The sequence below is a fragment of the Hugenholtzia roseola DSM 9546 genome, assembly GCF_000422585.1.
Taxonomy (GTDB): domain Bacteria; phylum Bacteroidota; class Bacteroidia; order Cytophagales; family Bernardetiaceae; genus Hugenholtzia; species Hugenholtzia roseola.
Window position 1 is genome coordinate 1 of the sequence record NZ_KE383883.1, and the last position, 57,671, is coordinate 57,671.

The 57,671-nt window shown below is 42.4% G+C and carries 49 protein-coding genes and 2 tRNA genes (1 of these 51 running past the window's edge); 29 read left to right on the plus strand and 22 right to left on the minus strand.

The window, feature by feature from the left end:
- On the plus strand, positions 1–315 hold a 315-nt coding region (locus G500_RS0115715), incomplete at its 5' end, for an ISAs1 family transposase (RefSeq protein WP_027003247.1).
- Here the strand turns inward: G500_RS0115715 and G500_RS0115720 are convergent.
- Positions 305–580 carry a hypothetical protein gene (locus G500_RS0115720; protein WP_027003248.1) on the minus strand — a complete coding sequence of 92 codons (276 nt, stop codon included), beginning with the start codon at positions 578–580 and terminating at the stop codon, positions 305–307. The two genes, G500_RS0115715 and G500_RS0115720, sit on opposite strands and share 11 nt — an antisense overlap.
- A 579-nt stretch (positions 581–1,159) precedes the next feature.
- On the opposite strand from G500_RS0115720, the gene G500_RS0115735 reads away from it, so the two are divergent.
- The 8 genes from G500_RS0115735 to G500_RS0115785 all read left to right on the plus strand — a co-directional run bounded on the left by G500_RS0115735 (position 1,160) and on the right by G500_RS0115785 (position 13,250).
- Entirely contained in the window at positions 1,160–2,416 is a 1,257-nt protein-coding gene (locus G500_RS0115735) for a hypothetical protein (RefSeq protein ID WP_027003249.1), read from the plus strand.
- A 117-nt stretch (positions 2,417–2,533) separates the two neighbouring features.
- Positions 2,534–4,177: a WD40/YVTN/BNR-like repeat-containing protein gene (locus tag G500_RS0115740; protein ID WP_027003250.1), complete on the plus strand. Its 1,644-nt coding sequence runs from the start codon at positions 2,534–2,536 to the stop codon at positions 4,175–4,177.
- A gap of 27 nt (positions 4,178–4,204) precedes the next feature.
- On the plus strand, positions 4,205–4,786 hold the full coding sequence (locus G500_RS0115745) for a hypothetical protein (protein ID WP_027003251.1): 582 nt from the start codon (positions 4,205–4,207) through the stop codon (positions 4,784–4,786).
- Positions 4,787–4,854: 68 nt separating this feature from the next.
- Positions 4,855–6,288: an SBBP repeat-containing protein gene (locus G500_RS23825; RefSeq protein ID WP_051203736.1), complete on the plus strand. Its 1,434-nt coding sequence runs from the start codon at positions 4,855–4,857 to the stop codon at positions 6,286–6,288.
- A gap of 113 nt (positions 6,289–6,401) precedes the next feature.
- The gene (locus tag G500_RS0115755; RefSeq protein ID WP_027003252.1) at positions 6,402–6,908 is read left to right on the plus strand and encodes a DUF5004 domain-containing protein; all 507 of its coding nucleotides are present in this window, start codon (positions 6,402–6,404) and stop codon (positions 6,906–6,908) included.
- Positions 6,909–7,172: 264 nt separating this feature from the next.
- Positions 7,173–7,703, plus strand: a complete 531-nt coding sequence (locus G500_RS0115765) for a hypothetical protein (protein WP_154657184.1) — start codon at positions 7,173–7,175, stop codon at positions 7,701–7,703.
- Between the two features lie 349 nt (positions 7,704–8,052).
- Positions 8,053–12,699, plus strand: coding sequence for a translocation/assembly module TamB domain-containing protein (locus G500_RS0115780; RefSeq protein WP_027003256.1), 4,647 nt, complete (start codon positions 8,053–8,055; stop codon positions 12,697–12,699).
- Between the two features lie 26 nt (positions 12,700–12,725).
- Positions 12,726–13,250, plus strand: coding sequence for a hypothetical protein (locus G500_RS0115785; protein ID WP_027003257.1), 525 nt, complete (start codon positions 12,726–12,728; stop codon positions 13,248–13,250).
- A 42-nt stretch (positions 13,251–13,292) separates the two neighbouring features.
- Here G500_RS0115785 and G500_RS0115790 read toward each other — a convergent pair whose 3' ends face one another.
- Positions 13,293–14,084 carry a DUF4230 domain-containing protein gene (locus G500_RS0115790; protein ID WP_051203739.1) on the minus strand — a complete coding sequence of 264 codons (792 nt, stop codon included), beginning with the start codon at positions 14,082–14,084 and terminating at the stop codon, positions 13,293–13,295.
- Positions 14,085–14,188: 104 nt separating this feature from the next.
- Here G500_RS0115790 and G500_RS0115795 point away from each other — a divergent pair, with 104 nt between their 5' ends.
- From G500_RS0115795 to G500_RS0115805, 3 genes are all read left to right on the plus strand, one after another.
- On the plus strand, positions 14,189–15,478 hold the full coding sequence (locus tag G500_RS0115795; RefSeq protein ID WP_051203741.1) for a Clp protease/crotonase-like domain-containing protein: 1,290 nt from the start codon (positions 14,189–14,191) through the stop codon (positions 15,476–15,478).
- Between the two features lie 87 nt (positions 15,479–15,565).
- Complete coding sequence (locus G500_RS0115800) at positions 15,566–18,049, plus strand: leucine-rich repeat domain-containing protein (protein ID WP_027003260.1); 2,484 nt, start codon at positions 15,566–15,568, stop codon at positions 18,047–18,049.
- A gap of 116 nt (positions 18,050–18,165) precedes the next feature.
- On the plus strand, positions 18,166–18,807 hold the full coding sequence (locus G500_RS0115805; protein WP_027003261.1) for an NUDIX hydrolase: 642 nt from the start codon (positions 18,166–18,168) through the stop codon (positions 18,805–18,807).
- A gap of 65 nt (positions 18,808–18,872) precedes the next feature.
- On the opposite strand, the gene G500_RS0115810 is transcribed toward G500_RS0115805, so the two are convergent.
- From G500_RS0115810 to nrfD, 11 genes are all read right to left on the minus strand, one after another.
- Positions 18,873–19,361 carry a DUF2383 domain-containing protein gene (locus G500_RS0115810; protein WP_027003262.1) on the minus strand — a complete coding sequence of 163 codons (489 nt, stop codon included), beginning with the start codon at positions 19,359–19,361 and terminating at the stop codon, positions 18,873–18,875.
- Positions 19,362–19,371: 10 nt separating this feature from the next.
- Positions 19,372–19,902, minus strand: a complete 531-nt coding sequence (locus tag G500_RS23830; RefSeq protein ID WP_051203743.1) for a shikimate kinase — start codon at positions 19,900–19,902, stop codon at positions 19,372–19,374.
- Between the two features lies 1 nt (position 19,903).
- Positions 19,904–20,080 (minus strand): hypothetical protein, encoded by a 177-nt coding sequence (locus G500_RS25780; protein WP_154657186.1) that lies wholly within the window; start codon positions 20,078–20,080, stop codon positions 19,904–19,906.
- 23 nt (positions 20,081–20,103) lie between these two features.
- Positions 20,104–21,129 (minus strand): DNA polymerase III subunit delta, encoded by a 1,026-nt coding sequence (holA, locus tag G500_RS0115825; protein ID WP_027003263.1) that lies wholly within the window; start codon positions 21,127–21,129, stop codon positions 20,104–20,106.
- A 62-nt stretch (positions 21,130–21,191) separates the two neighbouring features.
- Entirely contained in the window at positions 21,192–21,575 is a 384-nt protein-coding gene (locus G500_RS0115830; protein WP_051203744.1) for a DUF1987 domain-containing protein, read from the minus strand.
- Positions 21,576–21,824: 249 nt separating this feature from the next.
- Positions 21,825–23,699: a cytochrome c oxidase subunit I gene (locus G500_RS0115840; RefSeq protein WP_027003265.1), complete on the minus strand. Its 1,875-nt coding sequence runs from the start codon at positions 23,697–23,699 to the stop codon at positions 21,825–21,827.
- A 51-nt stretch (positions 23,700–23,750) separates the two neighbouring features.
- A complete protein-coding gene (locus G500_RS0115845; protein ID WP_027003266.1) occupies positions 23,751–24,815 on the minus strand; it encodes a cytochrome c oxidase subunit II in 1,065 nt (354 codons plus the stop codon).
- Positions 24,816–25,077: 262 nt separating this feature from the next.
- A complete protein-coding gene (locus G500_RS0115855; RefSeq protein WP_027003268.1) occupies positions 25,078–26,451 on the minus strand; it encodes a hypothetical protein in 1,374 nt (457 codons plus the stop codon).
- Between the two features lie 90 nt (positions 26,452–26,541).
- The gene (locus G500_RS0115860) at positions 26,542–27,249 is read right to left on the minus strand and encodes a c-type cytochrome (protein ID WP_245574497.1); all 708 of its coding nucleotides are present in this window, start codon (positions 27,247–27,249) and stop codon (positions 26,542–26,544) included.
- Between the two features lie 26 nt (positions 27,250–27,275).
- On the minus strand, positions 27,276–27,911 hold the full coding sequence (locus G500_RS0115865) for a DUF3341 domain-containing protein (protein WP_027003270.1): 636 nt from the start codon (positions 27,909–27,911) through the stop codon (positions 27,276–27,278).
- Positions 27,912–27,942: 31 nt separating this feature from the next.
- Positions 27,943–29,346: an NrfD/PsrC family molybdoenzyme membrane anchor subunit gene (nrfD, locus tag G500_RS0115870; protein WP_027003271.1), complete on the minus strand. Its 1,404-nt coding sequence runs from the start codon at positions 29,344–29,346 to the stop codon at positions 27,943–27,945.
- A 6-nt stretch (positions 29,347–29,352) separates the two neighbouring features.
- Between nrfD and G500_RS26500 the strand changes: the two genes are divergently transcribed.
- On the plus strand, positions 29,353–29,478 hold the full coding sequence (locus G500_RS26500; protein ID WP_281169335.1) for a hypothetical protein: 126 nt from the start codon (positions 29,353–29,355) through the stop codon (positions 29,476–29,478).
- 32 nt (positions 29,479–29,510) lie between these two features.
- Here G500_RS26500 and G500_RS0115875 read toward each other — a convergent pair whose 3' ends face one another.
- Together G500_RS0115875 and G500_RS23835 are read right to left on the minus strand one after the other, a co-directional pair.
- A complete protein-coding gene (locus tag G500_RS0115875; RefSeq protein ID WP_027003272.1) occupies positions 29,511–32,852 on the minus strand; it encodes a TAT-variant-translocated molybdopterin oxidoreductase in 3,342 nt (1,113 codons plus the stop codon).
- 57 nt (positions 32,853–32,909) lie between these two features.
- Complete coding sequence (locus G500_RS23835) at positions 32,910–34,193, minus strand: c-type cytochrome (RefSeq protein ID WP_245574498.1); 1,284 nt, start codon at positions 34,191–34,193, stop codon at positions 32,910–32,912.
- A 512-nt stretch (positions 34,194–34,705) separates the two neighbouring features.
- Here G500_RS23835 and G500_RS25785 point away from each other — a divergent pair.
- Complete coding sequence (locus G500_RS25785; protein WP_154657187.1) at positions 34,706–34,864, plus strand: hypothetical protein; 159 nt, start codon at positions 34,706–34,708, stop codon at positions 34,862–34,864.
- A 129-nt stretch (positions 34,865–34,993) separates the two neighbouring features.
- Positions 34,994–36,979, plus strand: coding sequence for a DUF294 nucleotidyltransferase-like domain-containing protein (locus G500_RS0115890; RefSeq protein ID WP_027003273.1), 1,986 nt, complete (start codon positions 34,994–34,996; stop codon positions 36,977–36,979).
- A gap of 143 nt (positions 36,980–37,122) precedes the next feature.
- Here the strand turns inward: G500_RS0115890 and G500_RS26285 are convergent, their stop codons facing one another.
- Positions 37,123–37,641 carry a hypothetical protein gene (locus tag G500_RS26285; protein WP_154657188.1) on the minus strand — a complete coding sequence of 173 codons (519 nt, stop codon included), beginning with the start codon at positions 37,639–37,641 and terminating at the stop codon, positions 37,123–37,125.
- A gap of 429 nt (positions 37,642–38,070) precedes the next feature.
- A complete protein-coding gene (lepA, locus tag G500_RS0115915) occupies positions 38,071–39,861 on the minus strand; it encodes a translation elongation factor 4 (RefSeq protein WP_027003275.1) in 1,791 nt (596 codons plus the stop codon).
- A gap of 317 nt (positions 39,862–40,178) precedes the next feature.
- Here lepA and G500_RS23840 point away from each other — a divergent pair, with 317 nt between their 5' ends.
- The 3 genes from G500_RS23840 (at position 40,179) to G500_RS0115935 (ending at position 42,543) form a co-directional block, all read left to right on the plus strand.
- Positions 40,179–40,703 carry a hypothetical protein gene (locus tag G500_RS23840; protein ID WP_051203748.1) on the plus strand — a complete coding sequence of 175 codons (525 nt, stop codon included), beginning with the start codon at positions 40,179–40,181 and terminating at the stop codon, positions 40,701–40,703.
- A 326-nt stretch (positions 40,704–41,029) separates the two neighbouring features.
- Positions 41,030–41,689, plus strand: a complete 660-nt coding sequence (locus G500_RS0115930; protein ID WP_051203774.1) for a DUF4159 domain-containing protein — start codon at positions 41,030–41,032, stop codon at positions 41,687–41,689.
- A gap of 65 nt (positions 41,690–41,754) precedes the next feature.
- Entirely contained in the window at positions 41,755–42,543 is a 789-nt protein-coding gene (locus G500_RS0115935) for an SDR family NAD(P)-dependent oxidoreductase (protein WP_027003278.1), read from the plus strand.
- 78 nt (positions 42,544–42,621) lie between these two features.
- Here G500_RS0115935 and ung read toward each other — a convergent pair whose 3' ends face one another.
- The gene (gene ung / locus G500_RS0115940) at positions 42,622–43,299 is read right to left on the minus strand and encodes a uracil-DNA glycosylase (protein WP_027003279.1); all 678 of its coding nucleotides are present in this window, start codon (positions 43,297–43,299) and stop codon (positions 42,622–42,624) included.
- Positions 43,300–43,997: 698 nt separating this feature from the next.
- Entirely contained in the window at positions 43,998–45,545 is a 1,548-nt protein-coding gene (amaB, locus tag G500_RS0115960) for an L-piperidine-6-carboxylate dehydrogenase (RefSeq protein ID WP_027003280.1), read from the minus strand.
- Between the two features lie 156 nt (positions 45,546–45,701).
- Between amaB and G500_RS25535 the strand changes: the two genes are divergently transcribed.
- A complete protein-coding gene (locus G500_RS25535; RefSeq protein ID WP_086047936.1) occupies positions 45,702–45,932 on the plus strand; it encodes a helix-turn-helix domain-containing protein in 231 nt (76 codons plus the stop codon).
- Positions 45,929–46,756 (plus strand): BglI family type II restriction endonuclease, encoded by an 828-nt coding sequence (locus tag G500_RS0115970; RefSeq protein WP_027003281.1) that lies wholly within the window; start codon positions 45,929–45,931, stop codon positions 46,754–46,756. The genes G500_RS25535 and G500_RS0115970 overlap by 4 nt, the downstream gene beginning before the upstream one ends.
- On the opposite strand, the gene G500_RS23850 is transcribed toward G500_RS0115970, so the two are convergent.
- A complete protein-coding gene (locus G500_RS23850; RefSeq protein WP_086047937.1) occupies positions 46,668–47,696 on the minus strand; it encodes a DNA-methyltransferase in 1,029 nt (342 codons plus the stop codon). The genes G500_RS0115970 and G500_RS23850 overlap by 89 nt on opposite strands.
- Before the next feature lie 78 nt (positions 47,697–47,774).
- Positions 47,775–49,229, minus strand: a complete 1,455-nt coding sequence (sufB, locus tag G500_RS0115980; protein WP_027003282.1) for a Fe-S cluster assembly protein SufB — start codon at positions 49,227–49,229, stop codon at positions 47,775–47,777.
- A 562-nt stretch (positions 49,230–49,791) separates the two neighbouring features.
- On the opposite strand from sufB, the gene G500_RS0115990 reads away from it, so the two are divergent.
- The 7 genes from G500_RS0115990 (at position 49,792) to G500_RS0116025 (ending at position 55,716) form a co-directional block, all read left to right on the plus strand.
- Positions 49,792–50,382, plus strand: coding sequence for a hypothetical protein (locus G500_RS0115990; RefSeq protein WP_154657189.1), 591 nt, complete (start codon positions 49,792–49,794; stop codon positions 50,380–50,382).
- A 276-nt stretch (positions 50,383–50,658) separates the two neighbouring features.
- The gene (locus G500_RS23855; protein WP_035757749.1) at positions 50,659–52,500 is read left to right on the plus strand and encodes a 1-deoxy-D-xylulose-5-phosphate synthase; all 1,842 of its coding nucleotides are present in this window, start codon (positions 50,659–50,661) and stop codon (positions 52,498–52,500) included.
- Positions 52,501–52,680: 180 nt separating this feature from the next.
- Positions 52,681–52,752 (plus strand) — tRNA-Gln (locus tag G500_RS0116005).
- A gap of 85 nt (positions 52,753–52,837) precedes the next feature.
- Positions 52,838–52,912 (plus strand) — tRNA-Gln (locus tag G500_RS0116010).
- 135 nt (positions 52,913–53,047) lie between these two features.
- Positions 53,048–53,950: a histone deacetylase family protein gene (locus G500_RS0116015; RefSeq protein WP_027003285.1), complete on the plus strand. Its 903-nt coding sequence runs from the start codon at positions 53,048–53,050 to the stop codon at positions 53,948–53,950.
- Positions 53,951–54,148: 198 nt separating this feature from the next.
- A complete protein-coding gene (locus G500_RS0116020; RefSeq protein WP_027003286.1) occupies positions 54,149–55,033 on the plus strand; it encodes an RpnC/YadD family protein in 885 nt (294 codons plus the stop codon).
- A 299-nt stretch (positions 55,034–55,332) separates the two neighbouring features.
- On the plus strand, positions 55,333–55,716 hold the full coding sequence (locus G500_RS0116025; RefSeq protein ID WP_161626149.1) for a hypothetical protein: 384 nt from the start codon (positions 55,333–55,335) through the stop codon (positions 55,714–55,716).
- 129 nt (positions 55,717–55,845) lie between these two features.
- Here G500_RS0116025 and G500_RS23860 read toward each other — a convergent pair whose 3' ends face one another.
- Positions 55,846–56,226, minus strand: coding sequence for a helix-turn-helix domain-containing protein (locus G500_RS23860; RefSeq protein ID WP_051203750.1), 381 nt, complete (start codon positions 56,224–56,226; stop codon positions 55,846–55,848).
- 217 nt (positions 56,227–56,443) lie between these two features.
- Between G500_RS23860 and G500_RS25790 the strand changes: the two genes are divergently transcribed.
- Together G500_RS25790 and G500_RS0116040 are read left to right on the plus strand one after the other, a co-directional pair.
- Positions 56,444–56,695, plus strand: a complete 252-nt coding sequence (locus tag G500_RS25790) for a hypothetical protein (protein WP_154657190.1) — start codon at positions 56,444–56,446, stop codon at positions 56,693–56,695.
- A gap of 63 nt (positions 56,696–56,758) precedes the next feature.
- On the plus strand, positions 56,759–57,671 hold the 5' portion of the coding sequence (locus G500_RS0116040; RefSeq protein ID WP_027003288.1) for a DUF4221 family protein. It continues 215 nt past the right edge of the window; 913 of the gene's 1,128 nt are visible here — the first part of the coding sequence; the start codon lies at positions 56,759–56,761; the stop codon falls past the right edge of the window.

The window sequence follows — 57,671 nt, forward strand, 5'->3', positions numbered from 1 at the left end:
GTATGGCAGAATGAGAAGGAATCTGTTTCTCATAAGTTCTTTATCAGCAGTTTAAAAGAGGTATCTGCCGAACAAATGTACAAGTATACGCGCCAGCATTGGAGCATTGAAAATCAACTCCATTGGCAGTTAGATGTTACCTTTGGCGAAGACACCGCTGCAATCAAGCGCGAAAATGCAATCGTCAATCTGCATATTATTCGCAAATGGGCGTTATTTCTGCTCAAGAAAGACCCTGATAAAATGAGCATCAAAAGAAAAAGAAAAAAAGCCGCACGAAATTTAGCATATCTCCAGACAATCCTTAAAAACTAACTTTTGGTGCGGAAGCCCTATAATAAAAGCCAGCGGTAGCGTCAGTTTGATAAATCAAAAGCCCAGCAGCAGGAGTAGTAATAAGATTCCGTTGTGCTTGTGTCATGCGTGGCACAAGAACACCCTTATCCGTCGCTTTTACATCAAGCATTGCTGAAGCATGTGCCGCAGAGTTGTCGTTGTTAATCGCCACGCCTTGCGCGAAAGAAAGTGAGGTCGTAAAAATAAGACCAATCAAAAATAAAAATCCAGATTTGGTAAGCATGTTGGTAAAGAGTTAAAGTGAAACAAGACCAGTCTAAAAAACTCCTGCAATATACGTAAAAAGAGGGTAGAAAGGACGAAAAAAGGCAAAAAAAATTAAGACTTCTTAACAAAACATTCTCTTTTTTTGTATTTTCGGACAAAAAACAGAAAAAAAAGAAAAACCCTTTGACTCAAACGCATTTGAGGTTTAAAGAATCTTGAATTTATCATATTCTATTTTTTTGACGCACGAAAATTTTTTGACTGCCCCTTTTTGTATTATTTTATTTTGTTTAACGCCTCCTTTTTCGGATTTTATCCTGAAAGCGAAAGATAGCTTGCATATATATTAAAAAATAAATTTTTGTTTTTAAACCTATAAAATCTTATCGCCTTTGCTTTTTTATCCAACATCATAGAAAAAACAAGACAATAAAAAAGGCTTCGCTAAAAAAAAACAGACTTTGGCTTAGGCAAATGCCACTTTCACTAAACACTGACTTGGGGGAGCGAAAAAAACACGTTTTTAGCGGTATGAAAGGCACAAAAACAAACCTGCCTACTTTACTCTCTTTTCAAAAGTTAATCTTATATTTTTATGAAACCCACATTCACGAAATTTCTTAGTCTTGCTCTGCTTGGAGGCTTTCTTTCCTACGCTGCTCCTTCGCAGGCACAAGTAGGGACACTTATCGGTGCTGGTGCTGCACTTCTAAAAAACAAAAAAGACAAGAAGAAAAAAGGCGAAGCTGGCGAACAAGATTCAAAAGATAACAAAAAAACAAGCAAAAAAACACAAATTGAACGCCTCGACGAGTTTTTAGCCACCGTCAATTTTGACCCTGCTACCCCCGTTCTCAACGAAGATTGGAGCAAAGGCGAAGCCATCAAAGATGCCGAAAAGATGTCGGGCGACTATTATATCTGGTTTCCGCTCACAAACCGCCTTGAAAAAGTATGGTTGCGCTGGAACAACTACACTTACAACAGCGATAGCAAGACCTTCCCCGGTATGCTCTTGGTAGCAAGTGTCTGGACAAAAGATAGTGGAGATAATTCTATTCTTGCTATAGATTTTCAAGCAAGAGATAATTATATGTTCTCACAAGAACGTAAAATTTTCGCAGGCGACGACAAAGAACTCAACACAGACATCATGCAGTATATTATGCTAAAAGATGGCTTATTTGTGGGCAATGTGCCTATTCAACTCGCAAAACCAAACGACGTACCTTCTTGGAAAATGATTTATCAAAAATATGATTCTGATGAAAACAAACCCAATTTTGAAGAAGGTCAAGTAGATATGTTTTTCGAAAAAGAACGTCATTCGCTTTTCTTTTTGGCAAAAGACAAAAAGCAATTTGAGGGCTTAACTTGGGAAAAAGTCTTTAATGACATCAAGACGCAATATGACCCTTATGAGCATGCTATCAGACAACGCCAATATGCAGGGATACTAATGGCACGACAGCCACATAGCACCAGCAACGACCTCTACAAAGACAAAGCCAGCTATCGCGCCGCCAAAGCAGGCATGCAAAGCCACTTTGATGCCACTAGCAAATCCAAAGTCTTATTTGGCTACGCCGACGATAGAGGTTGGCAGACTATCAAAAATAAATCTACAGGCGCAATTACGCACCAAGTAGGCTACTATTGGATGGTAATAGAGCGTCCAGAGGAATACATGAAGCAAAAATTAGTACCTAAATATGAACTCATGGGTGCTATCATGATACGAAACTACAACGGTAGCGGATACGACAAACCTTATTACAAGGATTTTACCACCAACCAGAAAACCCTTTCAAAAGCGGACATAGACGCAATTAAGGCAGTAGCAGTGGAATAAGTAGCCGCCATCTCTACCTGATGCAACCTTGTTTTGAAGACTATGCGCCAAATTTTTTCATTTGGCGCATATCAAAAAATGTTCTTTTTAAAAAGTAAAATTTAATATAGAAATTTTATGAAAAAAATATCGCCTATATTATTCGCACTATTTTTAGTTGGTATCTCATGGAATTTGAAAGCCCAATGGGAAATTGTTAGGTCGAAAGAAAATTCAGATACAAAGTCAATTCTTAAAGCGGTTCATTTTGTAGATGCCGACTTGGGCTATGTCGTAGGTTTTTGGGGCGAAATCCTAAAAACTACCGACAGCGGAAAAACTTGGACAAATCAGGTTTCGGGTACAAAAAAAGACTTAAATACCGTTTATTTTATTGATGCCAATATAGGCTATATCGGTGCAGATTCAGGGCTTGTGTTGAAAACGACAAACGGCGGTCAGGTTTGGGAAAAAATGCAATTAGAGTGTGAGAAAAGTCTTAAATATATTCAGTTTATTGATAAAAAAATTGGTTATATAAACAGTATAGATGAAATCTTCAAAACTACCGACGGCGGTCAGACTTGGATAAAGCAAGACGCTCCTACAAAGTTTTCTTTTAGCGGAACTTATTTTATCGATAATACTCTATATAGCGTAGCACCATTTTCGGGAATTATTAAATTTGAAAATATAAATGAAAGTTGGAAAAATTATAAAGCACAAAAAAGCGATAAGCCTGCATTTTTAACTTCTGTTTTTTTCCCCAACGCAAATATAGGCTATGCAGTAGGCAACGAAGGAAGCCTCTGCAAGACCGAAGATGCAGGTCAGAAATGGAAGTCATTAGCTTCAAATATTTCTACTGATTTAAATCAAGTTTTTTTTACAAGCAGCAAAAGAGGCTATGCCGTTGGCGATAAAGGCGTTATTATAGCAACTCAAAACGGCGGTCTGACTTGGAAAGCGATGGATTCACCTACAAAAGTGCCGCTCTATGCCTGCCATTTTGTAGATGCCTATACGGGCTATGCTGTTGGAAATTTTGGAGTCATTCTAAAATTTGAGTCTTATATTAAGAAAGAATACTACGACTTTTATCGAAAGAAAGAAGGCTATGTAGAATTTATTGGCTTGAATCTGCCTTTTCTAAATCGCATTTTCGTGAAATTATCAGAAGACAAACAAACCCAAAAGGAAAAGCTCGAAGTCGTGCTTGCCGATGCCTTCGAAGAAAACTTTACGTTTGAAGGCGAATGGGACGGGCTTGGGTATTATGACCTTTCTAATCATAAAAAATACACGCACCTTGAAATTAGCTATCCCGCTAACAGAGAAATTACAACTTTCAACAATTTGACGGAAGAACTTTATCTTTTTGCTGATGAAACAAGTAGCTGGCGCAGTGAGGCAGACCGCCAATACACTTCGGTATTACAAAAAGGTGTAAATCATCAAGAAAATAAATCTATTTATACCTTTATACAACCTGCCGATAAAAGCTCTCGAATCTTTACAAAATCAGAATTTGTATTGATGGAAGACGCTGATGCCGTCTTGATTCGCCTTGAGCCAATGATAACTTTGAAAGACTGCGAAAAGATGCTTTCAAAAGGTTTGAAAAAGACCTTCAAAGCCCAAAAGTATGTCTTGGAATCTCCTATGGGTGAGCCTTTCGAGATTACTTTCGAAACCACCGCCCCCGAACCTAATAAGCGTGCAGGTACTATCACACTCAAATACAAAGATGGTACAAGTACGGTTTATGAGCTAAATCCTTAATTTTTATCAAAACAAATTCTTTTAAACATGAAAAAAATAGCAGCAGTTATTGTCTTTATCTTCTTGTGCTTCAATAGCCTGCAAGCACAAAGCTCCATCGAAAGCTATATGGCTTTATTCCCCGCCCTCAAAATGCCTTATGAAATAAACGAGGGAATTTTCAAGGCTGAAAATGTAAAAAAATTGAACCTAATAAATCCAGACTTGCTGATGGAATTTGCAAGTAAAGATGAATACGGTTCTACTCCTTTTGTAGGCAAAACCTACGCCTTAGGCAAATTTGAGCCACACCCCGAATATACGGCACTGTTGCTTATTTGCGATAATAACCTGACGAACGACGCACCTGCCTTGTATGAAGTATATGCATTAGTCTATCGCAAAAAAGATAACTCTTTTGTGGTAAATCATGAAGTTATCCTGCGCTATGGAAACTCTGCAAACGAGGGCGAGCTATACACAGACGAAGGCACAGCCATGATTACGGCAGAGGGCATCAAGGTAGTCCAAAAGACGACGACCCAAAAAGAAGGAAGCGAGCAGGTCGATGTTAGTACCAACTCTACAAACTACTACTTCAAAGTAGAAAAAGAAGTATTTGGCTGGTAAAAGCTACAGATGCTAAGGGTTTCCAAAAACCCTTAATGTTCAAACTAAACTTTTACACTTTAAACACAATGAAAAAAACTATCTTTTCTTTCGTAGTTATTCTCGCCTGCTTCTTAGCAGGGCAGGCAAGGGCGCAAAATTATGCTTGGGCAAAAGGTATGGGAAGTACAGGTCAGGATGATGGACGTGGCATCGCTGTAGATGGCTCAGGCAATGTCTATACCATAGGCACTTTTCAAGGTACAGTTGATTTTGACCCCAATGCAGGCACAGCCAATCTTAGCTCGGTAATAGGTTTAGATGTTTTTGTACAAAAATTAGATGCGTCAGGCAATTTGGTCTGGGCAAAACGCTTGGGAGGCACATTGGGCGATGCAGGCTGTGGTATCAGCGTAGATGGCTCAGGCAATGTCTATACCACAGGTTCTTTTCAAGGTACGGTTGATTTTGACCCCAATGCAGGCACAGCCGAACTTACCGCAGCAGGAAATAGCGATATTTTTATACAAAAATTAGATGCTTCAGGCAATTTGGTCTGGGCAAAACGCATGGGCAGTTTAGGTGATGATGTTGGACGTGGCATCAGTGTAGATGGCTTAGGCAATGTCTATACCACAGGCTATTTTGTGGGTAAGGTTGATTTTGACCCCAATGCAGGCACAACCGAACTTACCGCAGCAGGAGGTAGCGATATTTTTATACAAAAATTAGATGCTTCGGGTAATTTGGTCTGGGCAAAACGCCTGGGAAGCACGTCTAGTGACGTTAGCAATGGCATCAGTGTAGATGGCTCAGGCAACGTCTATACCACAGGTTATTTTAGAGGTACAGTTGATTTTGACCCCAATGCTGGTACAAACAATCTTATATCAGAGGGGTTTTCTCTGGATATTTTCGTACAAAAGTTAGATGCTTCAGGTAATTTGGTCTGGGCAAAAGGCATGGGCGGCATAGATGAGGATTTTGGCAATGGCATCAGCGTAGATGGCTCAGGTAATGTCTATACGATAGGCAGATTTGGAATGACGGTTGATTTTGACCCCAATGCAGGCACAGCCGAACTTACCGCAGAAGGAAGTCGGGATATTTTTGTACAAAAGTTAGATGCTTCGGGCAATTTAGTGTGGGCAAAAAGCATGGGAGGCGCATCTCTTGATACTGGTAATGGCATCAGTGTAGATGGCTTAGGCAATGTCTATACCACAGGGAGTTTTGGAGGTACAGTTGATTTTGACCCCAATGCAGGCACTGCCGAACTTACCGCAACAGACGAAACGGATATTTTTGTACAAAAATTAGATGCCTCAGGCAGTTTGGTCTGGGCAAAAAGCGTCGGAGGCAAAGGTTGGGATAGTGGCTATGGCATCGCAATAGATGGCTCAGGCAACGTCTATACCACAGGTTCTTTTCAAAGTACAGTTGATTTTGACCCCAATGCAGACACAGCCGAACTTACCGCAGCAGGGAGTTGGGATATTTTTGTAAGCAAACTAACTGATTGATACAACCCATTCCGTTAAACTCATTATTTCTGACATGAACAAATCTAAACTAAGGGTTTCCGAAAATCCTTAGTGTTCAAACTAAATTTTTAAACTTTTAAATTTTAAATACAATGAAAAAAACTATCTTTTCTTTCGCAATTATTCTCGCCTGCTTCCTGACCACACTCACACAAGCCTACGCACAGACAAGCGACAGCGACAAAGAGTTGGAGGAAAAAATCAAGAGCAAACTTGTCGGCACTTGGGTTTTCCAAAATGCTTCAAAAGCATCAGGGCTGGCAGGATTGGCTGCAACCAACAAAGAAAATGCGCTCGCCAAACGCCTCGCTACTACGCAGTATGAAGGTTCGGAATATACTTTCAACGAAGATGGCACGTATCAACACAAGGGAACAGACTTTTTGAAAGCAAAATTTACCTATGCAGGCACTTGGAAGTTTGACGACACACTACTTGTCCTGACTGCAAAGACCTACAACGGTATGCCTTTGGACAAAGAAAGTGCATCGGCTTGGGACTATGTGATAGTGAGCAGCAAAGAACTTGGTGCCAATGTAAAATGTAAGCCCGCTGGCGAGGAGGAGGTTGTGGCAAAAATCAACTTCAAACGAAAGTAGTGTTTAGTTTTCACAATCATTATTTTTACCACTTCTTAGCGGCAGCCAAGTTAGTTTCTATGAAAAGCCTTGTTCTATTGCGTTTGACACGAAATAAAATTTGGCTTAAAATTTGGTTTGGACTCTATTTTGAGGCTAAAAATTCTTCTTTGCTTCAATCTCTTTTCAAAAAAGGCAACTTTTGGCAGAATATTGCATAATTTGTATCTGCCAAAAGGCTTTCAAAATGCCCCAAGATTTTTTCACTTCAACCCCATACAAAAAATGATGACACATCTAAAAATCGCCTTTTTATTCAGCCTTGCGCTCCTAACCATTTTCACTTCTTGCGAATCAAAAGAAGCACAAGAAAAAAGAAGCGCAGAAAAAGTGAAAGAAGAACTCAACGCCGAAGAAAACAAAAAAGAAATGACGGCATTGCACCAAAATAATGAAATCCAAAACGAAAAACCTGCCCTCAAAGAGGTAAAAGGAGCTATTACAGTGAAAGAACTGACGGCTGAATTTGAAGATAAAGAAGTAAGCGTTACAGGTTTTTTTGAGGGTATCAATAAGCATACAAGTGATGAAAATCAGGTAAGTATTAGTTTAGGAATCGGAAATGGCCTGTCATTTTTTTTGGCACAAATTCCTAAAGCGGAATGGGAAAAAGAAAACTATGACGCTCTTAGGAAAAATGAAGAAGACTTTGTTCAAAAAAATAGCCTGAATAGAACGCCTTTGCAAATCACGCTCAAAGGCAAATATAATGGAACTTATCTTTTAGAAGCCACATTAGTTGCTTATGAAGATTAACTTTTTTGCACAAAATAGGCGATACAAAAGGTAATTTCATAGAGAAAAGAAAAAGGGGCTACCATCATAGTATAATACCACATTCAAAAGTTTTATAGCAATTAGGATAGGCAAATCGAAGATTTTAGTTGCTATTATTGCACGCCGTCGGGATAGGCAGACCTGCCTTTTTCGGGGGCGTGCAAACTTTGAAGCCCCCACTTTCCTTATTTTTCTTTATTTTTCTTAACTTTGCAGGTGAAGCGGGCGTTCTTCCTTATTTTTGCCCTATTTTTGCGCTACTTTTGGCTTACTCTTACGCGCCCAAACCGCCTTTCTATTTTTTCTCACGCCTTACGCTTTCACTACCTTGAAAAACCTACGCGTTACCTTCAAAACTTGGCTCGCACGCCTCTCTGTGTGGGGTAGGCGGCTTCTGGTTTTGAAAAAAAGGGTGCTATTAGGTCTTATTTTTATCTTATTACTGCTTCTTACCTTACTCAATTCTGCCTCTTTTCAAACTTATCTTACACACAAAGCCACTGATTGGCTCTCCGAAAAGATGGGCTTCCCTACTCATATCGAGTACCTAAACGTCGACTTTTTGGGAAATCGTGCCTTCATACGCGGCGTGAGCGTAACTGATTTGAATGGAAAAGAACTCATCTGGGCGGATACCATTTGGGTAAAAATAGATTATCTAAACTTTCTTTCTGATGAAAAAATTGAAATAGAGGAGGCGCGTCTAAAAGGAGTTCGCTTTCTAATGCGCCGCAATCCCGATACCAAAACTTACAACATCACCGAATGGATACGGCTTATCAATCAACTCACTGCCTCGGATAACCCCAATCCGCCCCCTTCTACGCAGGCTTTTGTCATCAAAAAGGCGATTTTGGAAAATGCTCGCTTTCAGATGGACGACCCTTTGAAAGATAGCCTTAACGCCACAGGTAGCCACCAACTCTTTGATTATTACCACTTTACGCTCGATAGCATCTATGCCACCCTGCACCAATTTCGAGTCATCAATGATACCATCGAGCTGCAAATGGAGAATGGGCGCACCTTCGAGCCGCTCAATGCGTTTGCTGTGCATAAACTCGATGTTTTTTTCCGATATAGCAGTCGCGAAATGGCGTTTTTGGGCTTAGATGCCCTTGTGGGCAAAAGCCACCTGCGCGATACGCTGATTTTTAGGTACGAAAATATCAATGCCTTTGATGATTTTAATCACAAAGTAAATCTTTATGCTAACTTAGAACAAGCCTTCATCGACTTTGAAGACTTGGCACGCTTTGCGCCTTCTTTGGCACAATACGAAGAAAAAATACAAATCAAGACGCGCTTAGAAGGGCTTGTTACTGACTTTTCATTGCAAAATGCCCAAATAAAATTTGGCAATGGCACAATTTTAAAAGGAAATGGGCGCATCAGAAACGCCGAAAAAGTAGAAGATTTGGTTTTAGATTGGAACATGAAACCTTCTACCCTTTTAGCCTCTGACTTAAAGCCCTATCTGCCCGAAAACATTTTTGCCGAATTTGAAAAGTTGGGACAAATCCGCTTCGATGGCGCGTATGAAGGCACTTTTGAAAAATTCAAAGCCAAGGGCAATTTTCAAACGGAAATAGGACTTTTAACCGCCGACCTGAATCTCGACTTGAAAAGTGAAAGCTATCAAGGAACTTTTGCCACTCAAAAATTAGCCTTAGACCAAATCTTGGCAATTCCCAAACTCAAATGGGCAAGCCTACGTGGAAGCATCGAGGGAAGCGGTTTTTCAAAAGAAAATGCAAATTTTAATTTAGATGCGTATATAGATAGCCTTTTTTACAACCAATATTTATACAAAAAAATACACGTAAAAGGCAATTTAGAACACCCTTCTTTTTTGGGTTCGATAGACATTCTTGACCCCAACTTAGAAGTCAGTGCTTTTGGGCGCATAGATTTGGGCGATAGCTTGGTGCAGATGAAAGTAGATGTAGAGTATGCCGATTTGCAAGCCCTACATTTTGTAGATACCGTTTTTCGAATCAAAGCCTATTCCGATTGGGATTTGAGAGGTTTTGACCCCGACCGCGCAGTAGGCGAAGTAAGCCTTACCAATACCGAAATTACCTACAAAACGCGCCGCGCTGCCTTAGACACCATCAAATTGAAGGCACAGAATTTGCCTCAAATGGTTTTAGATTCTAACTCAAATTATTATACACTTATCAATAGAAAAATAGAAGTGGAGGCACAAAATCTGCTTGAATTAGAGATTGAAGGCGATTTCAAACTCTCGCAAGTGATAGAAGATTTGCAGACCACACTAAAAGAATATCAACTTGCTTTTGAAAAAAAGACAAAAGATATTGCACAATATTATACAGAAAAAGAAGAAACGATTACAAAACAGGCAGCTTATCAAGTGGTTTTGAGTGGCAATATTTACAATGCGCAGACCATCTTTGGCAAACTTTTCATACCCGAACTTTTTATCGCACCCAATACACACTTGGAGGGGATTTTGGCTTTTGGGCAAGACGAAATTATCAATCTAAACTTAACTTCCGATTCCCTTTCTTATCGTGGCTACCAGTTGCAAACCGTCGATGCTGAATTGAGAAGTAGCAAACGCGCCGATAGAAACAAAATAGATACGCATTTTAATTTACAATCTAAAACACAAACTTGGGCAGGTTTCGAAACCAAAGATTTTCAGGTGAAGGCAGACTGGATAGATAGCCTCATTACCTTTCATACCGAACTCCAAACCGAAGATGAGCAAAGTGCCTTAGCCCTGCATGGCGACTTGCGTTTGAGTGATAGTGCGTTATTTTTGCGTTTGGATACGCCACGCCTTTTTTTGTTGGGCAAGATGTGGGAAAGTCCCGAACAGGTTTTGGTGCAAATAAGAGGAAAAGAAATAGACTTTGGAAAAAACGGCTTTTTCCTACAAAATGAAAAACAAAAAATTGTACTGAAAGGAAAAATATCGCCTAATCCCAAAGAAGAATTAGCCATTCAGACGCAGGCACTGGAATTAGAAAATTTTAGCGACCTGATAGAAGACCTCGAACTAACGGGGCAGGTAAATGGCGAAGTACGCCTTAGCGGACTTTATGATACCCTGCATCTCAATTCGAGCCTCAACGTGCGGCAAATCGTACTCAATCAAATTCCCGTAGGCGACCTTAGTCTTCGTTCCTCTTGGGACGATACCCAAAATAAGCTCGATTATCAGGCAGAATTGTACCAAAACAAGCGCAACGTCCTCGATATAAAAGGTTTGTATCAGCCTAAAAATGAGGAAAATAGCCTCGATGCCGACATCAAAATTATCGGTATGAAGATAGATGCCATCGAGCCTTTTTTGGCAGGAGTCATGACGCAGGTGAAAGGAACGGCTTACGGCGCAGTCAAAATCAAGGGCAAACCCAAAACGCCACTACTTATCGGTGAGATGAATATTTTTGGCGGTGGCGTGAAAGTTGTCTATCTGAACACCGCCTATACTTTTGAAGATAAAATTGTTTTTACAGAAAATCAAATCGCTTTTGATAGGCTTACTTTATACGACGAACAAAAAGAAACACAAGAAAATAAATCAAAAACGATACAATCGGGCGTAGCCATTCTCAATGGGGGCATCTTTCATGATAACTTCCAAAACTTTGTCGTCAATCTGCAAGGCAATTTGCGCAAAGTCCTTTCGCTTAATCTGCCTGCTGCCCCCGAAAATCTGTTTTACGGTTCGGCTATCGCCACAGGAAATTTCGAAATATTTGGGTCTTTTTCTAATCTCAAACTGACCCTAAACGCACGCAGCGAGCAAGGGACGCGCATTTTCCTGCCCTTAGACGGGTATAGTGGCGTGAGTGAGCAATCTTTTATCCGTTTTGTGCAAAAAGACACGATACTTTTAGAAAATCCTGCCCAAAACAATCCTGAAAGTAGCGGATTTAAGATGGAAATGAATTTCGACATCACACCTGATGCCTACATGGAAATTATTTTTGATAAAAAAGTGGGCGATTTGATTCGTGGCAATGCCAAAGGGAATTTGAAGATGCAAATTGATACGCAGGGCGATTTCAAGATGTTTGGCGGCGTGGAGATTGTCAAGGGCGCGTATAATTTCACTTTTTTAAATATCATCAATAAAGAATTTATTGTAAGTGAAGGCAGCCGCATCAATTGGAGCGGCGACCCCTATCACGCCCAATTAGACCTAACGGCACAGTATCGCCAGATGGCATCATTAGCTCCGCTGATGACAGGCTTGGATAGCGCAACTTTGACACGCCCCGAAATCAAGCGCAAGTACCCTGTTTTGGTCAATTTGCGGCTTTTGGGCGACCTGATGCGCCCCGATATTCAATTTGGCATCGACATTGTCGATTATCCGCCGCTGATTATGGCAGGAGGTACGCCTGTTTCGGTAGAAAGTTTTGTGGCGGCTTTTAAATCTTTGATAGAAAGCAACCAGCAAGAACTCAATCGGCAGGTTTTTAGTCTGATAGCCTTGCGCCGCCTTTCTACGCAAAACGCCTTTGCAGCCATCAACCAGTCGGCGGGCAGCAGTGTGAGCGAATTTTTGGCAAACCAGTTGAGCTATTGGGCTTCGCAAGTAGATGAAAATTTGGAAATAGACCTCGACTTGCAAGATTTGAACGACATCGGCGCAACCCAACTGCGGCTTTCTTATTCGCTCTTGCAGGGCAGAATGCGCATCACACGCGAAGGGGCTTTTACCAACGTGCAGAACCAAGCCAGCGTATCGAGCGTAGTGGGCGATTGGACGGTGGAATATATCCTTTCCCAAGATGGCAGCCTTCGCGCCAAATTGTACCACAAAAATTCGCTCAATGCCTTCAACGCTACCCTGCAAAACAACTCAACGGCAGGGGTGAGCCTTCTCAAATCCTTTTCTTTTGACAAACTCAAAGACCTTTTTAAGTCGAAAAAGAAAATCAGACAAACCCAGACCATTCGCGAAGAAGAAATCAGACTTGAAAAGAAGTAATATTTAAAACTTTATTTTGCTACAAAATGGAAAAAATCAATCCCTACCTACTTGATACCGCACCGCTAAAAGACAATCTGCCACTCCAACACCATCTCCAACGGCATCAATTTTGGATAAAAAACGAAGCAGACTCACAACTTTTTATGAAACCACTTTTTCAAGTTATTTGGCATGAAAATAGTACAAATACAGTAATAGGTATCGAGATAGAAGGCGAATTGGGGCATGAGGTCTATAAAAAAGTGATGGAAGATTTTTTGGCTTATTGTAAAGAAAAAAACATCAATAAAGTAATCTTCAATTTAGAAAAGCTCACCAAATCGTCGCCTATATCGCGAGCGTGGTTTTTGTCGCGTTATGTGCCTGCCGTTTATGCAGCCTTTGGGAAAGTTTATGTGGCAGTTTTGCGCTCAAAAAGCAGTGTTTTTGAAACTTTTGCAGTGCAGGCGATGAAAAGCACCATCGACAATATGGGGTGGCAGATTTTTATCCAATTTCACGAAAGTCAGGCAGAGGCTTTGCAGTGGCTTGAAGGCGTGGAGAAGTAGGGGTAAAAAATAGACGCAGTGAAAACGATTCTTTCGCTTTCTCTACAATTTAGGACGTAGCGTTTCCGTTTTTTCTAATCTTTGTTGGAAAAAAACCTTTTTGCCCGTCATTTTTTCAAGAATAGGTTTCAAAATTTGTTCGGCGTTGTGCGTCGTTTCGGCTAAGATTCCATTTTCGAGGGCAGCCTTTTCTATGGCAGTTTCGGCTTTTTGGAAGGCTTCGGCTACCAATTTGGTTTCGCCCGTAATTTGGATAAATTCGGTATGATAGACGCGCGATTTTTGGTGGTCTATTTTATGATAACAAAGTTGGGCAGGGGGCAGGAGGATAAAAACCGAATCGCCCTGCGTCGTGATGTCATTTTCTTTCAGGCGCATCAAATCTATACAACCGACAGCTTCGCCACTCACAATTAAGACAACTTTCGCCGTAGGCAGATAAGCAGCCGAGCTTTTGCTGTGTTCTACCACATCTTTGTAGATAAACTTTGTCAGTTCGAGCTTGCCCAGTCTTTGGGTTTCTTCCAAAACAAGTTGGTGCGTAGTTTCCACTGTTACGGTTTTTTGGGGGCTATTGAAGGCTTTGAAACCGTCCCACACAAACAAGGCTATCAGGGCAGCCACTATCAGAAAAACGAGCAAAACAAGAAGATAAAGGCGAACTTGCATCTTTGAAAACATGAGGCAGTATTTTTGGGTAGTAAAAAAGGAGGTGCATTTTAGAGAAAGCATCTGACAAGCGGCTACCAAGATACAAGACTGTCTTGCTGCCCTATGCGCTGCGATAAGTCTGAAAAATCCTAAAAAAGCCGCTAAAAAAAGCAACCTTTTCAATTTTTTTGCCCTAAGTTAGTTATATTTGTAAGACTTGTCAAATAAAAAAGACAACCTGACATTTCTGCCTTCTGTTCCTTCTCACTCTATCCTATTCGATTCTGATGGCTAAAACTTTGAAGATACGCCCTTCCTACCGCCTATTTTTGCTTTTGCCGCTGCTCTTTTTCTGCTTTTCACTACGCGCCAACTACCTTTTAGTGCCGATGGACGAAAGCCAAACCGACCATCTGAAATCCTATGGCGTGGCGTTTTGGATTTTAAAACAAGACGTTGAAATAGAATGGCTACTTAATTATAGAGGCGGCAGTTTCCTTTTCCGACAGGCACGCCCTTTTGAAGAGGAAATGCGCCTTCGTAATGTGCGCTATGAGGTCATTTCCGACGCACAAGCCCTGCAAATCAAACAAGAAATCCAACGCGCCGAAGTCAATATGGACGTGGTAAAATTGGAAGTGCCGCCCAAAGTTGCCGTCTATTCGCCCAAAACCAAACAGCCTTGGGATGATGCCGTAACGCTGGTGCTTACCTACGCCGAAATTCCATACGATTTAATCTTCGATGATGAGGTCATGAATGGCGAGCTTGCCAAATACGATTGGTTGCATTTGCATCACGAAGACTTTACAGGGCAGTACGGCAAATTCTATCGCGCGTATGCGGCTCAAAAATGGTATCAAGACCAGCAGCAAGAAGCCGAAGAAGTGGCAGCCCGTTACGGTTTTGCCAAAGTATCACAACTGAAATTGGCAGTGGTCAAAAAAATAAGCGAATACGCCTTGGGTGGCGGCTTTCTTTTTGCCATGTGTTCGGCTACCGACACCTACGATATTGCCTTAGCCGCCGAAAATACCGACATTTGCGACCGCGTCTATGATGGCGACCCACACGATGCTGCCGCTAATAGCAAATTAGACTTTCACAACTGTTTCGCCTTTCACAAATTCGAGGTCTTGCTTAATCCCTTTGAGTATGAATATTCTAATATTGACAATTCCCAACGCGAAAAATATGGCTTGAACGAAAAAAATGACTACTTCGAGCTTTTCCAATTTTCTGCCAAATGGGACCCCATTCCGACTATGCTCACGCAAAATCACGCCAATAAAATCAAAGGTTTTATGGGGCAGACGACGGCTTTTAAAAAAGAATTTATCAAGTCTGATGTCGTTGTGATGGGCGAAACCAAAGAGGCAAAAGAGGCGCGTTATATTCATGGCACAATAGGAAAAGGCTTCTGGACTTTCTACGGCGGACACGACCCCGAAGACTACCAACACTACGTCAATGACCCCCCAACGGATTTAGCTCTCTTTCCCAATTCAGCAGGCTACCGCCTGATTTTAAACAATATTCTCTTTCCTGCCGCCAAGAAAAAGAAGCGCAAGACTTAGACAAACCTTTCTTTTTCAAGAATTGCTATCTTTAACGCTTGTTTCCTTTCTGCTATTCATTCCCCCCTATCACCTAACTTAAAAAAAATGGTTCGCATTTTATTCTCCTTCTATTTTGTTCTTTTCTTTTTGGGCATCTCGCCTTCTGTTTTCGCACAAAAAAAAGACAACAAAACCGCAGGGCAGACGCTCGGCATAGACCAAATCAGTGCCGAACAGCTCGAAGCCTATAAAGCACAAGCCAAAGACATGATGACCGTCTTGGAAATCATGCTCAATACGCTCGGCGACCCCGAAATGCCGCTCGAAGACAAGCAAACGATTGTCAATGAAAGTTTTGCCAAAGTCTTTAAAGATGCCAAAATTCAGGTAGAAGACGACCTCGATACCCAACGCCAAACCTACCTGCACAAAGACGTACAAGCCTATTTGAAAGACATCGACTTCTTTTTCAAAGAGGCTATCTTTACTTTTGATGTGCAGCAGGTAGAGCATTTTCTCTCTGCCGAGCAGCAGGTCTATCTTAAAATTACGCTCAATAGAACCTTAGAAGCCGTAGATTTGAAAAACAATGCGGTCAAAAACAATCAGGTGCGTTATGTAGAAATCAACATCGACCATAGAAACCAAGACCTCAAAATCGTTAGTTTTTATACCACAAAACTCAACGAAGCCGAAGAACTCCGCAACTGGTGGAATGGCTTGAATGCACAGTGGCGCGAAGTTTTTGGGCAATTTGTCAATGTAACCGATTCCATTTCTGACGGGCAGCTCAAAACCTTAGCCGCTTTGGAGCAGCTCGATTTGAGCAATCGCAGCCAAATTACCGACCTTAGCCCGCTTTCCCAACTTTCAAACCTAAAAATTTTGAACGTGGAAAAAACCGCGATTGTCGACATTTTTCCTATCCGCAACCTGACAGGTCTGTTACAATTAAATGTTTCAAAAACACAAGTATCCGACCTTTCGGCACTTCGTTATGCCCTCAAAATCAAAGAGTTAGACATCAGCCAGACCCCGACCACAGACATTTCTGTTGTGTCTAATTTTTTAGAATTAGAAAAATTCTACGCCTCTCAAACGCGAATCGCCGACATTAGCGCACTCGAAAATCTGACACAACTCAAAGATTTGCGATTAGATAAGACCGCCATCAAGGACATCAAAGCCTTAGCCGATTTGAAAGAATTGCAGTTTTTAGACTTGGGCAATACCAGCATCTCTGCCCTCGAACCGCTCAAAAATTTGAAGCAATTAGAGCGTTTGCGCCTTTGCAGTACGGCTATCAAAAATTTGCAAGCCCTTAGTGGATTAGACAATTTGCGCCTGCTTTTTATCAATCAGACCGCTATTGCTGAAATTGCGCCTTTGGGCAATCTGAAAAGTTTGGAAAAAATATATTCCGACCAGACGCAGGTTACGCCCGAAAAAGCGAAGGCTTTTATGGCACAATACCCTAAAATTTTGGTCATTGCCGCTTCCGAACACCTGCAAAATTGGTGGAAAGACCTTAGCCCTGCTTGGAAGAGCGTCTTTACCGCACAAGTGGCAAATAATGGCACGCCAAGCAAGGAGCAATTAGCGCAAATGGCACGCATCAAGCAAATTGATGTAAGCAAAAATAGCCAAATTACTGACCTCAATCCGCTACGAAGCCTACTTTCTTTGCAAGAATTGAAGGCGGCGCAAAGTGGCATCAACAACGCCAACGCACTCAAAGACCTCATCGATTTGCAAGTAATAGACCTAAGCCAAACGCAGGTAAGCGACCTAAGCCCCTTGCAAAACTTACAAAACTTACGCACCCTGCACATAGAAAACACGCAAGTTAAGAGCCTTGCGCCGCTCCAAAATTTGAGAGCCTTGCAGCAAGTTTATGCCGACAACGCCCCCATCGAGCGCAGCCTAAGCGAAGATTTTGTACGCAAGATGCCCAATACGCTCCTGACTTATAGAAGCGACGAACTTAAAAAATGGTGGAATAATTTGCCAAATGAATGGAAACGCGCCTTCGAAAAGTACATCAAAGTAAGCAAAGAACCTACCATAGAACAACTACACAGCCTTACCGCCCTGCACCAAATTAGCATCAGCGAACTGCGCTCGATTCGCGATATTTTCCCCATCGAGGCTTTCACTTATTTGGAAAGTTTCGACTTTTCGAATACCAGCGTGAGCAGTTTTAATACCCTGACGCAACTCAAATCGCTCAAAAGCGTTAATTTTTCCAACACCCCTGTCAATACCCTTGTTACATTGGCTTCGATGCCACAACTGACCGAAATCATAGCCGAAAATATCGCCGTTAAGGATTTGCGTCCGTTGAGTGGCTTGAAACAGTTGGAAACCTTGCGCATTTCGGGTACAGCCATTCGCGGCAACTTGAAAACGTTAAGCGGTTTGCAAAGCCTCAAAAACTTGGAAATCTTCAATACGGGCATCAGCAACATCAAACACATTCAGGGCTTGCGCAGTTTGGAAAGTTTGAAATGCTACAAAACGCGCCTCAATGCCAAGAAAGTCAATGCCTTCCGCGCCGCTCGTCCGAATTGTGAGGTGATTTTCTATTAAAACTTAGATAGTCATAAAAAATATTGAGTAGGGATAGGGCAAGTCCTTGTCCCTACTTTTTTTACGTTTGTTCTTCTATTTTCTTTCATTTTCTTCTATTTTCTTCAAAAACTTGCATGGCAACTCAAGACTTTATCGACCTGCTCGCCAATCGTCTTACGCATTGGAATCAGGATTTGGCGAAAAAAGCACAAGCCGAAATGTCCTCGCGCTCTTTGCAGGAACGCGAAATGCTTTTCAAAAAACGCGAAAAAACGCGCGTAGCTGCCGTCATGATTTTGCTATATCCTGAAAAACAGCAGTGGCATCTGCCGCTTATTTTGCGCCCCCCTTATGAAGGCGTAGCCAAACATGGGGGACAGATTGGGCTACCCGGAGGTGGCAGAGAAGCCCAAGACATAGATTTGAAAGCAACGGCTTTGCGCGAATTGGAAGAAGAAGTTGGCATCAAACTGCCTCAAAATCAAGTAATTGGCGCATTGTCCGAACTCTACATTCCGCCCAGCGATTCTTTGGTTACGCCCTTTATTGGGTATTTAGACCACAAGCCCGCATTTATTACTGACCCCAAAGAAGTAAGCCAACTCTATCAGGTATCGTATCTGGATTTAGCAAATCCCGAAAAACGAAAAGAAAAAACCGTTGTGGTAGGCAATCAGTACCAATATTACGTCCCTTATTTTGACATAGCCAACGGCGAAGTTTGGGGAGCTACTGCTATGATTCTCAACGAATTTTTACACCTCTCACGCCTTTAAAAAGTGAAATATAGCTCAAAAACTTACCTCTCTTTTGGTAGGTAAGCGAAGGTCTGCCTAAAATTTTAAAACTGCTCTACTTCTTTTTTTAAATCAGAAAGCAAGTACAAGCAGTTTTCTATTTGTGCCGATTGTTTTATCAAAATTTCTACCGCTTCTGTGGGCAACATTTCGCGATACAAGGTTAGGCACTTTTGATATTCAACCAAAGACAAACGCTCGCCCTCTATGCAAGCCTCCAAAGTGTGCGACAAAGGCGCATTGAAAAAAGCCTGCACCTCTATCCAAGTTCGATGCAAAGCTCCAATGAGCGTGTCGGCATAAATCGTCTTTTGTTGCCAATGTTGATACACTTTATTAAGCTCGGCAAACATGACCCTTCTTTCGTCTGCAAAAAGTTGTAGTTTTTCTTCTATTTCTACTATTTTATCTCGTTTTTTTAAGTCTTTTTTTTGCTCGCATTTCAATACATTTTCTTTGGCAGTCTGATAGCCTTCGTAGGCATCTTTGCAAATTTTAATCAGGTGTTCGAAATTTTGTGTAGCAGTGGGCATTTTTCAAAAATTAAATAGAAAAATTAGACAAGTTAGAAAATAGTGAGAGCAAAGGCGCAAATTCGGCAATGCTTTTCGGCTCTTCTATACAAAGGTGCGCTTTTTCGTAAAAAGGCTTTCTTTTCTGATACAAATCCTCTAAAAACAAAAGCGTATCGGGCTGTTTTGCCAAAAGCGGACGTTTGCCCTTTTCAGTTTCTACACGCTCATAAAGCGTATCGAGGGGCATTTTCAGATAGACCACTACGCCCTCTTGTTTCAAAACATCGAGGTTATCTGCCCAAAGGGGCAATCCGCCTCCTGTGGCTACCACTACTTGTCGCATTTCCTTTATTTTTTCTAAAACAACTCTTTCTTGTTGTCGGAAAAAGCGTTCTCCTTCCTGCTCAAAAATTTGGGCGATAGTGCGCTTTTCTTCGGCTTCAATATAGGCATCAGTATCTAAAAACTGCCACTGTAATCGCTCTGCCAAATGTTTTGCCCAAGTAGTTTTGCCTGCCGCAGGCATGCCGATAAGAAAAATCTTGCTTAGATTGCGCATTTTATTTCATTTTTTGATAGGTTTTGAGAGCAAAAATGGCATTGATAAAAGCTCCCCCAAAAAGGTATATGCAAATTTGGTATTTTTCAGGGACAAAAATCAGGTAAAACAAGCCAATGCAAAGCAAGAGAAAGGCAGCCGTTACATAGAGCCAGAAAGAAACTTGCGAAAAGTTCATGTTTGTCCTGTTTTTATATGATTTTAGTACAAAATTTTGAATACTAATTCTTTCAAAATCTCACCTTCTGATACGCTTGCTCCTACGCCCTTAGATTGCAAATCGGCTTGTCGCAGAAAATGAATTATCTGCAAGACCTTCGAGAGTGGATAATAACGCGCCGCCGTCAGATATTCTTTGACAAAAAAAGGACTAATTTGCAAGTGCTTTGCCAAATCGTGTGAAGAAACGCCGCTATAATGATGCACCAGCAATATTTTAGAAAAGTACCCAAAAAGAGAAGCGATAATCGGAATAAGGGGGTGTTCTTTGGGATTTGATGCGAAATAGTTAGCAATTTTATAGGCTTTTAGGGTGTTTTTTTCACCCAAAGCACGCTGCAACTCAAAGGTATTAAAATCGCGACTCTGCCCTACATAACGCGAAATATGTTCGTTGGTAATATGAGAGGTTTTGCCGTCTGCAAAATTGAGCAATAATTTATCTACTTCATTGGCGAGGCGCGAAAGTTCTACGCCTACCGATTCCATCAAAGCATGGGCGGCTTGCGAATCTATGCCCATTTTTTTTTCTTTACAATAGCCCTGTATCCAAGCAGGCACTTGATTTTCATATAAGGCTTTCGACTCTACAACGACGGCATACTTTTCTAAGGTCTTGCCCAAAGTTTGTGCGAGGTTTAATTTTTTGTGCTTGTGGGCAAAGACCAGAATGGTGGAAGGCACAGGTTTTTCAGCATACTTAGAGAGTTGCGTCTTGCCTGTATCCTTTCCCAAATCGGGAATCTCTTGGGCTTCTTTGACAATCACAACCTGCCTTTGCGCCATCACGGGAAAACGTTTGGCAAGGCTCATCACATCTTTCATAGGCGTATCCTTGCCATAGACAACCGTGAGGTTGAAGCCCTTTTCGTGTTCGGGCAAGGCGTGTGTTTCGATGTATTCGGCAATAACATCAACGTAATAAGGTTCATCGCCCTGCAAAAAGTAGAGAGGGGCAAACTTATTGTTCTTTAATTCGGCTAAGACTTGTTCGGGTTTGTATGGCATGATAGCAGCAAGATATTCCAAATGTAAAATTGCACACTTTTTAGCAAAAAAAGAAATCGAATCTAATAAGCCAGAAAAGTAAAGGGCAAATCTATGTCATCTTTAAAATCTTCGCCATTTTCGAGCATATCGGTATCGTCCTGACGGTAATACCAAAGCACCTGCACCTGCCCTCCGTCCGTCTGATAATTTTCAAACATTTCGAAAAATTCTAAGAAACAGCGCGAGCAGACCGTATTGTAATAATCCATGCGAAATTCTAAGGTAATCGGTTGGGACGGCTCTGTGGCTAAATAATCGCGTACCCATTCGTAGATGGGGGCGAAAAACTCCTCCGTATATTCGTGGTAGCACTGCCCTGCAAAAAACAAGTGGTTGTTTTCAAGCTCGAACTTCACACTGGGAATGTATTTTCTCCCTTCTATGTATAAATTTTTCAGCGACATAAAGGTCAGATATTTGTAATGGTACAATCTATGCAAAATCTATACAAAAAACAAGACTTTGGAAAAGCATTTTTGAGGGCTTCAATAAAAAAGCCACTGACAAAGACCCTGCCCTGCTTTTGGTATGCAAGACTACGAAATCGCCTATGCGAATAAAAAGAAAGCCCAAGATTCAACTTGGGCTTTCTTCTGTATCAGCCTTAGAAAAGACCTTCGCTGTTTTTTCGGATAGAAAAGACAGGATAGCCGTTAGTGTGAGCCTGCGGTTTTGGTAGCCTCAACCTGCTCCTTTTTAGCCAATTCCTTCTCTTCGGGGAGGTTAGATTCTGGTGTGGCAGAATAAGGAATGTGCTGCGGGATAAAGTCCTCTTTTGCACCGGGCTTGCTGTAATCATAAGGCCAGCGGAATACTTGTGGAATTGCCCCAACCCAGTTTCCGTGTCCGGGGAAGCGTGGCGTTGTCCATTCTAAGGTATTCGACCTCCAAGGGTTTAGCGGTGCTAATTTGCCCTTGAACATAGAGTAGAAGAAATTGAATACGAATATAAACTGCGCAAAGAAGGTAATGATGGCAGAAATAGAGATAAACATATTCAAATCTACGAACATATTGAAGGGGTCGAAAGAAGAGAATGAATAGTAACGACGTGGGAAACCAGCGATACCGATATAGTGCATAGGGAAGAAAACCCCATAAACGCCTAAGAAGGTAATCCAGAAATGCACATAACCCAATTTGTCGTCCATCATTCTACCAAACATCTTAGGATACCAATGATAGATACCTGCCAACATGCCAAAGAAAGATGCTGAACCCATTACTAAGTGGAAGTGCGCCACAACGAAGTAAGTGTCGTGCAACTGAATATCAATCGCTGCACTTGCTAAGTGAATACCCGTAACGCCACCTACGATAAAGAGCGAAACCAAGCCGATTGAGAACAACATCGCTGGGGTGAAGACCAAGTTGCCTTTCCACATAGTCGAGATGTAATTGAAGGCTTTAACCGCCGAAGGAACGGCAATGATAAGCGTCAAGAACATAAAGATTGAACCCAAAAACGGATTCATACCCGAAACGAACATGTGGTGCGCCCAAACGATAAAGGAAAGTACGGCAATCCCCAAAATAGAGCCAATCATAGCCTTATAGCCAAAGATAGGCTTGCGCGAGTTTGTCGCAATAATTTCAGAGGTAATACCCAAAGCAGGAAGCAATACGATATACACTTCAGGGTGTCCCAAGAACCAGAAAAGGTGTTGGAAAAGTACAGGACTACCACCTTGATTAGGCAAAGCCTCGCCTGCAATGTAGATGCTATCCAAAAAGAAACTTGTTCCGAAGCTACGGTCGAAAATCAATAAGAGTGCCGCAGAAAGCAATACAGGGAAAGAAAGCAAGCCAATTACGGCAGTGATAAAGAAAGCCCATATTGTGAGTGGCATTCTATCAAAAGACATGCCTTGCGTTCTCATATTGATAACAGTGGCGATATAATTGATGCCTCCTAAAAGCGTAGAAGCAATAAAGAGTGCCATACTGGTAAGCCAGAGCGTCATGCCTAATCCTGAACCGGGCATCGCTTGTGGCAATGCACTCAAAGGCGGATAAATTACCCAACCACCAGAGGCAGGACCCGTTTCTATGAAAAGAGAGGCAAACATAATCACGCTTGAAAGGGCGAAGAACCAATATGAAAGCATGTTCATAAAGCCCGAAGCCATATCGCGTGCGCCAATTTGCAACGGAATAAGGAAATTACTGAAAGTACCGCTCAGACCTGCTGTTAGTACGAAGAATACCATGATGGTGCCGTGCATCGTAACTAAGGCAAGGTAGAAATTTGTGTCAATCTTACCTTCGGAGGTAAGCCAACCGCCCAAGATGGGCTTTAAGAAGCTCAAATCCGCTTCGGGAAAACCGAGCTGCAAGCGGAAAATGACCGACATCGCTACGCCAATGAACGCCCAAAAGATTGCAGTAAAGAGGAATTGTTTTGCAATAACTTTGTGGTCGGTAGAAAAGATGTAGTTTGTCCAGAAATTTCCGTGATGCTCATGCTCGTGGTGGTCGTCATGATGGTCTGCCGACGCACTTTTGATGTCAATATCTACAGTAGACATAAGCTATCTAAGGTTTTTGAAATGATATGATGAATAGAAATAAATACAGAATTAGTTGCGTGCCGCTAATTGGGTAGCAGGAACGTCAATGCCTTTCTCTTTTAAATAATCAGCATTGGCTTCTGCCCAAGATTTTTGCTCTTTGTACCACTTATCAAACTCTTCTGCCGTAACAACTTCTACGTCCATTGCCATAGCGAAGTGTCCGCCACCGCAAATTTCAGTACAGGCTAATTGGTACTTAAATTCGGCTGCACGAGGGTCATTTTTTGCTTCTAATTCTCTGCGCATGTCTGCGGTAGTTTTGGTAGGTGTGAACCAAAACTTGGTAGGCATACCGGGAACTGCGTCCATCTTGACGCGAAAATGAGGCAAAAAGACGCTATGCAGTACGTCTTTTGAGCGAATCTTCAAGAGTACATTCTTTCCAACAGGCATTTTTAAAGTGCTTGCCATAAAGTCGTCATAGTTGTTCTTATCAGAAAAGTCGATGCCTAATTCATTGACATCATCAATTTTACGATAGTCAAACTTTCCGACGATACCATCAGCACCACCGTAACGCGCACGCCAATTAAACTGCTTGCCCACAATTTCTATTTCCATAGCATCTTCGGGTGCTGGCGCAGTAACTTCGCTCCACACACTCCAACCAGATACTACTAAAATGGTAAGAACAACGGCAGGAACGGCAGTCCAGATAACTTCCAACGTGTTGTTGTGTGAAATAAATTCTGCCTTTCTTTCTTCTCTAAAACGATAAATGTAAGGGAAGAAGAAAAGAAGGGCGTGAGTTAGGAAGAAGACAAAAGCCACTACTCCTGTCGTCACCCAAAAGAGAAAGTCTATATCCCCACCATGTGCGGAGGCAGCATCGGGCAGCATGTATTTGTCCTGAGCTGCAATAGAGTACCAAGCGATAGAGCCGAATAAGACAAAAAAGAACGCTATAAAAAGCAGACCATTGACCTTATTCGAGGTACTGACGCGCTGCTCTTTTTCAGCAGGCGATAATTCGGAGCTTTTGGCTATCTTGACTAAGGTGAAAACACGATAGACGAGTGCCATCAAGACTACGAAGAGGATTCCAATAAATGCGACTAAAATCGGATACATCAGCGTATTATTGTTTTGTTGTTACGATATTGACAAGTTGTATAAGAAAAAGGTTTTTGGGAACTCTCCTTTTTTCGACATCTTTTTTTTGACTTTTTTTGAGTTTTGGTATCTCCTTGCAAGTTGTAGAAAAAAAAAGAAAGGAACATAGGACTATTTTCGGCAAAGGTGGTTCAAAAAGACCTTTATTCAAAATTTCGCACAGGCGAACGCTACAAGTATGCGTAAAAACGGCTCTTGTAGCGTTCTGTGGCAAAAATTCTTAAATGTGGTGATTGACACACTCTTCCAACATAGGGTGATTTTTGGCTACCAAAGCCTTTTTGCTTAGTTGTGAAGCGACAATATAAGCAAAAACACCGATAAAGACAAAAGGAAGTCCTAATTCTAAGAAGCCAAATGCGCCATTTTCCTTCAACGTGCCGGGCGTAATCATTTGATAGAAATCGAACCAATGCCCAATGATAACGGCGATACAAGCGATTTTCAAGGTTGTGTGCTTGCGCTTGGCATTTCGCGTCATCAAGAAAAGGAAAGGGAAGGCGAAATTGAGGAACAAGATGATAAAGATATACTTAGAATAGTGCGTACTCAAACGCTCTACAAAGTAAATCGTTTCCTCTGGAATGTTGGCATAATAAATAAGAAGGAACTGCGAGAAGTAGATGTAAGTCCAGAAAATGCTAAATGCAAAGACAAATTTGCCTAAGTCGTGCAAATGATTTTCATTGACAAATTTCAAATAACCTGCTTCTCTCAACATCACAACCGTAAGCGTAATGGCAGCCAAAGCCGTTACCCACCAGCTTGCGAAATTGTACCAGCCAAACATAGTAGAGAACCAGTGCGTATCAATAGACATGACCCAATCCCAAGCGGCAATAGAAGAAGACACGCCCAAGAAGACAATAAAGCCTGCCGAAAGTTTTACTAAGATTCTGTGGCGGCGTTTGATTTCGTCTAAGGAAGTAGCGATGTCTTGCGCAAAGGTGTGCTTTTGCATCATAAAGAAAAACAAAATCCATACGGCAAAGAACAAGACCATGCGTCCTAAAAAGAAGGGCGTATTGAGGAAGTCTTGCTTACCTGCGATAATTGCGTCAAATTGAGGCGAGTTGGTATCATAAAGGTAGTCGTGTGTCCAGTGGAAAAGTTCATGCGAACCCCACAAGAAAGTACCAAGCATCAGGATTCCACCCACAGGCAGAAACCAGCCGAAGGCTTGTGCCACACGCAAGACCCCTACCGACCAACCTGCGGCAGCGACATATTGCACCGCCACAAAGAAAACGCCCGCCAAAAGTGCGATACCAGAGAAGAAGACCACATTGACCCAAAGGTTTGCTTTTAGGCGCGTAGTCCAATGATATGCGCTATGATGTTCGCCTCCGTGTGCCGCACCTCCACCCGCAGGGTCGGCGGCAGAGGCTAATTCATTACCAGAGAGCAAAGCACTTGCGTGTTCGGCGTGGTGTCCGCTATCGCTCATGATTTGGAAAAGTCCGATAACGGTGAAGAGCAAACCTATCCCCAAGATAATGAAGATAATTCGCTTGGCTTTTGCAGAAAACTCGTATTGTTCTACGAGGGCTTCACGGTCGAAGGCATGTCCGTGTGAGTCGTGATGAGCAGCCATTATGTAGTGTTTTTACGTTTCGAAAAGAGAAAGAAAAGGAAAGGCACGCAAGGAGAGTCCTCGCGTTGCGTGCAAATAACAGGGAGGCGATTAAGGTTTGCCTTGTTGTAGTTGTTGTACGTAGCGTACAATTTTCCAACGGTCGTCGGGCGAAACCAGCCCTTTATGCGCCCACATACGCCCTTTGCCATGCGTGATGACGTGGAAAATGTGTCCCTCACTGATGGTTTTGTAGCGTCCTGCGGAATAATCGGGTACGCCGCCGTATTTCTCGCCTACTTTTCCGTCGCCTTTTCCTGTTGCGCCATGGCAAGGCGAACAGTAAGAAAGGTACAATTCCTTTCCGCGTGCGACTACTTTTTCATCTTCGGCAGGATAGGGGTTTTTGAGTTCTATCGCTGCCACCTCTAAATCGTCTTTGCCGTATGCGTCGTAATAAATAAGTAGGCTATCGGCTAAGGCTTCGTGTGCATAATACTGACGCTTAATAGTGCCTTTGGGCGGCGTGAGCATATTGGAGATTTTCTCGCGCTTTTCAGCATCTCCCAAAACATCTTCCTTAGAGAAGTAGCCATTGTCAGTAACAGGCGAAGTGCTATAATAATCGTCTGCAATAGCCGTATACCATGCCTTGTTTTCTACCACCTGACTAAGGGGTTCGTAAGCAACGCTATGATACATCTGTGGCGCATACTCTACGCCGGGGTTGTCTTTGTCAGCTCCGCAGGAGGAAAGCATCATACAAGCCGCTATTCCTGTCAGACCGACTCTAAATATATGGGTTAATGGTTTCATCATCTTGGTTTCGGTTTGAGAGTTACGTCTTATTTGAGGGGACGGCTTGTAGTGCCTACGCCATTGCGGAATAAATTTGAAACATATTTAAAGAAAGAAGGATTGTTTTCCTCTTCGGTGAAAGATTTGGGATAGACCTCCTCTGCACCTGCTTCCTTCAATACTGCCTCAATATCTGCCTGCGATTTAGAGCCATTCTTGACTAAATCTATCGCCATGACGTGCTTGTGGTCGGTACTACGACGGTCGAAGATACGTGGCACTTTGTAAGGCTTCAAATCTTGTGAAACCAAGAAAGAGCCTACCATACCGAAAGCCGAAAAAAGAACGGTCATCTCAAAGGATACGGGGATAAAGTCGGGGAAAGCAACAAAAGGCTTTCCACCGATAATCATAGGCCAAGAGATACCCAACATACCAATTTGCATGACCAAAGCCAGCGTAGTGCCTGTTGCACCAAACATAAAGGCGGCTTTGGGTAGCCAAGAGGCTTTATAGCCTAAGGCATGCTCCAAACCGTGAATCGGATAAGGAGTGAAGACTTCGTGGATAGTTACGCCTTTCTTACGCACTTTTTCCACTCCATGCAAAAGCACGTCTTCGTCATCAAAGATGCCTACTAAGAAGTGTTTGTCGAGTTCTTGATTTGATTGTGTTGCTGCCATAATCAAGGGTTAGGTTTGAAGTGGTAAGAAATTAGATAACGTTATGGGGGTCTTTGATAGTAACACGTGCCTTATACACCTTGTCGTTAGAGCTTTTCAAGACCGATTTTACCTCTGCCATATTCACCACAGGGAAATATTTGGCAAACATAAAGAATAGGGTGAAGAAAAGTCCGAAGGTAAAGATATAACACATTACGTCCCAAGCCGTAGGGGAGAAATAGCCCCAAGCCGAAGGAAGGTAGTCGTGGTGCAAAGAGGTTACAATAATTACGAAACGCTCGAACCACATACCGATATTTACCACAATAGAAAGCATGAACGTGAACCAAATCGTAGTACGCGCCCACTTAATCCAGAAAACTTGTGGTGAAATTACGTTACAAGTCATCATTGCCCAATATGCCCACCAGTAATCACCTGTCATACGGTTGATGAAGCAAAACTGCTCGTAAGGCACTTGCGAATACCAAGCGATAAAGAACTCGGTGATATAAGCGATACCGACAATCGAGCCTGTAACCATGACGATAATGTTCATCATCTCGATGTGTTCGAGTGTGATGTAATGTTCTAATTTATAGACTTTGCGCGTAACAAGCATCAGGGTCAATACCATAGCGAAACCAGAGAAAATCGCACCCGCAACAAAGTAGGGAGGGAAAATCGTCGTATGCCAGCCGGGAATAACCGAAGTAGCAAAGTCAAAACTTACGATAGTGTGTACCGAAAGTACAAGCGGCGTAGAAAGACCTGCTAAGATAAGCGAAACGGCTTCGTAGTGCATCCACGACTTTGCGCCGCCTGTCCAGCCTAAGCTCAAAGCACCGTAAATCAAACGCCCCCACTTGCCTACTGCTCTATCGCGAATAGTGGCAAAGTCAGGCACAAGACCGATAAACCAGAAGACAAGCGAAACCGAAAAGTAAGTAGAAATCGCAAACACGTCCCAAAGGAGCGGCGAGTTGAAGTTCACCCAAAGCGAACCGAAGGTATTAGGCAGGGGAAGTACCCAATAAGCACCCAACCAAGGTCTGCCCATGTGTACGATAGGCCAAACGGCGGCACAGATAACGGCGAAAATAGTCATCGCCTCTGCTGCGCGGTTGATGGCAGTACGCCACTTTTGGCGGAAAAGCAAGAGTACGGCAGAAATCAGCGTACCTGCGTGACCGATACCGACCCACCAGACGAAGTTGGTGATGTCCCAAGCCCATTGAATTGTCTTGTTCAAGCCCCATCTACCGATGCCATTCCAGAGCATATCGCCTAAGAAATAACCACCCGAAGCGAGCAAGAAGAGCGAAAACGCCATAGCAGCCATCCAGAGCGGCGCGGGTTTCTCCTCTACGCGCCCTGCAATATCGTTCGTTACGTCGTGATGGGTTCTCCCACCCGTAACTAATGGCTCACGAACTTCTGATATGATTTGCATGTGAATATGATTGGTTCTACGATTAAATGCGAATTTGAAGGGAAAAAGTGCGATAAGCGCACTTATAGCTATCCGAAGGAGGATGAAAGAGATGCAAAAGATAGGCAGCAGGTAGGATTTATCGCCTCTTGAAGGCTTTACCTACCTATCGCCTATCTATCTTCCTATGCCTCTGTCTTTTGAAGTGGCGAAGTAGGAACAAATGCTTCATCTTGGTTGCGAACTTTGGTCAGATACCAAACATTCGGACGGGTATTGATTTCCGCCAAAACATTGTAAGCACGCTTATCCAATTCTCCTTCTAACACCTGAACGATTTTGCTATTCGGGTCATTCAAGTCACCAAAGGTAATTGCCTGTGTAGGACAAGCACTTGCACAAGCCGTAACAACTTCGCCATCACGTACTTTGCGGAGTTCTTTCTTCGCACGCAATTTGCCGTCTTGAATACGCTGTACGCAAAGTGAGCATTTTTCCATCACACCACGCGAACGAACCGTAACATCAGGGTTCAAGACCATACGACCTAATTCGTCGTTCATGTAATAGTCAAATTCTTTGTTCAGATTGTACTTAAACCAGTTGAAGCGACGTACTTTGTAAGGGCAGTTATTGGCGCAATACTTCGTACCTACACAACGGTTGTAAGTCATCTGATTCAAACCTTCGCTGCTGTGTGTCGTAGCCGCAACAGGGCAGACCGTTTCACAAGGCGCGTTGTTACAATGCTGACACATCATCGGTTGAAAGACAATTTCGGGGTTTTCCGATACAATTTTCAAATTGTCGTAGTCTTTCTTATCTGTGGTAGAAGATGAGTAGTAACGGTCGATGCGCATCCAGTGCATATCACGACGTACCGCCACTTCTTTTTTACCTACAACGGGAACGTTATTTTCCACATGACAAGCCACCACGCAAGCCGAACAGCCTGTACAGGTATTGAGGTCTATGACCATACCCCAGTGGTGATTTGGATACAAGTGAACGTCCGCACCGATAGGGTGTTTTTCCAGCCAAAGGTCTTTCTTGTATTCAGGAATTTCCTTGTTTTCGTATTTCTTAGTCAAATCGCCACTTTCACCATACCAGTCGTTCTGAATATCCCAGATAGAGATGTCAGTAGGCGTAGTCAAGCCTTTTGAGGTAGCGATTTTAGGCTCGTAACGCTTCTCTTGTAGTGCCTTTACGTCTTGATAATCTTTCAAGAGTGCCTCTTGGATAATGGTTTCCCTACCCAAGAAGGTGTGATGCGTTTGCGTTTGGGCGATAAGTTCCATTTCGCCTGCTGCCTCTACTTGTGCATTGAGGGCATAAAACTGAACGCCGCCTTTCCAAGCCGCCAATTCGTAGGCATTGATACCAGCGGCTTCGGCTGCCACTTTTCCACCTTTTTCTTTGCTTCTACCATATCCGATAGGCAAAGCAAGGGTATTTTTTGCCAAACCGGGCTGAACAATGACAGGCAGATTGTATTCCTTGCCCCCAACGTTCAATTTGGCTACTGCCGTATCGTTTTCTTTGGTAGAAAGCCCTTTTGCCATTGCCACATCTACCGAAACAAGCAACGCCTGTCCCCAAGTAAGTTTGGTAATAGGCTCTGGCGTTTCCTGAATCCAAGGGTTGTTTGCCATCATACCATTCCCCATAACGGCACTTGCATAGAGCGCAAGTTCCAAAGTGTCCGCGCCTCCTACTTTTGGTAGGCTTAAAGCATTGGCATCAGGCGCGGTAAAACCTGTAACGGCAGCGACAGTGGTAGTTTCGGCAGGAGATTCTGTTTGTGCAGGCTCGCTTGCTACCATCTCTGTCGCACCTTCGGTAGCGGTAGAATCAGTAGCTGCCACTACAACGGGAGCTTCGGCAATCGCAGCGGTTTTTCCTTTTTTCGGATAAACGCCATCGTGTAAGACCGTTTTCCAAAGTCTTGCAAAGGCAGCACCCGTTTTTCCTGTGCGTGCTTCCCAAGTTTTTTGGATATAGGTATAATAATCGCCTTCCATGCCTGCCCATTTGATAAGGCTATCTTGAAATTGGCGCGTGTCAAAAATCGGATTGATGGTAGGCTGTATCAAAGCAAGGTGTCCCTTCTTAGGCTCTGCATCATTCCAAGACTCCAGATAATGGCGGTCGGGCGTGTGATATTGGCAGAGAGAAGCCGTTTCGTCTAATCTTTCGGCAGTAGCGATAGAAAGTTTTGCCTTGCCTACTGCGGCTGCAATTTCCGCACCTGCGGGATAGTCATAAACAGGGTTGCAATTATAGAAAATGACACCAGCTGCACTTCCGCCTTTTAGGGCTTCTACAAAGGCTGCCATCTGCTCGTCATCACCCTGACGCTGATAAGAAGGCGTTTCAAGGTCGATGGTAGTGCCGTAAGCACCTAATTTTTCGTTAATCGCATTGACAAGCTCTTGCACACCTACCTGATTCGAACCTGAAACAACTAAGGCTTTGCCGTTAGCTGCGGTTAGTTCTTTGATACAACGTTGTAGGTTTTTATTTGCTAATTCGCTTGAAAGTTTGCCTTGTGAAAGGTTGCCGCCACAGATAGCATTGTAGAGTGCCGCCACCACAGCCACCTCTTCCGAAGGGCGAATTGGGGTGCGATAATCCGAAGAACCACCTGTGATAGAGAGCATGCTCTCGAATTGATAGTGGCGCGACATCTGCTTTTTGTCTTTCGAGATGCGGCGCGTTTCGGCATACTGTTTTGTATGCTCGATTTCGGCAATCCATTCGCCTAAAAAGTCGGCATTGATACCTACAATTACTTCGGCTTTGCTAAAATCATACGATGGAATGACTTTTTTACCGAAATTGTTTTGGTGTGCTTTTGCAATGGCGTAGCGCGAAATTGGGTCATAGCTTACATGCTTGACACTCACGCCTGCTTTTTCGCCAAACTCGGCTACCAATCTTTTCGTGCTGGGGCTAAGAACGGTGTGGCTCACGATATAAAGGTCGCCACCTAAGCCGCTCAATTTTGCCATGATTTCTTTATCAATAGCCGCCCATTCTGCCTGCTCGCCACCTTTCGAGGGCTTGCGGGCTTTTTCAGCATCATACAAACCCAAAACCGAAGCACTCACACGCGCATTGATGCCGCCTTGTGTTAGGGGTGAGTCGGGATTGCCTTCTACCAAAATCGGACGACCTTCGCGCGTCTTGACAATGACGGCGCAATATTCGCCACCCTGCACATACGAAGAGGCGTAGAAGTTGGGAATAGAAGCAACCACATCTTCGGGGTTGTTCAAATAAGGAATGGCTTTTTTCACAGGTGCCTCGCAAGCTGCCAAAGAAACGGCTGCCACGCTAAAACCCATCAATTTGAGGAAGTCGCGGCGCGAAGAGTCGTGTTCTTCTTCGTTTTTAGAGTTGTCGCCGTAGGCATCTTTGATAGGAAGATACGCAGGGAACTCTTTTTCGGCATGCTTGATGAAGTCGGGGTCGTTGGTGAATTGTTCCAGACCTTTCCAGTATGTATTCTTTTTTAATTTCATATTTCGAGAGAGAGTTTTGAGGCAAGTTGTAAGAAAGAAGCGAATAGTAGAAGACTATTAGTAGTGGCACTTCGAGCATTCCAAACCGCCGATGTCTTCCACTTTCAAAGGCTCTTTGGACACTTCCTTATGAATTTGCTCTACTCGTTCGTAATATTCATTGCCTTGTACCTTGACGTTGGTTTCACGGTGGCAGTTGATACACCAGCCCATTGTCAGGAGTGAGATTTGTTGTACGACTTCCATCTCTTGGATATTCCCATGGCAGGTTTGGCATTCGATGCCCGCCACTTTGACGTGTTGCGCATGGTTGAAATAAGAAAGGTCGGGAAGGTTATGCACGCGAACCCACTGTATTGGCTCATCGTTGGCGATAGCGTCGTAGATTTTCTGAATGTTTTTCGAATCGGTACGAATAGAATTGTGGCAATTCATACAAACATTAGCCGAAGGAATGACGGCAGACTTGCCTTTTTCTACCCCTGTGTGGCAATACTTACAATCAATTTCGTAGTAGCCTGCATGCAATTTGTGTGAGAACGGAATCGGCTGTGTAGGCGCGTAACCTTGCTGCACACCGACAGTCCAAAGTCCGTCGAAGGTGGCTTTCAAAGATACCGCTACAAAGATAAAGGCGATTGTACCAATAAAGGCTTGGCTGCGGACGATTGCGCCCAAATCAAACATTTTCTGACCCAAAACCTCTTGGTCTTCTTCGGTCAGACCTTTTGCCTTTTTCAGATAGCCCGCCAAAACGGAAATCAGAATAATCATCACCACTGCCAAAACCAAAAGCAATACCGTAAGGGCAATTACCGCCGCCAAAAGGAAAGAGGAGTTGCCACCAGTTTCTACAGGTGTAGTACCACCACCACTTACAACAACGTCTGCCACAGGCAAAGGCACGCTATTGACGTAGGCTACGATATTTCTCACGTCGTCGTCAGAAAGGAACTCATGAGCGGGCATTACCGTTTTGTTGTAGTCATTGTAGAGCTTGACTGCGTAAGCGTCGCCGCTATCGATGACTTTTTTTGAGTTCTTCACAAAAGCGATAATCCAAGCTTCATCTCTGCGTTCGGAAATACCTGCAAGGGCAGGACCTACTGCACGTTCGTGTACTTTGTGGCAGGCTTTACAGTTGCCTTCGAAAAGTTCCTTTCCTTTGGCAATATCGGCACCACCGCCCGCTGGGGCTGCTTGTTGAGCTGTAGCGTCTGTGGCTACGGAGTCAGGGTCTTGTGGGGCTTGCGCAGAGAGCGAGCCATGAAGCCAGCCCATAAGCAATGCAAGCATCATCAAGAAACGACCTTTGCTCAAAATAGACATAATCGGAGGCATAACAGAGTAATTATGATTTATAGAAGATGAGTATTAGAAGGTTTCAGTAGAAGGTTAGCACGCGCTTTTTTGGTCAGACAAAATTACAACGGGATTTTATCTAAACAAACCAAAAATATACGATTTGAGCAGCCCTGCCTTTTAATTGCGTAAATCTAACTGATTTTCAGCAACTTAAAAAAGCAGATTCCCGAACCTCTGCATAATTTAGAACCGTTCTAAATTAGCAAATAACCTTTTTGTCGCTTTACACGTTGGGAAAGGCAGCAAGAAAGCCAAAAGAAGACAAAGCTTTGGGCAGACACGCTTTCATTTTTTAGACTTTTCCATGCTTTTGTTTTACTTTTTTTATTTCTACCACTTTTCCGCTTGCCCTTTTAAGAGGGCGTGTAAATTGGGCTGCAATATGTACTTTTTTTGCGAAATAACCCCTCAGTCAAGGAAAAAAATGTATAAGGTAAAGGTTTAAAAAAATTGAAACCTTCTAATTTAGGGCTGTTGGAGCAAACGAAGTGGCAAAACGTGCCGTCAATCATATCATCAATGCCACAGGTGCGCCCAAAAATTATTGTGAAATATACTTGCTCAAAAACGCTTTTGTATTGGAAGTATTCCAACTTCGCGACAAAAATCGTTGGAATAAAGGGTTATCTTGGCAGAACAATCAGTAGTTGTTTTAAAATTTCTTATTTTTGTTTTTTAGAGCCTGAAAACACTTTGTTATTTCAATCTCACTTCGGACAGAACATGCCTTATCCCTACATTTGCACCCGTTTTTTTAGAATTTAACTCCGCTGAATATGTCCCTCGACCACATTCTTGCCGATACCCTCGACTTTTTGGCACAATATCCGCCCTTTGATAACCTTTCTGCTTCGGAACTCTCACTTTTAGGCAAAAGTGCAAAACTTGCCTATTACGAAAAAAATGAAGAAGTTGTCCGACAAGGCGACGCGCCTGCGCCTCACTTTTTTGTTGTCAAGAAAGGCAAAGTAGATGTCTTACAGACCGACGAGGGGCGAACCGTCTTGGTAGATGTCTGTGGCAAAGGCGATATGTTTGGGCTGCGTGCGATTTTGGCACAAAACCCCTATATCGCGACCTGCAAAGCCGCCGAAGATTCATTGGTCTATTGGATTTCGAAGTCCGCCTTCGAGCAAGTGGTGAATCAAAATCCGAAAGTTGCGCTCTTTTTAGCGGCAGGATTCGCCTCTGGCGTTGTGATTTTCAAGCCCGAAGAAGCCCTAAGTTCTACTTTGGAAGTGCAGAAAAATCAGGCTACCAAATCAATCATACAAGCCCAATTCACCAATAGCGATTTTTTAGAAGTCTTTACCGAAAGAAAACTCATCCGCTGTGCGCCTACTTGCACCATTCAGGAAGTAGCGCAAATGATGACTCAACACAACATCGGCTCGATGCTCATTACCGATACCGAAGGGCTGCCGTTGGGTATCGTTACCGATTCCGACCTACGCAAAAAAGTAGTGGCACAGACCGAGCGCATCAAACAAAATCCGATAAGTAGCATCATGAGTGCGCCTGTCAAGACCATTGCACCCAAGAAAACCGTTTCGGAAATGATGCTTTTGATGACCAAATTCAAAATTACTCACCTTTGCATCACACAAGACGGTAGTACGCAAAGTGCCGCCATAGGGATTGTTTCACAGCGCGACTTGCTTTTGGCACAGGGCAATCAGCCTGCCATTTTGGTCAAGGAAATGAGCCGCGCACAGAGCGTTGCCCAACTCAAATCGTTGCGCCTGCGTACCCAAAATTTGGTGCAGGCATATCTCAACCAACAAGTAGGCATTGGTTTTATAGCCGATATTATTACAGAAATCAATGATTTACTGACACAAAAAGCGATAGATTTTGCCATCGAAGCGTTACAACAGGCAGGCAAGCCCCTACCTGCTTGTCAATTTACTTGGTTGGCTTTGGGAAGTCAGGGTAGGAAAGAACAACTCCTGCCCACCGACCAAGACAATGCCTTAATTTTTCACGACCCTCAAAATAGTTTGGATATAGAAACGCTTAAAGGTTACTTTTTGGAATTGGCGCAACTTGTCAATGATACCTTAGCCGAAGTAGGTTTCGAAAAATGTCCCGCCGATATGATGGCATCTAACCCCAAATGGTGCTTATCGCTCGAAGAGTGGCAAACGACCTTTGCCCATTGGGTAGCCACTCCCGACAATCAGGCTATTTTGCACAGCAATATTTTCTTCGATTTTCGTCCGTTAGGTGGTTATCAAAATCCTGCAAACCCCGAACTAAGTGAGACCCTGCGCCAAAGCATTTTTACACAAATAGAACGATACCCTATTTTCAAGGGCTTTTGGGCAAAATCTGCCCTACAAAATCCGCCTCCCCTTAGCTTTTTCAAAGGCTTTATGGTAGAAAAAACAGGCGACCAAAAAGACCAATTCGACATCAAGGCACGCGCCATGATGCCCCTAACAGATGCTGCTCGCCTCTTGGCGTATAAATACAAACTAAGCGAAACGTATAGTACCGCCGAAAGATTTAGAGCCGTCGGACAAATAGCAGAAGAAAAAGAGCCGCATTTAGCCAATATCTGCAAAGCAGCAGCAATGGCATACGAAATTTTGATGCAGCAACGCGCTCACGAGGGCATCAGACACCAAACCGCAGGGCGTTTTATCAACCCACAGGGACTCAACAAATTAGAACGACAGACCCTGCGCAATATCTTTAAGACCATAGAAAAATTACAAGAAGTATTTGAGGTACGCTATCAGTTAAATTATTTTAAATAAAATTTGAACTGAACCCTATTTTTGGGTCTGAAAAATCCTTTTTTATTTCAAAAAAATTAGGACAAAGCAATGCCTTGTCCCTTACGCCATTGTTGGTGTCTTCTTTACGCCGTTGTTGGGGTCTTCACCAATGACCTTAAAAACTACTCACAGGGCTGCGCCTGCGCATAGTGTTCTTCGGTGAAAGTGTAGTAGAGCGTGAATTTGCGCTGCTGCACCAATTCAGGCGTGTAGTTGTCATAGTTGCGGAAGTCGAAAGTGCCTGTGTTGTTACGAAAAGTATGAGAAAGACATTTTTCTTCATCAAAGTAAATAACTACCGAATCGCCCGTTTCCTCTACACTTTGTCTAAATCCCCATGCTTGGACGACAGGGCTACCCTCTAACTCAATCTGTATCGAATCGCTATCTTGCAAGCGAATAGTGCGAATGGCGTTACCCAATGTATTGTAAATCAGCATTTTAATAGGCTGCTTGGATTTATTTTTGTAAACCAAAGTGGCACTGGTGCGATACGATATTTGCCCCCACTCATCAGAACAACTCCAAAAAAGAAAGCAAAAAACAAAGCTAATTCCAATAATCAAAGAGCGCATCGAGGTGTTATTTTGTTGGGTTATTGTGTTTGTTTTTGATACTACTAAGCCAAATAGAAATGTCAAGCGTTTTCGCTTTCTGACTGCAAATTTGGGGTTTTGGTTTGGAATAAAAAAATCTTTTTTTTCTGTAAAAAATAGCGTTTTCGAATCTTGAAAGAATACAAATCTGAATTATTTTTGCGTTTTTATCAGCCAAATAAAATTCTGCGCTACCTTTAAAATGCACTTCAAAAGGCGGCTATTTTCGCAAAGACGCAACTTTTATAAGTTTTGTGGCAAGCAAGACAAAATTAAACAGAAGAAAATCACGCGCAATAAACAAGTTATGTTTATTATCTAAATTTGACAAAAAAGGAAAAAATCTTACCTATAAAAATTCCTTTTGTTTTGTTTTTATTTTACCTCCCCTTGCCTATCTTGCCCTCAAAAGGCTTCAAAAAAAAAGGACAAGGTATTCTATATACCCTGCCCTTTTTTTGAAAAACAAAAAACTTAGTTGATTTTCAAAACTGCCATAAACGCCTCTTGCGGCACTTCTACCGAGCCGATTTGACGCATGCGTTTCTTGCCTTTTTTCTGCTTTTCCAAAAGTTTGCGCTTACGCGAAATATCGCCACCATAACATTTGGCGATAACGTTTTTGCGCAAAGCCTTGATGGTTTCGCGTGCAATCACCTTCGTACCAATGGCTGCCTGCACCGCAATTTCAAACTGCTGGCGCGGTAGGAGTTCTTTGAGGTTTTCACAAATGCGCTTGCCCCATTCATAAGCCTTATCGCGATGGACAATCGCCGAGAGCGCATCTACGGGGTCGCCGTTGAGCAAGATATCGAGCTTGACCAAGTGTGAGCGGCGCAAGTCGATAAGTTCGTAATCGAAAGAAGCATAACCGCGTGAAAAGGATTTGAGTTTGTCGTAAAAATCAAATACAATCTCTGCCAAAGGCATTTCCAATACCAATTCTACCCTTTCAGGCGTGAGAAAGGACTGATTGAGCATAATGGTGCGTCTTTCCATACAAAGTTTGATGACCGCTCCCAAAAATTCCGATTTGGTGATGATAGAGGCTTTGATGAAAGGCTCCTCGATGTAGTCTAAAACGGCAGGTGAGGGCATTTCGGAAGGCGCACTGACAAAAATCTGCTCGCCGCGTGTGGTATGTGCCAAAAACTTCACCGAAGGAACGGTCATGATAACGGTCATATCAAATTCGCGCTCCAAACGTTCCTGCACAATTTCCATGTGCAGCATGCCCAAAAAGCCGCAGCGGAAGCCAAAGCCCAAGGCAGCCGACGTTTCAGGCTCCCAAACTAAGGCGGCATCATTGAGTTGCAATTTTTCCATTGCCGCACGCAAATCTTCAAATTCGCTCGTTTCCACAGGATAAATACCTGCAAAAACCATCGGCTTGACGTTCTCAAAACCTGCAATCGGCTCTTTACAAGGGCGTTCTACTTTCGTAATCGTATCGCCTACTTTTACCTCCTTTGCCTGCTTGATACCCGAAATGAGGTAGCCTACGTTGCCTGTCGTCATCTCCTCGCGTGGCTCTTGGGTGAGCTTCAAAACGCCAATTTCGTCAGCGTCGTATTCTTTACCCGTCGCCATAAATTTGACCTTTTCGCCTTTGCGCAGCGAACCGTTCATGATGCGAAAATAGACCTCGATGCCGCGATAGGAATTGAAGACCGAATCAAAAATCAGGGCTTGCAGGGGCGCATCAGGGTCGCCTTTGGGGGCGGGAATACGCTCGACGATGGCTTCTAAAATATCCTCGATGCCGATACCTTCTTTGGCACTTGCCGAAATAATTTCGTCGCGCTTGCAGCCTATCAGACCGATAATTTCATCAGCGACTACTTCGGGCTGTGCGCTGGGCAGGTCTATTTTATTCATCACAGGGATGATGGTCAAATCATTACCGATAGCCAAGTAAAGATTTGAAATCGTTTGTGCCTCGATGCCCTGTGCCGCATCTACAATCAGGAGCGCACCTTCGCAGGCAGCTATCGAGCGCGATACTTCATAGGAAAAGTCGACGTGTCCGGGCGTGTCGATAAGATTAAGGACGTACTCCTGACCATCTTTGGCGGTGTAATTCATCTGAATCGCATGGCTCTTGATGGTGATACCGCGCTCACGCTCTAAGTCCATATCGTCCAAGACTTGATTTTGCATCTGACGCTCGTCGATGGTCTTGGTAAATTGTAAGAGGCGGTCGGCTAAGGTACTTTTGCCATGGTCGATGTGGGCGATAATACAGAAATTGCGAATTTTTTTCATATAAAAAGCGTAAAAAGACTAAGAGCGTATCGGAATAAAATTCGGTACAAGGGCAAATCTTGGACTTGGGCTTACAAAGTTACGAAATTTTACCTATTGAGGTTCAAATCAGACATTTTAAAATCGAAAGACTCAAATCGGCACTTTTCTACAATTTCTCTCAAAACGCCTTTGTGATAGGATTTTGTTTGGAAAAGTGCCAGAGAGGGCTTTTTTCATTGCTATCCTACAAAATAAAACCTGCAAAATAGCAAGAACTTACTTTTTTTTGGTATCTTTACCTAAAAAAAGCAACACACACCAAACAAAATTCTGCCATGACAAGTTTTCGCCTACGTCCCCGCTTTCGCAGGCACTTTTCGCAGCCTGCCACAGAGGTCATTGCCCAACTTAAAACGGTTTTGAAAGAGCGTTCCAAACAGGAAGATTCGCGCTGCATGGGTATCTATCTGCCTGAAAATCATTTTGTTATCAAAATAAAACCCGAAGACCAACACTTTTGGTCGCCACAACTTGCCCTGACCATCGAGCAAGACGAAGAAGACCCCGAAGGGCGCACCGTCATTCGGGGGCTATACGGACCAAGCCCAAACATTTGGACTTTTTTTATGTTCTGTTATGGCGCATTGGGGGTTTTGGCTCTTTTTGTTTCTATGGTCGGATTTTCAAATTGGAGTTTGAACGACGACGCGCGTCTTTTGTGGCTGCTGCCTCTTTTGGGCGGAGCGGCTTTTGGCTTGTACCTTATCGGGCAGTTCGGACAAAAATTAGGCGTAGAGCAAACCTTTACGCTACACCACTTTTTGGAAGATACTTTGCACGAACGCATCAAAATTTATTAAATTTGTGGGCATATTGGCAGGTCTTGGTCTGCCGCATTTGTGTCGACACAGATAAGGTCGGCACAGATAAGTGTATTTTCAAATTTGGAACGAAATAAAATTTGGTTTTGAAACCCTCCCTTTGGGGGAGGGCAGGGTGGGGTCATTCCCTTTTCGTTTCCTCTCACTGCGGAAAAGGCAATGTCTTTTCTCTACATTTTCTCTACATTTTACACCTAATTTTTAGAACTTCAACTCACGCGCCTCAAAAATCTTGTCCTATGATTATTCTAAATATGATAAAAAAAAGCAACTTCCAAAAGCAAATTTTAGTTTGTTTTTTTCTAATGCTCTGCTGGCTGCTGCCACTTTCGAGCGAAGCGCATTTTGCCCTTTCACCACAAAAATATAGCTATAAAATTGCCAAATTGCGCTACAATGGGGGGGGCGATTGGTATGCGAATAAAACTTCTTTGCCTAATCTGATTGCTTTTTGTAACAAAAATTTAGGTACAAACATCGAACCTGACGAAGAAGTAGTAGAAGTGGGCAGCCCCGACATTTTTCTCTACCCCTTTATCCACATGACAGGGCATGGCAATGTTGTTTTTTCACCCGACGAGGCGGCAAACCTGCGCCGCTACCTCATTTCAGGGGGCTTTCTGCACATAGACGACAATTACGGCATGGATAAATTTATCCGTACCGAACTCAAAAAAGTTTTCCCCGAACTCGAATTAGTAGAACTCCCTTTTTCGCACCCCATTTACCAACTCAAATATAAGTTTCCCAACGGCTTGCCAAAAGTTCACGAGCATGAAGGAAAAGCACCACAAGGTTTTGGGTTGCTTTATCAAGGTAGGCTGGTCTGTTTTTATTCTTATGAATCGGATTTAGGAAACGGTTGGGAAGACCAAATCATCTATAACGACCCCGAAGAAATCCGACAAGAAGCCCTCAAAATGGGCGCAAACCTCATTCTCTACGCCTTTACACAAGCCCAATAGCGGAGAAAAAAGTAGGATTTGAGCCTTCAAATGCTTTTCAAAACCCCACCTTCAAAATCAAAAAAATGAATACAAGAGAGCCAAAAACAGTCCTTATCACAGGTGCATCTACGGGCATAGGTTTGGAATTTGCCAAAATATTTGCCCAAAATGGATATGATTTGGTCTTGGTAGCACGCACCAAAAGCAAATTAGAAGCCTTAGCCCAAGAGCTATCCGCTGCCAAAGGCATCAAAACTTGGGTCTTTGCCTACGATTTAAGCCTGCCAGAAAGTGCCACGCTACTTTTTGAAGCCTGCCAAAGTGCTAATCTGACGATAGATTATTTGGTCAATAATGCAGGTTTTGGCGATTATGGCGCGTTTCACGAAAGCCAATGGCAAAAACAAGCCGATATGATACAACTCAATATCCAAACGCTGACGCACCTAACGCACCTTTTTCTGCCCCAAATGATAAGCAATCGAAAAGGCAAAATTTTGAACGTCGCCTCTATTGCCGCCTTCCAGCCCGGTCCTTATATGAGTGTTTATTTTGCGACAAAAGCCTACGTCCTTAGCTTTTCAGAAGCCCTCGCTGCCGAATTGGAAGGTACAGGCGTAACGATTACGGCACTCTGCCCCGGTCCTACTGAAAGCGAATTTTTCAAAAACGCCGAAGCCCAAGATAGCAATTTGGTCAAGGGGAAAAAATTGCCTACCGCCAAAGAAGTAGCACAATACGGCTATGAACGCCTGCAAGCAGGTGATGCCGTCGCGATTCATGGGGCAGTCAATTTTATTTTAGCCAACACTTCGCGCTTTGTGCCGCGTAGCCTTGTAACCAAAATCTCTAAAATTGTGATGAAAAAATAGGCGTAAAAAATAAGGATAAGAGGCTATCTTATCCTTATTTTAAAATTTGAAAGCCAATTCTAACTAAAATCATTAAAACTACCAAACAATTTCTTTTTCGTTTCTTTGTGCCAAATACGCATTTGCCATTTTAAAATGTTCACAACCCAAAAAGCCTTGTGCCATAGGCGAAGGGTGCGGTGCATTTAAAACTAAATGTTTTTTTGTATCAATTACTCTGCCTTTATCTTGGGCATATTTGCCCCAAAGCATAAAAACTACGCCTTCTTTTTGTTCGGATAAGGCTTTGATAACGGCATCAGTAAAGACTTCCCAACCTTTTTTCTGGTGCGAAGCAGGTTTGGCAGCGCGTACCGTCAAGACGGCGTTGAGCAAAAGTACGCCTTGCTCTGCCCAACGTTCTAAATTGCCCGATTTGGGAATTGTACCCCCAAAATTGGCTTGTACTTCTTTGAAAATATTGCGCAAAGAAGGCGGAATGGACACGCCCTCGTTCACCGAAAAACTAAGCCCTTGTGCCTGTCCTGCGCCATGGTAGGGGTCTTGTCCCAAAATAACGACACGCACCTGCTCGAAGGGAGTCTTTTCAAAGGCATGAAAGATGAGTTTGGCAGGAGGATAAATGGTTTCGGTTTGGTATTCCTTTCGGACAAATTCGGTTAGTTGATGAAAATAATCCTTTTCAAATTCGGCTTGAAGCACTGCCTTCCAAGAGGCTTCCATTTTTACATCAAGCGGTTTGGGCGATTCGTTCATAAAACAGAATTTTGAGATAAGATAAAAATTGTATTTTTTTTATATCAAAAAAGAACCACGATTGAGGGTTTCAAAGGCTGATTCTCAATCGTGGGTAGGATACTGCCCTTCAAGTCAGTCATTTGTGGGAACACAAAGAGCGGGCGTTGTTGCAACGATAAAAGTCTTAAATGCACCCCACCCCAAACCCCTCCCCCAAAGGGAGGGGCTTTGATTCGGCATCATTTTTTTTGCATAAATACAAAAAAAATGATTTGGTTTTCGAACCCTCCCCTATGGGGCAGTAATGTTAAGTTCTGTAAAAAGCCTTGTTTTTTCAAATTTGACACGAAATAAAATTTGGACTGACCCCTATTTTTGGGTCTGAAAATCCTTTTTTATTTCAATCTCACTGCGGACAAGGCAGTGCCTTGTCCCTACATTTGCATTTGATTTTTAGAATTTAACATCACTGCCCCAAAGGGAGGGGCTTTGATTCGGCATCATTTTTTTTGCATAAATGCAAAAAAAATGATTTGGTTTTCGAACCCTCCCCTATGGGGGGAGGGCAGGGTGGGGGTTCAGCAGGTTTGTGCGAAGTTCAAAACCCCGTTTTTTGACCTTCTGACCGTTGTAACAACGCCAAAGAGCGGCGAGTGAGGGCGAAGTGAAAGGTTCTTTTGTTTATGATTTAGATACGATTTTGTACCCAAATAAAATTATACATTAAACTCAATTCCTTGTGCCAAAGGTAGGTCTTTGCCGTAGTTGATGGTATTGGTTTGACGGCGCATATAGACTTTCCAAGAATCTGAACCCGATTCTCTACCGCCGCCCGTTTCTTTTTCACCACCAAAAGCACCCCCAATTTCTGCACCCGAAGTCCCGATATTGACGTTGGCAATGCCACAATCTGACCCCCAAGCCGCCAAGAAGGTTTCAGCTTCGTGCATATTGGCAGTAAAGATAGAAGAAGACAAGCCTTGTTTGACATCATTTTGAATATCGATAGCCTGCTCTACACTACCTTCATACTTTAATAAGTACAAAATGGGCGCGAAAGTTTCCTCTTGCACCATTTCATAGTGATTTTGTGCTTCTACAATAGCAGGCTTGACATAGTTTCCTTTTTGGTCTAAAATTTCGCCGCCTGTTATCAATTTTCCACCTTCGGCTTGCACTTTTTCAAGTGCCTTTTTAAACATTGCCACAGCCTCTGCATCAATCAGGGGACCGACCAAAGTGCTGCTTTCCAAAGGATTGCCGATACGCAAAGAGGCATAAATTTTTACCAAACGCTCCTTGACTGTTTCATACACGTCTTTGTGTACGATAAGGCGGCGCGTAGTGGTACAACGCTGTCCGCAAGTGCCTACTGCGCCAAAGACAGTCGCGCGGATAGCCATTTCTATATCGGCATTAGGCGTGATGATGATGGCGTTGTTGCCCCCTAATTCCAAGAGGGAGCGTCCCAAACGCTTGCCCACAATTTCGCCTACGGCTTTGCCCATGCGAGTAGAGCCTGTGGCAGAAACCAGCGGCACATTTTTGTCTTCTGCCATCAATTTTCCGATTTCAGCGTCACCGATAATGATAGAAAAAATACCTTCGGGTAGGTTATTGCGGCGCAAAACATCAGCAATAATATGCTGACAAGCAATGGCGGTAAGGGGCGTTTTTTCAGAAGGTTTCCACACGCACACGTCGCCACAGACGGCTGCTAACATCGCGTTCCAAGACCATACCGCCACAGGAAAGTTAAAAGCCGAAATGATACCCACGATACCAAGCGGGTGATACTGCTCGTACATGCGGTGGTTTGGGCGTTCAGAGTGCATCGTGAGTCCGTAGAGTTGGCGTGAAAGTCCGACGGCAAAATCGCAAATATCTATCATTTCTTGTACTTCGCCTAAGCCTTCCTGATAGATTTTGCCCATCTCATAGGTAACCAACTTGCCCAACGGCTCTTTGTATTGGCGCAAAGCCTCACCAATTTGGCGCACAATTTCGCCGCGCTTAGGGGCAGGCATCGCACGCCAGATAGGGAACGCCGCCTTTGCCGTTTCAATGACGTGCTTGTAGTCGGAAGGCAGTGCCAAGCGCACAGAGGCGATTTTTTCACCATCAGCAGGCGAAAAGACTTCGCGCGTCGCGCGTTTTTCGGTGGTGCTGCCCCATTCCAACCCTGTAGAATAGGCAGGATTGATGGCTTTGATGCCCAAAGTTTCTAACATTTCGCTAATTGCGGTAGGTGCAAGGGTTTCCATATTGTATAGAGGGGATAAATTAGTAGCAAAGTGGGAAAAATAGAGATGTCGCAAAGGTACGAAAAAAATGGGAAAGGGGGAAGTGGAAAAGCGTGTAAGAAAGCAGGAAAAATATCCTAATATGGTATATTCTTTTTTAGGATATAATTTTGCCGTATGCGAACTTTACACTCAAAACCTTATCAACAATTTTTAGTCAGATTAAATCTGGCAAGAGAACAAGCAGGCTTGACACAGGTAGAGGTTGCTCAAAAATTAGGCAAACCGCAGTCTTTTGTTTCCAAGTGTGAACAAGGAGAGCGAACGGTTGATGTTATTGATTTGATAAAATTTTCTAAAATTTATCATTGCAGCTTAGATTTTTTCTTTGAAGAAGTTGAAATATGAAAAACTACAATTCTATTCGTCAGTCTTTAATTCAAGATATATCTCAAATAATTAATCTTGAAAAAATTTATACAGAAAGTATTTTAAAAGGATTATGTGATAATGCCTTAAAAATAAAACAAGATTTTGATAAAACGATTGCATTGCGAGATTTTTGGTTTCGCTATGCACCTCGTCAGAGAGGACATAAACCAAGTGGAAAATCTTTGCCTTGGGGTGAGGTAGGAGAAAAGGTATTAGATGCCTATCTTTACAAAATTATTGTAGAAATTTTTGATAATATCCGTTTCGTAGGCTTGCCTTACGGACACGACATTCGTTTTGTGAGTGAATCTGCTTTTGTACAGATGGACATCAAATCTACGGGACCGACTGACAACACAGACGAAGTGGTATCGAGTCCTAATCAAGTTTCAGGAGATGGACTTTTTATAGATGAAAATGGTGTTTTTAATTCGAAAGTATTGGTACAAGGCTCTTCAAAGGCTATGGAATTTCAGCCTGAACTTCCACCGTTTTATCTAATTGATAACAAGGTTTTTATCACACTTACTTTTTATCTGAAATGTGTGTACAAGGTTATCGATTTAGGAAATCAGCCTTTGGATTATTTAGAAATGATTTGTGTCCCAAATGGCTTGCTGATGTTTGACAGTTTGCATTATGCAAAAAACACAAAAGGATTGCTGACTCCCGGCAAAGATATTTTGACCTCCGCCCATAAACGGACTCGCATCAAGTTAAATCCTTTGGCTCAAATTGCAAAATGGCGTTGTCAAAAGATTGTTTTTTCAGAAAAGGGTTTTGAGATTCGTTTTCGTTAAATAGGTTGTTCCTCCCTTGTTGATAACTTGTAATTTTGGCTTGCGCCAAAGCCACATATTTCTCTTCTTTTTCAATGCCTATAAAATTCCGCTCTGTTTGCAGACACGCCAAAGCCGTCGTACCACTGCCCATGAAAGGGTCTAATACCGTATCATTTTTTTCCGTTAATAGTTTGATACAACGCAGGGGTAGTTCCAAAGGAAACATCGCCTCATGCTCGTCGTTGGCACGTACCGAAGGAAATTCCCAAACTGCCCGACTCCCCCATTCTGTCCATTCTTTTTGACTTAACTTATCTCTGTTGATAACCGTTTCGCCCGCTTTCCAAAAAATGTAGAGATACTCAAACTCATCTACAGAACGATAAGAATTAGATATCCAACGTGAATTATGCCAGCTTGCATCTTTTTTCCAAATTCGACGGTCATACAAATATAAGTTCGCTTCTTGTGCGAATTGCTGAATGTATTGCCCTACTAATTCTACTCTTGTTTGTGTCAAATATTTTCCACCACGAATATTATTGCCGTTCAAACGCCTATCAATCGTTTGTTCGCTACACCCAAAATGTTTTGCCAGCTCATACTTATTCCAACTTGGATTTTGCATCTTTACAGCCAAAATGTCTTCCTTACTCAATAATACTTTATGCTTTGAAGGATTAGGCATTTGAATTTTAGGCATCGTTTCATCGGCGAAACAAAGAATATCGGCAATATTTACCACCATAAATCCACCTTTTTTTAGAATGGGAAAATGTAAAGCAATTACTTTTCGTAACATTTCTTTCCACTCTTCAAACGTCTGATTTCTTTCGTATTCTTTTCCCAAATGATAAGGAGGCGACCAAACACTACAAGAAATGCTTTCTGGTTCAATTTGTTGCAACAAATTTTCCGATAAGCCTTGATAAACTTGGTTTATTTCAAAGTATATCATAATTTTGTTTTTAAATCTAAAAGACTAATAGCTTCCAAACTATTAGTCTTTTTCATACTTCCAAAACCCCAAAAAAACTTACCCTACGCTGCCTTCGAGCGAGATGGCGAGTAGTTTTTGGGCTTCTACGGCAAATTCCATCGGTAGATTATTGAGGACTTCTTTGCAGTAACCATTGACAATAAGTGCAACGGCTTCTTCTGTGCCGATACCGCGCTGGTTGCAATAGAAAATTTGGTCTTCACCAATTTTTGAAGTAGTGGCTTCGTGTTCTACGGTGCTACTGCTATTTTCTACCTCTATGTAGGGGAAAGTGTGTGCGCCACATTTGTCGCCGATAAGGAGAGAATCGCACTGGGAAAAGTTACGCGCGTTTTCAGCACGCTTCATCACCTGCACCAAACCGCGATAGGAATTTTGGCTAAAACCTGCCGAAATACCTTTCGAAACGATACGGCTTTTGGTATTCTTTCCAATGTGAATCATTTTTGTGCCTGTATCCGCCTGCTGACGGTTTTTCGTAACGGCAACAGAATAAAATTCGCCTACTGAATAGTCGCCCTTCAAAATGCAAGAAGGGTATTTCCAAGTAATCGCCGAGCCTGTTTCTACCTGCGTCCAAGAGATTTTAGAACGTTCGCCAAAACAGATGCCGCGCTTGGTTACGAAATTATAGATGCCGCCCTTGCCATTTTTATCGCCCGGATACCAATTTTGTACGGTAGAATATTTCACTTCCGCGTTTTTATGGGCAAAAATTTCTACCACTGCCGCATGAAGTTGGTTTTCGTCGCGCATGGGGGCAGTGCAGCCTTCCAAATACGAAACATAAGAACTTTCGTCGGCTACGATAAGCGTGCGCTCAAATTGTCCTGTGTTGGCTTCATTGATGCGAAAATAAGTGGATAGCTCCATCGGACAGCGCACCCCCTTCGGAATGTAACAAAACGAACCGTCGCTGAATACTGCCGAATTGAGAGCCGCAAAGTAGTTATCTTGCACAGGCACTACCGAACCCAAATATTGGCGCACCAAATCGGGGTGATTTTTTACCGCCTCACTAAAAGAGCAAAAAATAATGCCCAACTCTGCCAACTTTTCTTTGAAAGTCGTCGCCACAGAAACGCTATCAATTACCGCATCTACGGCAATGCCCGAAAGCCTTTTCTGCTCATTGAGCGGAATCCCCAACTTTTCAAAAGTAGCCAAGAGTTCGGGGTCGAGTTCGTCTAAACTCTTGGGATTGACCTTTTGCTTAGGCGCAGCATAGTAAATAATGTCCTGATAGTTGATGGTCGGAAATTTTACATTCGCCCATTCTGGCGACTTCATCGTCTGCCACTTGCGAAAAGCCGCCAAACGCCATTCTAAAAGCCATTCGGGTTCTTCTTTTTTTGCCGAAATAAAGCGTATGGTGTCTTCGGTAAGCCCCTTAATTGCCTTTTCAGACTCGATGTTGCTTACGAAGCCGTATTTATATTCTGATTCTGTGATTTCTTGTAGAATATCCTGCTCTTGATTGTTTTCTGCCATGATACAAGGAGAGGGGAGAGGAATGGAAAATAAAGCAAGCCCATACTTGCTTTCAAATTAAAACAAGGTACGCCCTTTGCGAAACAAACCCAAACTCGATGTCGCTTAGGCAAGGGCGAAAAGAAAGTTGCTATTTAAAATAAGTCTAAATAGCTCGCTACAAAGATACAACCTTTTTCATAGAAAAATGTTTGAGGGGCGTTTTTTTTCGTCAAAAGGTTGGAATTTAAGCACGCTACGGCTTTTTTTCTGCCTACAAAAGGCTTTCCCCAAAGGGCTATTTTCAAAAAAGCCGCCTCTGCTTTTGGTGGCATTTGGCATTTTTAGACGAACCTTTGATAGCATTGGTCGTTTTTTAGCGAAAAAAAAGCGGCTTTATGGTGCTTTTGTGCCAAAGTTTGAAATAAAGCTATTACTTTTGCAGTTGAAAAAGAAGAATTTAAGCCTAAAAATCACGGCTGTTAGTTTTGTGTAGCTTTTACGCAAAATCCTCACTTCTCTTTTCTTTTGATGGTAATTGCTTGCCCTTCTGCTCTTATTTTTACCCCAAAACGTTCCCTATATGAAGTTTTTGAAATACACGACTTTCGCTTTCGCCATTTTACTCTCGTCTTTCTTTTTCTACGCCTGCGAAAACAAATCTGCCCAAAACACCGAAACCAATACAGATAGCCTTGCCGTAGATAGCACGACAAACCAAATGCAGCCTCCTACTCAATTTCCCAACTTAGAAGCCATGATGACCGACATCGGCGACTATGCCACCTATCAGGTCAAGGGACAAGACCAAGTAGAGGTTACTTCCAACGTTCCCAACTCGGCAGATGCAGCGTATATTGAAAAGACCATCAAAATAGACCTGCTCAAAGTGGCGTATCGCACCTTTATCCACACCAACTTAGAAAAAGTAACGGTTACCGCTCTTGTCAATGCCACAGTAGAAGGCAAAGAAAAACAAGAAGTCCGCACCCTTACCTTCGAGCGCAACAAAGCCTTAGAAGCACTCAAAACACAACTCAATCTAAACGACTTCAAAGATTTGGTAGGTAATAAAATGGGCGACCTCTACCGCCCTGACATGCAAAATGCAAACTTTGAAAACCTTATCGAAGCCAAGCTCGATGCCGTCTATAACGATTTGCAGGCAAAATAAATCGCCTTCCTTTTTGTCATCAAAAAAAGCCTTCAAGTAATCCCAAAACTTTACTTGAAGGTTTTTGTTTTAGGATAGCTATGCACTGACCTGCTGATGCTTCGTTCTAAAAAATCCTTGCCTTGTCGAAGCTAAAACGAAATAAAATTTGGACTGAATCAGATTTGGGTCTGAACACTCTCTTTATCTCCCTCTTTTATCTATCTCTTTTATCTATCTCGCTCACTTCGAGCAAGACCGCCTTGTTCTTACATTTCTATCGAAAGCCTTTGAACCTTGAAAAAGTTACTGCCTTCTATCCAAAGTCCGAAAGATTTAAAAAGTTACACCCTACCCCAGTTGCAACAAATTTGTACTGAACTGCGGCAAGAAATCATTGCACAAGTGGCGCAAAATGGGGGGCATTTGGGCGCAAGTTTGGGTGCAGTAGAACTCATTACGGCTCTGCATACCGTTTTTGACGCGCCCCAAGATACCTTTATTTTTGATGTAGGACATCAGGCGTATGCACACAAATTGCTCACAGGCAGGCAGGCACAATTTCACACCAACCGCCAATGGGGAGGCTTGGCAGGTTTTCCCTCGCGCAACGAATCGGAATATGATGCCTTCGGAACGGGACACTCCTCCACTTCCCTTTCGGCGATATTGGGCATGGCGCAAGCCCATTTTTTGGCGCGGAAAAAGAATTTTCATATTGCCCTTATCGGTGATGGCGCACTAACGGCAGGGCTGCCCTTCGAAGCCCTTAACAACATAGGACGCTACCCACATCTGAATATTTTGATTGTGCTAAACGACAACGGCATGTCGATTGACGAAAATGTAGGGGTCTTGGTTTCGCATTTGAATACAATTTTTGAGCAAAATAAAAATCAAAAATTTGGTACAAAACCAACAAGAGAAAACCTTTTTACAGTCTTAGACCTACCCTATCAGGGCGGGATAGATGGACATCATTTGGAAACTTTGCTCGAAATATTTTCGGCTTATCGCCAAAAAGGGGGCTTACAGGTCTTGCATTGCAAAACTGAAAAAGGGAAAGGCGTACCAGCTGCCGCCCAAGACCGCATCTTTTGGCACGCACCCAGCTCTTTTGATAGCCAAAACTTTGAAATCCTACCTGCCGAAAAAACAAAAAAGTATCAAGATGTAGTAGGCGATACGCTTTTAAAATTAGCACAAAAAAATGAAAAAATAGTCGTCATTACCCCTGCTATGGCGACGGGTTCTTCTTTGCGCGAAGTGCAAAAAGCCTTTCCAGACCGCTGCTTTGATGTAGGCATTGCCGAACAACACGCCGTAACCTTCGCCGCAGGAATAGCCGCCGCAGGAGGACTGCCCTTCTGTGTCATCTATTCCACTTTCCTACAAAGAGCCTACGACCAACTCATTCACGATGTCTGTCTGCAAAATCTCAAAGTTGTTTTTTGTATCGATAGGGCAGGGCTTGTGGGCAATGATGGCGCAACGCATCAAGGGGTTTTTGATGTCGCTTTTCTGCTCCCTATTCCCAATCTTATCTTGGCTGCTCCTGCCGACGGTACAGAATTAGCGCAATTTTTAGAATGGGCAGCCGAAACGCCTCTCAATCAGACTATCGCCATTCGCTATCCGCGCGGAAAGATACCCACTTGGGAACTTGAAGCGGCATCACCGCCCATCGAGCTTGGCAGAGGCAGACTTTTGAGGGCAGGAAAGACTTTTGCCATTTTTTCTTTCGGAGCGATTGCGCATCAGGCACAAAAGGCAATACAAATGCTTGATAATCAAGAAGATAATCAAGAAAATAATCATATAGAATTTTCTCAAATTGCACACTACCATTTACGATTTGCAAAGCCCTTAGATGAAGCGTGGCTTTTGGAAATCATACCCCAATACGAAAAGATTTTAATTGTAGAAGAAAACACCTACATAGGCGGCGTGGGAGCAGCCATTTTGCAGTGGGTAGAAAAATGCAAAAAACAGAATCCTGCACTTTGTCGGGTTGCTTTTCAAATTGTTGCCATCGCTGATGCCTTTGTCGGACAGGGCAGCACAGAGGCACAGTTGCACCATTGCAACTTAGATGCGAGCAGTCTTGCCACACAAATCAAAACTTTTTTCAGCCTTTAAAAGGCTTGAAAAAGAGGCTTTTTCGCGAAAAAAGCCGCCCTTCTGCAACTTTTTTTAAAAAAAATCAGTTCTGCATTTGCAAGGTTCAAAAAAAGGTGATACCTTTGTGGCACGTTTGAAGGCAAGCACTTCAAACAAGATTTCAAAAGAGAAAGAAACGATTTTCTACCTTAGTTTTATTGTCCTATAGTTTAATTGGCAGAACGAGTGATTTTGGTTCATTTGGTCGAGGTTCGAGTCCTCGTGGGACAACTATAAAACAACAAGCACGCATTTCCTAACGGCAGAAAATCTTAGTGAAAAGTTTTGGTATAAAACCTTCACACACCTTCTTTCTTGTCCCATAGTTTAATTGGCAGAACGAGTGATTTTGGTTCATTTGGTCGAGGTTCGAGTCCTCGTGGGACAACCAACTATTCTTCTTTTCTAAAAGCATCTTCCCTTCGGAGATGCTTTTTTTTATGCCCTTTTTCAACAAAAAAAGCCGACGGCAGTTTTCTTTCTGAATCCTACCCAAGACCTAAATGCGGCTCTGCGCCTAATTTTTATGCTCAAAATTGCCTTTCAGCCTGCTTACGCACACCCTTTGCCCGAAGGACACCGCTTTCCTATGGCAAAGTACGAACTGCTACCGCTTCAACTCCTACACGAAGGAACGGTAAAGGAAGATAACTTTTTTGTGCCTACTGCCGCTACCCAAGAGGCGGTTTTGGCAGTGCATCAGGCGGCTTATTTACACGATTTGCAGACACAGAACCTAAGCCGTCAGGCGGAAAGGCGTATCGGTTTTCCACTTACCCCTGCTTTGGTAGAGCGCGAACTTAGCATTTTGGGTGGCAGTATCCAAAATACGCTCTATGCCCTTGAATATGGCGTGAGCATGAATATTGCAGGCGGCACGCACCATGCCTTTACCAATCGCGGCGAGGGCTTCTGCCTTTTGAATGATATTGCAGTGGCGGCGCAGTTTCTTTTAGACCAGCAAAAGGCGCGTAAGATTTTGGTCGTAGATTTAGACGTGCATCAAGGAAATGGTACAGCCGAAATTTTTAGCAATCGCCCTGAAGTTTTTACTTTTTCTATGCATGGCGAAAAAAATTATCCCCTCCCCAAAGAAAAATCCGACTTAGACCTGCCCCTACCCGATGGCACAGGCGACAAGGTCTATCTCGATTTATTAGAAAAAAATCTTGCTTTTCTTTTAGAAACCCAAAATCCTGACTTTATTTTTTTCCAATCGGGCGTTGATGTTTTAGCCACTGATAAGTTAGGGCGTTTGGCACTGACCTTAGCAGGCTGCAAGGCACGCGATAAATTCGTTTTGAAGACTTGCAAGGAAAACAAAATCCCCGTAGCGATTAGCATGGGCGGCGGCTATTCTGAAAAAATTGCCGACATCATAGAAGCGCACGCCAATACGTTCCGCTTGGCGCAAGAGATTTATTTTTGAGCTATCCCCCCCTCTGTGGTAGTAAAGTTAAATTCCAAAATTATCATGCTAAAAAATAACCCAAATGTTAGGCATATTCTGCTCCTCTTTCTTATCAATGGGGCAAATCTCAAATAGCACGTATAAAAAGGGTAGAAAAATTTAGTAGTCTTTAAAAAAATTGTATCTTCACGGTCTAATTAGCTTACAAAATCTTTTATGGAAGACGAAAAACCTAATCAAAAAGAACAAAATCTTTACGATAAAATTTTAAAGGAAAATATCTTAGCCTATATCTTGCAATTTTCAGAAAGACAGTTAGGTTTTCACATCAAAAAACACGCTTTATTAAAAGATAAACTACAAACTACCTTAGAACGCGAGGCTGATTTTTTAGTCCTTATCACCACCCAAGACGAAAAAGAGTTTATCCTACAATTAGAATTTCAAGCAAGAGATGAGCCGAATATGGTACTTCGCATGCAAGAATATCATGCTATCTTACAAAAGAAGTATCAAAAACCTATTGTTCAAATTGTTTATTACTTAGGCGAAACGCCCAGCAATATGCGCTCTGCCCTTGCGCCTTCAGAAATTTTTACAGGCTTTCAATTAAAATCTTTCAGAGATTATTCCTATAAAGAATTTATCGAATCTAAAAATGCCGAAGAAGTCATTATGGCAGTTTTGGCAGATTTTGGGAGAGAAAAGCAGGAAGAAGTCATCAGTAAAATTTTATTTCGCCTTTCGCAACTAAAAACCGATATTACTGCGTTAAATAAGTATGTCAAGCAGTTGCTTGTTTTGGCGCGTTTGCGCAATAAACTTCCAAAAATCATTCAAAATCAATTAGGCAATATGGGAACAATAGGATATGACATCGAAAAAGATGACCTTTATTTACAGGGTTTGCAAAAGGGCAAACTCGAAGGAAAACTCGAAGGAAAGCTCGAAGGAAAGCTCGAAGGCGAACGCGCGGGTGAGTTAAAAGCTCGCCGTGAATTAGCGATTTCTTGCTTACAAGATGGACTTTCTGTTGAGAAAACCGCCAAACTCACGAAGCTATCCAGCGAGGAAGTTCGCAAATTGAGCAAAGAATTGTAACGCTATTAGTGATATTCGGCTGTTGTTTGTGCAGGATAGTCGGAGGAAAAGACAACAAAGACTATATTATTGCTTCAAAAGTAGCATTTTTTGATATTTTTACAGCGTCTTACAACGCAAATCCAAGATTTGCCCCCACTGATAAGTTGTAGTGGCAGGCTACGCCTAAGAGGGTGAATGACATTTACAAATTCTTGGTCTTACTTTTTGGATATGAACTTTATAGGATTTCTTTTTGTTAGCAAAATGGGCTTTCTATGGAGTTCCTTTTTTTATTTATAACCTTAAAAAATAGTATTATGACATTTGACAAAAATTCACACTCTGTTCAAATGGTGTTTGCAAAAGATTACAAATGCCCATCTATTAACCATGTGTTTCCTAAGGGGAGTTCTGTCGAAATTATAGATGTTGAGCCTACTGATTTGTCTTTTGGCTCGTATTACAAAGCAGTGTTGCCTCATAAAATTGGAGAAGTTTATAGCGTTCTTGTTCCAAGAAATTATTTTAGCACAAATATGCTTTTTTTAAAGAGCCATGCTTGCCCTTCACTTGACTACATTTTCGACAAAGGACAAAAGGTACACGTTATACGCTTTTCTGAAAATTATTGCTTAGTCCATTTAGATTATAAAATTGGGGATGTAGCTTACGTTCAGGTTCCAAAAGACTTGCTCAAATAATCAATGCTAATTTTTTGCAGTCACTTACTTTGTTTAAGTGGCTGTTTTTTTTATTGGGACATACAAAAAGTCACTACGCTCCTGCTTGTGTCGCCACAAGCAATTAGAACAACTAATCCTACTATATCCCTATTTATTCTTTTCTAAAAGTTTGATTTTTTCCTCTAAAAAAGTTATTTTTTCTAATAGATGTTCATTTTGCAGGCGCAACTTTTCGTTTTCATGCGCTAAAGCTATATCGGAATAAATATGATTATTTTGACCACTTAAAAAGTTATTATGGTTACTATTAACGAGGTGATTTTTTTCTCCCCAGCCTACAAGTTGTTCAGGTGTGAGGTCTAACTCTTTGCTTATCAGTTCCAAACGCGAATAAGATAGGTCGGTTTCACCGCGCTCGATGTTGCCATAGCCTTGCACTGACATATTGAGCAGTGTCGCCATATCTGCCTGCGAGAAGCCTTTGCGCTCTCTAAAAAAGCGTATTTTTTCGCCAATGGTCATAAACATATACAGTCAAATTGTATTTTTGTAAAGTTATTCTCTATTTACAAAGGTACGTTTTTTCACGAACTTTGCAAAACCAAAACAAGATTTTTTTTCTTTGTTTCGGTCGCGTATGCTGAAAAGCGAATAGAGTAGGCGGTAAACTTAGAATTTGTAAAGTTAGTAAAAATCTCTATTTTTGTGTATCTTTACAAGTTTTAGGAGAAATTGGTATCTCTTTATGAAAAAGACGAAATATCTGTTACTAACCACATTTTTGACTGCCTTAGTATTTAGTTTGTTCTCTATTGTACGAGAGAGTGTTGGGCAGTCGCCAATACCTTCTAACTACAATGGGACTGTTAAGCCCTGCGGAAAAGGTAATAAAGGTTCAAAATGTGGGGCACCTGGAGCATTTAAAAATTGTTATCGTTCAGGAGGAGATTGTAAAGGTGCAGGTGGTCTCGGGCATGAAGAACTTGATTTAGATTAAACAAAACTAAATTTAGTAACATATAATATCTAGATATTATATGTTACTAAAAACTAAAATTATATGAAACAAATACTAACAATTTTCTTTTTATTATTGTGGATTTGCGCCTGCCAAACTTCTGAGGAAGCGAGTTTGAGTCATACCTTGCACCCTATTGATACGGTGGATATTGCTTTGGATAGCCTAAGCGCGTTAAGTGGTTTTGATTTTGTCGTGCCAGAGAGCGATTCTCTGCCCTATCTCAATACCTATAACACAAAATTACATGCTTTTGAAACTTATAGCATAACTGAAAAAAAATTGATAAAACGCACTTTTTTAGCAAAAGAAGGGCAAAACGCAATCTTGCCTGTTTCAGATTGGTACTTTCACACACAGGATTCTATCTTTTGCCTCAATGAGATGCTGCCTTACCTTTTTTTATTAGATGGTGAAGGGAAAATCAGGAACAAATGGGATTTGACCGCCCAACTTCAAGTTGCCCCAGATGATGCTTATACGATAGCAGGCTCTGAAAGTGTTACAAATAATTTGTATTATGACAAAAACAATAAAACCTTATATTTTTTTATACTATCAGATACAAAAGAGTTTCAAGAATTTTATAAAAGCTATATACAAGCATCTTTTCAAATAGAATCAAAAAAATTAACATTTCAAAAATATCCTCCCAAACACTATCAAGAAAGTTGCTGTTATCCCATTGATGCTTATGACTTTATTAAAAAGGGAGATAGCCTGATTTATGCTTTTGCTTTCTCTAATAGTATTGAAATAAAAACTCAAAAAAAAGAAAACATAAAACCTTTTTTTATTTCGAATGAAACTATAAAAAAACCTATTTTTAATACAGAAGTACAAACTATGTTTAATTTTTTAATTGAAACCCCTTATGGACGAGGACTTTGGTACGACAAGCAAAACAAACGCTTTTATCGAGCCGTCAAACATAAGCAACCTCTCAAAAATGCAA

Bases quoted from the DNA above. Each gene is read 5' to 3' on its own strand.
- G500_RS0115720 (WP_027003248.1), bottom strand. From the start codon at position 580: ATGCTTACCAAATCTGGATTTTTATTTTTGATTGGTCTTATTTTTACG.
- G500_RS0115735 (WP_027003249.1), top strand. From the start codon at position 1,160: ATGAAACCCACATTCACGAAATTTCTTAGTCTTGCTCTGCTTGGAGGC.
- G500_RS0115740 (WP_027003250.1), top strand. From the start codon at position 2,534: ATGAAAAAAATATCGCCTATATTATTCGCACTATTTTTAGTTGGTATC.
- G500_RS0115745 (WP_027003251.1), top strand. From the start codon at position 4,205: ATGAAAAAAATAGCAGCAGTTATTGTCTTTATCTTCTTGTGCTTCAAT.
- G500_RS23825 (WP_051203736.1), top strand. From the start codon at position 4,855: ATGAAAAAAACTATCTTTTCTTTCGTAGTTATTCTCGCCTGCTTCTTA.
- G500_RS0115755 (WP_027003252.1), top strand. From the start codon at position 6,402: ATGAAAAAAACTATCTTTTCTTTCGCAATTATTCTCGCCTGCTTCCTG.
- G500_RS0115765 (WP_154657184.1), top strand. From the start codon at position 7,173: ATGATGACACATCTAAAAATCGCCTTTTTATTCAGCCTTGCGCTCCTA.
- G500_RS0115785 (WP_027003257.1), top strand. From the start codon at position 12,726: ATGGAAAAAATCAATCCCTACCTACTTGATACCGCACCGCTAAAAGAC.
- G500_RS0115795 (WP_051203741.1), top strand. From the start codon at position 14,189: ATGGCTAAAACTTTGAAGATACGCCCTTCCTACCGCCTATTTTTGCTT.
- G500_RS0115800 (WP_027003260.1), top strand. From the start codon at position 15,566: ATGGTTCGCATTTTATTCTCCTTCTATTTTGTTCTTTTCTTTTTGGGC.
- G500_RS0115805 (WP_027003261.1), top strand. From the start codon at position 18,166: ATGGCAACTCAAGACTTTATCGACCTGCTCGCCAATCGTCTTACGCAT.
- G500_RS0115810 (WP_027003262.1), bottom strand. From the start codon at position 19,361: ATGCCCACTGCTACACAAAATTTCGAACACCTGATTAAAATTTGCAAA.
- G500_RS23830 (WP_051203743.1), bottom strand. From the start codon at position 19,902: ATGCGCAATCTAAGCAAGATTTTTCTTATCGGCATGCCTGCGGCAGGC.
- G500_RS25780 (WP_154657186.1), bottom strand. From the start codon at position 20,080: ATGAACTTTTCGCAAGTTTCTTTCTGGCTCTATGTAACGGCTGCCTTT.
- holA (WP_027003263.1), bottom strand. From the start codon at position 21,129: ATGCCATACAAACCCGAACAAGTCTTAGCCGAATTAAAGAACAATAAG.
- G500_RS0115830 (WP_051203744.1), bottom strand. From the start codon at position 21,575: ATGTCGCTGAAAAATTTATACATAGAAGGGAGAAAATACATTCCCAGT.
- G500_RS0115840 (WP_027003265.1), bottom strand. From the start codon at position 23,699: ATGTCTACTGTAGATATTGACATCAAAAGTGCGTCGGCAGACCATCAT.
- G500_RS0115845 (WP_027003266.1), bottom strand. From the start codon at position 24,815: ATGTATCCGATTTTAGTCGCATTTATTGGAATCCTCTTCGTAGTCTTG.
- G500_RS0115855 (WP_027003268.1), bottom strand. From the start codon at position 26,451: ATGGCTGCTCATCACGACTCACACGGACATGCCTTCGACCGTGAAGCC.
- G500_RS0115860 (WP_245574497.1), bottom strand. From the start codon at position 27,249: ATGATGAAACCATTAACCCATATATTTAGAGTCGGTCTGACAGGAATA.
- G500_RS0115865 (WP_027003270.1), bottom strand. From the start codon at position 27,911: ATGGCAGCAACACAATCAAATCAAGAACTCGACAAACACTTCTTAGTA.
- nrfD (WP_027003271.1), bottom strand. From the start codon at position 29,346: ATGCAAATCATATCAGAAGTTCGTGAGCCATTAGTTACGGGTGGGAGA.
- G500_RS26500 (WP_281169335.1), top strand. From the start codon at position 29,353: ATGATTGGTTCTACGATTAAATGCGAATTTGAAGGGAAAAAGTGCGAT.
- G500_RS0115875 (WP_027003272.1), bottom strand. From the start codon at position 32,852: ATGAAATTAAAAAAGAATACATACTGGAAAGGTCTGGAACAATTCACC.
- G500_RS23835 (WP_245574498.1), bottom strand. From the start codon at position 34,193: ATGCCTCCGATTATGTCTATTTTGAGCAAAGGTCGTTTCTTGATGATG.
- G500_RS0115890 (WP_027003273.1), top strand. From the start codon at position 34,994: ATGTCCCTCGACCACATTCTTGCCGATACCCTCGACTTTTTGGCACAA.
- lepA (WP_027003275.1), bottom strand. From the start codon at position 39,861: ATGAAAAAAATTCGCAATTTCTGTATTATCGCCCACATCGACCATGGC.
- G500_RS23840 (WP_051203748.1), top strand. From the start codon at position 40,179: ATGACAAGTTTTCGCCTACGTCCCCGCTTTCGCAGGCACTTTTCGCAG.
- G500_RS0115930 (WP_051203774.1), top strand. From the start codon at position 41,030: ATGCTCTGCTGGCTGCTGCCACTTTCGAGCGAAGCGCATTTTGCCCTT.
- G500_RS0115935 (WP_027003278.1), top strand. From the start codon at position 41,755: ATGAATACAAGAGAGCCAAAAACAGTCCTTATCACAGGTGCATCTACG.
- ung (WP_027003279.1), bottom strand. From the start codon at position 43,299: ATGAACGAATCGCCCAAACCGCTTGATGTAAAAATGGAAGCCTCTTGG.
- amaB (WP_027003280.1), bottom strand. From the start codon at position 45,545: ATGGAAACCCTTGCACCTACCGCAATTAGCGAAATGTTAGAAACTTTG.
- G500_RS25535 (WP_086047936.1), top strand. From the start codon at position 45,702: ATGCGAACTTTACACTCAAAACCTTATCAACAATTTTTAGTCAGATTA.
- G500_RS0115970 (WP_027003281.1), top strand. From the start codon at position 45,929: ATGAAAAACTACAATTCTATTCGTCAGTCTTTAATTCAAGATATATCT.
- G500_RS23850 (WP_086047937.1), bottom strand. From the start codon at position 47,696: ATGATATACTTTGAAATAAACCAAGTTTATCAAGGCTTATCGGAAAAT.
- sufB (WP_027003282.1), bottom strand. From the start codon at position 49,229: ATGGCAGAAAACAATCAAGAGCAGGATATTCTACAAGAAATCACAGAA.
- G500_RS0115990 (WP_154657189.1), top strand. From the start codon at position 49,792: ATGAAGTTTTTGAAATACACGACTTTCGCTTTCGCCATTTTACTCTCG.
- G500_RS0116015 (WP_027003285.1), top strand. From the start codon at position 53,048: ATGCTCAAAATTGCCTTTCAGCCTGCTTACGCACACCCTTTGCCCGAA.
- G500_RS0116020 (WP_027003286.1), top strand. From the start codon at position 54,149: ATGGAAGACGAAAAACCTAATCAAAAAGAACAAAATCTTTACGATAAA.
- G500_RS0116025 (WP_161626149.1), top strand. From the start codon at position 55,333: ATGACATTTGACAAAAATTCACACTCTGTTCAAATGGTGTTTGCAAAA.
- G500_RS23860 (WP_051203750.1), bottom strand. From the start codon at position 56,226: ATGTTTATGACCATTGGCGAAAAAATACGCTTTTTTAGAGAGCGCAAA.
- G500_RS25790 (WP_154657190.1), top strand. From the start codon at position 56,444: ATGAAAAAGACGAAATATCTGTTACTAACCACATTTTTGACTGCCTTA.